Genomic DNA, 44,918 nt, shown 5'->3' on the forward strand with positions numbered 1-44,918 from the left:
TACCCAATGGACCGCACCCGGTCCCCCGGTTCTCTCGCGGTTCTCAACGCCGGGGCGAAGGAGGCGAAGGAAAAGGACTCGCGGTTACCGGGTCGCCGCCCCCCCGGGCGGGCGCGGCGCCCTTACGGCCGCCTCGGGCACGAGCAGGGCCCCGGAACCGGCGCAGGGGTTCCGGGGCCCGGTCAGGGAGCGAGCCGAAGGGGCTCGTTCGCCGCGGCTGTCACACGCGCCGCAGCACGGCGACGACCTTGCCCAGGATGGTCGCGTCGTCGCCGGGGATGGGCTCGTAGGCCGCGTTGTGGGGGAGGAGCCATACGTGGCCGTCCTCGCGCTTGAAGCGCTTGACGGTGGCCTCGCCGTCGAGCATCGCGGCCACGATGTCGCCGTTCTCGGCGACCGGCTGCCGGCGCACGGTGACCCAGTCGCCATCGCAGATCGCGGCCTCGATCATGGAGTCGCCGACGACCTTCAGGACGAAGAGTTCGCCGTCGCCCACGAGCTGGCGGGGCAGGGGGAAGACGTCCTCTACGGACTCCTCGGCGAGGATGGGGCCACCGGCGGCGATGCGGCCGACCAGCGGGACGTACGAGGCGGCGGGCTTGCCGGCGGTGTCCGTGGGCTGCACGGTCACGGCCTGGTCCGATCCGCGGACCTCGTAGGCACGCGGGCGGTGGGGGTCGCGGCGCAGGAAGCCCTTGCGCTCCAGTGCCATCAGCTGGTGGGCGACGGAGGACGTGCTGGAGAGCCCGACGGCCTGGCCGATCTCCCGCATCGACGGCGGGTAACCGCGCCGCTGCACGGAGTCCCTGATGACCTCGATCACCCGGCGCTGCCGGTCGGTGAGCCCCGAGCTGTCCGCCCGGATGCCGGGAGGTCGGCCCGGCAGGGAGCGCTTGTTTCCCTCGGGATTCGTGGCTTCGTTCATCGCGTGTACCGGCTCGACTCGGCCCTGGGAGCGGTCCTGGGCGGTGATGGTGGCACTGTCTGCGGTGGTGGTCACGGCGGCCCCTCTCGATGGTCTCCCTGCTGCACAACGGTAGTTGCTTTCGAAAGGTTGCGCCAAACACACGTTCGAGTGAAAAAGTGCCTTTCGCCTGACGTGACCGGGTCTCTGGGTGTATAGCTAGCGCGACATTCGACGGACAAAAGCGCCCATTGTTGTACTCTTCTCCGCTGGAGTCGCACGCCTCGCGGGCGGCGCCCTCAGTCTGCCATCCGGAATGCCACGGTCCGGTATCCGGGGCCCCTTCTGTGCGGAAGTGCCACGCGTCCTCCCTGTCGCGCTCACCGTATCCCCGTGAACGGCGCCGTGGAGCGGCGGTGCTGCCCGCATGTCCCGGTGGGTGGCCGCCGGCGCTCCGGGTGCCCGCCCGGTGCGACACGCGTGTCTGCCTTGGCGAATGAGTTGATCCCCACATGTAGTGGTTGGATGGCTACAGCGGCCCACAAGTTGTGGTCCCCCCGGTCGGAGGCGGCTCTTCGATCGCCTATGCTTAGGGCTGCTTCGCGAGGCCTGTGGGTCGGGCGAGGCTGACGAGTCTGCTGTGAGGAGGGTTGGAGAAACATGCACTGCCCCTTCTGCAGGCACCCCGACAGCCGCGTGGTCGACAGTCGTACGACCGACGACGGCACGTCCATCCGCAGGCGCCGCCAGTGCCCCGACTGCTCCCGTCGTTTCACGACCGTGGAGACGTGCTCGCTCATGGTGGTGAAGCGGTCCGGAGTCACCGAACCGTTCAGCCGCGCCAAGGTCATCAACGGCGTGCGCAAGGCGTGCCAGGGACGGCCGGTCACCGAGGACGCGCTCGCCCAGCTCGGGCAGCGGGTCGAGGAGGCGGTGCGTGCGACCGGAAGCGCCGAGCTGACCACCCACGACGTGGGGCTGGCCATACTCGGCCCGTTGCAGGAGCTGGACCTCGTCGCCTATCTGCGGTTCGCCTCCGTCTACCGGGCGTTCGACTCGCTCGAGGACTTCGAGGCCGCCATCGCGGAGCTGAGGGAGGCGACACGCCCCGCCGCGGACGAGGAAGACGCCGGCGCGGGGAGCCAGGAAGACCATCGCGGGCCGGCCGGGACCACGCAGGTTCCCGAGCCCGCGCACGCCGCCGACTGACCGACGGACCGGAATCCCGGACGGAGAACCGGGTTCCGGTCGTGCGGCGGCGAACGAAGACCTGTTGCGGGTGGCGGCTGCGGCTGCCCGCGACGCAAGACAGAAACATGTGCCCACGGGAACAACGGGGGCATTTCAGGGCGTTTTCGCCCGTAGGGAGGCGGCATGACAGAGACGGCGAGCGGTCCGGCACGAGGTTCCCGCGCCAAGGGCACCAAGGGCAGCAAGGGGCTGCGCATCGAGCGCATCCACACCACCCCCGGCGTGCACCCGTACGACGAGGTGGCGTGGGAGCGCCGTGACGTCGTCATGACCAACTGGCGCGACGGCTCGGTCAACTTCGAGCAGCGTGGCGTCGAATTCCCCGACTTCTGGTCGGTGAACGCGGTCAACATCGTCACCAGCAAGTACTTCCGGGGTGCCGTCGGCACCCCGCAGCGCGAGACCAGCCTCAAGCAGCTGATCGACCGCATCGTGAAGACGTACCGGAAGGCCGGTGAGGACTACAAGTACTTCTCCTCTCCCGCCGACGCCGAGATCTTCGAGCACGAGCTGGCCTACGCCCTCCTGCACCAGATCTTCAGCTTCAACAGCCCCGTCTGGTTCAACGTCGGCACGAAGCAGCCCCAGCAGGTCTCGGCCTGCTTCATCCTGTCCGTCGACGACTCCATGGAGTCGATCCTCGACTGGTACAAGGAAGAGGGCATGATCTTCAAGGGCGGCTCCGGCGCCGGCCTGAACCTCTCTCGCATCCGCTCCTCCAAGGAGCTGCTCTCCTCCGGCGGCAACGCCTCCGGCCCCGTCTCCTTCATGCGTGGCGCCGACGCCTCCGCCGGCACCATCAAGTCCGGCGGCGCCACCCGCCGCGCCGCCAAGATGGTGGTGCTCGACGTCGACCACCCCGACATCGAGGACTTCATCGAGACCAAGGTCAAGGAAGAGGAGAAGATCCGCGTCCTGCGCGACGCGGGCTTCGACATGGACCTGGGCGGCGACGACATCACGTCCGTCCAGTACCAGAACGCCAACAACTCGGTCCGTGTGAACGACGAGTTCATGAAGGCGGTCGAGGACGGCGGCAAGTTCGGCCTGCGCGCCCGCATGACCGGTGAGGTCATCGAGGAGGTCGACGCCAAGGCGCTCTTCCGCAAGATCGCCGAGGCCGCCTGGGCCTGTGCCGACCCGGGCATCCAGTACGACGACACGATCAACAACTGGCACACCTGCCCCGAGTCCGGCCGGATCACCGCGTCGAACCCGTGCAGCGAGTACATGCACCTGGACAACACGTCCTGCAACCTGGCCTCGCTGAACCTGATGAAGTTCCTGAAGGACGACGGCAAGGGCAACCAGTCCTTCGAGACCGAGCGCTTCCAGAAGGTCGTCGAGCTGGTCATCACCGCGATGGACATCTCGATCTGCTTCGCGGACTTCCCGACCCAGAAGATCGGCGAGAACACCCGCGCCTTCCGCCAGCTCGGCATCGGCTACGCCAACCTCGGCGCCCTGCTGATGGCCACCGGCCACGCCTACGACTCCGACGGCGGTCGCGCCCTGGCCGGCGCCATCACCTCCCTGATGACGGGTACGGCCTACCGCCGCTCCTCCGAGCTGGCCGAGGTCGTCGGCACCTACGACGGCTACGCCCGCAACGCCGACGCCCACAAGCGCGTCATGAAGCAGCACGCCGACGCCAACGGCACGGCCGTCCGCATGGACGACCTGGACACCCCGGTCTGGGCCGCCGCGACGGAGGCCTGGCAGGACGTGCTGCGACTCGGCGAGAAGAACGGTTTCCGTAACGCCCAGGCGTCCGTCCTCGCGCCGACCGGCACCATCGGCCTCGCGATGTCCTGCGACACCACCGGTGTCGAGCCCGACCTCGCGCTGGTGAAGTTCAAGAAGCTGGTCGGCGGCGGCTCGATGCAGATCGTCAACGGCACCGTCCCGCAGGCCCTGCGCCGCCTGGGCTACCAGGAGGAGCAGATCGAGGCGATCGTCGCCCACATCGCCGAGAACGGCAATGTGATCGACGCCCCCGGTCTCAAGCAGGAGCACTACGAGGTGTTCGACTGCGCCATGGGCGAGCGCGCCATCTCCCCGATGGGTCACGTCCGCATGATGGCCGCGATCCAGCCGTGGATCTCCGGTGCCATCTCCAAGACGGTCAACATGCCGGAGACGGCGACCGTCGAGGAGGTCGAGGAGATCTACTTCGAGGCCTGGAAGCTGGGCGTCAAGGCGCTCGCGATCTACCGCGACAACTGCAAGGTGGGCCAGCCGCTCTCCGCCAAGACGAAGGACTCGGCGGACGAGAAGAAGGCCGAGGAGCCCGCGGCCGTCGAGACCAAGGTCGAGAAGGTCGTCGAGTACCGTCCGGTCCGCAAGCGCCTGCCCAAGGGCCGCCCGGGCATCACCACCTCCTTCACGGTCGGTGGCGCCGAGGGCTACATGACCGCCAACTCCTACCCCGACGACGGTCTCGGCGAGGTCTTCCTGAAGATGTCCAAGCAGGGCTCCACCCTCGCGGGCATGATGGACGCCTTCTCCATCGCCGTCTCCGTCGGCCTCCAGTACGGCGTCCCCCTGGAGACGTACGTCTCGAAGTTCACCAACATGCGCTTCGAGCCGGCCGGCATGACGGACGACCCGGACGTGCGGATGGCGCAGTCGATCGTCGACTACATCTTCCGCCGCCTGGCGCTGGACTTCCTGCCCTTCGAGACCCGCTCCGCGCTCGGCATCCACTCCGCCGAGGAGCGCCAGCGCCACCTGGAGACCGGCTCCTACGAGCCGGCCGACGACGAGGTCGACGTCGAGGGCCTGGCCCAGTCGGCGCCGCGCGCCCAGGAGCTGAAGGCGGTCGCCACGCCGAAGGCCGAGACCGAGGCGGCCAAGCCCGCCCCGAAGCAGGCCCACACCAGCGCCGAGCTGGTGGAGATGCAGCTGGGCATCCAGGCCGACGCCCCGCTGTGCTTCTCCTGCGGTACGAAGATGCAGCGGGCCGGTTCCTGCTACATCTGCGAGGGCTGCGGCTCGACCAGCGGCTGCAGCTGATGACACGCCGTCCGTGAGGTGAGGGGCGCCGGCCAAGGCCGGCGCCCCTTACCCGTGCGCGAGGAGAACGTCAGGGACGGTGCGCCCGGCCCATGACCCGGGTGAAGGTCGCCGGGTCCCCGTCGAAGCCGCGCAGGCCGGGCCGGAAGGTCCACTCACCGGCGCCGTCCCGGACGAACTCGGCGATCGCGGCGGCCGTCGCCCCGGATGCCGAGCCGAAGTCGTCCTCGGCGAGCACGGTGTAGCCCTCACGGATACGGAGGGCGGGACGCAGCACGTCGGCGAACGTCTTGTGCCCGTACCGCTGCTGGATGACGGCGCCCACCACCACGCGCGCGTAGCGGCCGTCGAGCCGGTCCAGTTCGAGCGTCATGACCTCGTCCCAGCCGAACCCCTTGCCGTCCGTGCTGTCACGGTTGAGGGTGATCGTGCCGTCCGGCGAGCGGCTGTCGAAGTGCACCAGATAGGCCGGGTCCCCGTACGCGTCGTCCGCGACGAAGGTCGCGGCGATGATGTCGAGATCGGCCGGCGAGTGACCCGCCGGACTGGGGTCCCACTTGAGCGCGACCTCGACCTTGCGGATCCCCTTGCTGAAGCCGGTCATCAGGCTTCCCTCTCCCCTGTGGCTCGACCCCAACTCCGGTGCGGCCGGGGTTTCTTGTTTATCGTGCCACGTACGCGGCCGCGTACGCGCGGACGATCTCCCCAAGACGTGACCGGCGCCACGTCCGCTGGCCGTACGATGGCGCGGTGCTGGTCAAGTGGATTCGCTGCACCGTGACGGACCGCCGGGGTTTCGAGCGGGGGCAGCGGAAATGGGCGGGGCTTCCGGGGGAGCCGGGTTTCCGGGGACAGGGCGGGGGCTGGAGCCGGCAGCGGCCGGGGGTGGCGCACCTCTTCGCCTTCTGGGAGAGCCGGGCCTTCTACGACTCCTTCATGGCCCGCTCCCACGACCGCCTGGCCGCGGCCCAGTCCGGCACCTTCAAGGACGCCCAGGTCAAGCTGTTCGAGTACCGCTTCGACGTGAAGACCGGATTCGAGCCGCGCTTCACCGACGCCGATCTGATCCGCGTGGCCCTGTGCACGGTCCGCGAGGAGCGTGTCGAGCACTTCACGCTCATGCAGGAGAAGGTCTGGAACCCGGCGATGGCCGGCTCGCCCGGCATGATCCGCGGCATGTTCGCCGAGGCGCCCGAGCAGGAGTTCATGATCCTGTCGATGTGGCGCTCGGCGGCCGAGCACGGCAAATACCGCACCGAGCGCGTGGAACGCCTCGCCCTGCGCGCCCAGACCGAGGCGGACATCGCGGCGCTCTCCGGTGACATCGTGGACCTGGAGCCGTCCTGGACGGTCTGAGAGGGGCGCGAAGGAGGCGTGCGAGGGCGATCCGAAGCGCGCGAGGCGGTCCGGAGCGCGCGAGGGTTTGACGGGCGAACGCACGCCAAGACGGCCGTACGGCGCCTCCGGAACGGCCAGGCACGCGGGATTCGTGTGACCTACGCCGTATGGAGCCGGTACGAGTGCTCGGCCGGCCGCCGTTCGATCTAGGGTTTCGGCATGGCACGACCACGGCGCATCGTCCTTGTCCGGCACGGCGAGTCCACGGGCAACGTCGACGACTCCGTGTACGAGCGCGAGCCCGACCACGCCCTCGCGCTGACCGAGCGCGGACGGCGGGAGGCCGAGGAGACCGGGGAGCGGCTCCGCGAGCTGTTCGGCCGCGAGCGGGTGAGCGTGTACGTCTCCCCGTACCGGCGTACCCACGAGACCCTCCGCGCCTTCCGGCTCGACCCCGGGCTGATACGTGTCCGGGAGGAGCCCCGGCTGCGCGAGCAGGACTGGGGCAACTGGCAGGACCGCGACGACGTGCGCCTGCAGAAGGCGTACCGGGACGCGTACGGGCACTTCTTCTTCCGCTTCCCGCAGGGCGAGTCCGGCGCCGACGTGTACGACCGGGTCGGCGGCTTCCTGGAAAGCCTCTTCCGCAGCTTCGAGGCCCCCGACCACCCCCCGAACGTCCTCCTGGTGACCCACGGGCTCGCCATGCGGCTGTTCTGCATGCGGTGGTTCCACTGGACGGTCGCGGAATTCGAGTCGCTGTCCAATCCCGGGAACGCCGAGATGCGGATGCTCGTTCTGGGAGAGGACGGCAAGTACACACTCGACCGGCCCTTCGAACGCTGGCGCGAGCCGGTGCCGCACTGGGTCACCGGATAAGCTGGCAGGGCGATGACCGCTGACTCCTCTTCCCCCGGACGCCTGGAGCGCGCTCTGGCGAGCCTGCGCGGACTGGCCGTGGGGGACGCGCTGGGCTCCCAGTTCTTCGTCCCCGCGAACCTTCCCCTGCTCAAGCGCCGCGAGCTGCCCGCGGGCCCCTGGCAGTGGACGGACGACACCGAGATGGCCTGCTCCGTGGTCGCCGTCCTGGCCGCCCACCACCGCGTCGACCAGGACGCGCTCGCCCGCTCCTTCGCCGAGCACCACGACTTCGACCGCGGGTACGGCCCCGCGGTCAACCGGCTGCTGCGCCTGGTCCGGGAGGGCGAGGACTGGCGCCGGCTGGCCGCCGGGCTGTTCAACGGCCAGGGCTCCTGGGGCAACGGCGCGGCGATGCGGATCGCGCCCCTCGGGGCGTGGTACGCGGACGATCCGGAGCAGGCGACCCACCAGGCGGAGATTTCGGCCTACACCACGCATCAGCACCGGGAAGCCGTGGTCGGGGCCATGGCCGTGGCCGCCGCGGCGGCCTTCGCCGGTTCCCCGGACGGTCCGCCCGCCCCGGAAGCCCTCCTCGACGGCGTCATCGCCCTCGTACCGAAGAGCGCGGTCGGCCAGGGCCTCCGCCGCGCCAGGGACATGCTCGACTACGGCGACGCGGGCACCGTCGCGGCCGTCCTGGGCTGCGGACGCCGTACGACCGCCCATGACACGGTCCCCTTCGCCCTCTGGTCCGCCGCTCGCTCCCTCGGTGACTACCCGAAGGCGTTCTGGACCACGGCCCAGGTCGGCGGGGACGTGGACACCACCTGCGCGATCGTGGGCGGTGTGCTGGCCGCTGCCCGGGCGGGGAGCCCGCCCGCCGAGTGGGCCGGGCGCACGGAGGCGCTGCCGGGCTGGGTGCCCACCGGCGACTGACCGCCCCTGCCGGTGCCCGAGCCCGGCCCGGATCGCGCCGACGGAAACTCTGCGTGCGGCCACGGGAACCGTGCGTGACCGCCGCTCGTTGTCCCGGTGTCCGTCGCCTGCCGTGTTCGCGTACGGGCGGGCCGTAGGTGCGATGACGGGGACGGAGGGGTGTGAGATGGTGTTCGGCCCCATGTCGCCGAGGGCGCTGCCGCGGTGGGGAGCCGGTCCGGGCCCGGCTCCGCTCCTCCTTGTCCTGTGGGTGCTGGTGGCCGCGGCGCGGCCGGCCGGGTCCCCGCGGGTGCCGTCCGCTGTCCGGCAGGGGTCCGGCCGGCCGCGGCCTCGCGCGGCGTTGCCCGGCTCAGCCCAGGTGCGGGCCCGCCGTGCCGGCGAGGGAGTCCAGGTCGCTCTTGCGGACCCTCAGCACCAGTGCGGCGGTGACGAAGGCGAGTGCCGCCATCGCGGCGGCCGGAATGAAGGCGGTGGAGATTCCGTGGGCGAGCACGTCGTGACCCCACGGCGCGGGCAGCTGGTGCGTCGTGGCGAACTGCGCCTTCTGCTCCGGCGAGCCGTCGGCGAGGAACTTCGGCAGCTGCTTCTTCGCCTCGTCGGTGCTGGCCGACCCGAAGACGGTCGTCAGGATGGACAGCCCGAGCGAACCGCCGACCTGCTGCATGGCGTTGAGCAGACCCGAGGCCGCGCCCGCCTCGTGCTGGGCGACACCGGCCACGGCGGTGACGGTGGCCGTCACGAAGGTCAGGCCCATACCGAAGCCGAACACCAGCATCGGACCCAGCACTCCGCCCGTGTAGGTGCTGTCGGGCTTGATGAAGGTCTGCCAGGCCAGCCCGGCCGTCACCAGCGCCGCGCCGGCCATCATGAACGGCTTGGGGCCGAACACCGGCAGGAAGCGCTGCGACAGACCCGCGCCCACCGCGATCGCGGCCGTCACGGGAAGGAAGGCGAAACCGGCCTTGATGGCGCTGTAGCCGAGCACGTTCTGCACGAACAGCACGATGTAGAAGAACATGCCGAACATCGCCGCGGCCAGGCTCAGCATGATCACGTAGGTGCCCCAGCGGTTCCGGTCCGCGAACATCCGGAGCGGGGTGATCGGCTCCTTCGCCCGCACCTCGATGAAGACGAAGGCGAGCAGCAGCACCACGGCCGCGGCGAAGGACCCGATCGTGAGCCCGTCCCGCCAGCCGTCCTCCGCGGCGCGGATGAACCCGTACACCAGCGATGCCATGCCGATCGTGGAGGTGAGGGCGCCGGCGAGGTCGAAGCGTCCCGGATGGCGCACGGACTCGTTGATGTACAGCGGCGCGAGGAACGCGATCAGCACACCGATGGGCACGTTGACGAACAGCACCCACCGCCAGTCGAGCCAGTCGGTGAGCATGCCGCCCGCGAGCAGGCCGATGGCGCCGCCACCGGCGGACACGGCGGCGAACACACCGAAGGCCCGGTTGCGTTCCGGGCCTTCGGGGAAGGTGGTCGTTATCAGCGCCAGCGCCGTGGGGGACGCTATCGCGCCGCCCACTCCCTGCAGGGCTCGCGCGGCCAGCAACTGCCAGGGCTCCTGGGCCAGTCCGCCCAGCAGCGAGGCGAAGGTGAACAGCAGGATGCCCGCCATGAACACCCGGCGGCGGCCGAGGATGTCACCGGCACGCGCGCCGAGCAGCAGCAGGCCGCCGAAGGTGAGCGTGTAGGCGCTGACCACCCATGTCAGGTCGGTCGTGCTGAAGCTGAGCGCTTCTTGAATGTGCGGGAGCGCGATATTCACAATCGTCGCGTCGAGTACCACCATGAGTTGGCAGGCCGCGATGACGGTGAGGGCGATGCCGGGGTGCCCTGCCCGGCGGGCCGCGCCCGATTTCTGGTCGTCTGCGAGAAGCTGAGAGGTTGTCACTATGGGTCCCCCATACAGGCATTAGTGAACGCTCGCGTTCACTGTCGCGCCCACGGTAGTGAGTCCCCGACAGTGAACGCAAGCGTTCACTCAGCCGCGCGTCGCGCCCCGCGTCCCCCCTTGCCGCGGCGCGGCGTCACCGCCCCGGAAAACCCGCTCCCCTCGCAAGCTGGAGAAACACAGATGGTTACCTCGCGCTGTACGGCCGCGTCCGCCGGGACGGCTTCCCCACGCCGGCGCGGTGCGGTGCTGGAGCGGGCGATCCTGGACGCCGCCCTGGAGCAGCTCAGTACGGTCGGCTGGAAGGGCCTGACCATGGAGGGCGTCGCGGCCGGCGCCCACACCGGCAAGGCGGCGGTCTACCGCCGCTGGCCCTCCAAGGAGGACCTGGTCGCGGACGCCCTGGTGTCCGGACTGCCCCGGGTGGAGAAGGCCCCGGACCTGGGCAGCGTGCGCGAGGACCTCCTCACCCTGTGCCGGCAGGTGCGGCAGATCATGTACTCACGGCCCGGCGCCGCACTGCGCTCGGTCATTCACGAATGCGATCAAGCCCAGGCTGAGCGCTTCGAAGGGGTGATCCTCGGGAGCGTGGTCGAGCCGACCGTCAAGCTGGTGCGCGAGGTCATCGTCCGCGGAATAGAGCGGGGAGAGGTCCGGGAGGACGCGGCCAACAGCTATGTCTTCGACGCCATCCCGGCCATGATGATGTACCGGTCGAAGGTGTGCGCGAGCGAATGGAACGATCAAGATCTCGAAGAGATGGTCGACCTGCTGATGCTCCCGCTGCTGCGACCCTACGGAGCCTGACGGCCCGCGCCGGGGCCCCTCGCGCCCACGGGGAGACCGGGGTGTCGCGCGGCGATCCGGGGAGCGTACGCTAAGGGCGCCATGCCGTACGAACCGCCTACTCACACCGTCGAGCGCTCCCTGCGCGCCACGACCGGAGCGAAGGTCATTGCCGGTGTCGACGAGGTGGGGCGCGGCGCGTGGGCCGGTCCCGTCACGGTCTGCGCGGCGATTACCGGACTGCGCCGCCCGCCCGACGGCCTGACCGACTCCAAGCTGCTCACGGTCAAACGACGCACCGAACTCGCCGAGACCCTGCGGGCATGGGTGACGGCCTATGCGCTGGGGCATGCTTCCCCCGAGGAGATCGACCACCTGGGGATGACGGCCGCACTGCGGCTGGCCGCGGTGCGCGCCCTGGACGCCCTGCCGGTCCGCCCCGACGCCGTGATCCTCGACGGGAAGCACGACTACCTCGGCGCTCCCTGGAAGGTCCGCACGGTGATCAAGGGTGATCAGTCGTGTGTGGCCGTCGCGGCGGCGTCGGTGATCGCCAAGGTTCAGCGCGACAAAATGATGGCCGAACTGGGTGTCGACCATGCAGACTTCGGATTTGCGGACAACGCCGGGTATCCGTCGCCCGTGCACAAGGCCGCGCTGGCGGAGCGGGGGCCCACCCCGCACCACCGTTTGTCATGGGCGTATCTTGATGCGTTGCCTCAGTGGCGGCACCTCAAGAAGGTCCGCAACTGGGCGGACGGAAGCGTTCCGGAAATCGAGGGCCAGCTCGGCTTCGATTTCTGACGGTTCCGCTCGCACTGATGTGCCACCCGGTCCTCCGCGCCGCACCAACGTTTGATAAAAATCAGCTCATGCCTCTCATTCCCGAGGAGCCTCAGATTCACGAGAGTGCCCAGGGTCCCCGCGCCACTCCGGCCAGCGGCCGTACCGCGCCGACCCCTCGCCCCGTACCCGGCCCCCGCCCCGCGGCTCCGTCCCGCCCCGGTCGTCCCGGCCCTCTGCGGCCCACGCCGCCGGCGCAGCGCACACCGCGAGACGTGGTTCCGGCCCAGCCCGGCCCCTCCGGCCCGGCCGCTCCCGCCGCCGCGGCGAGCCCGCAGATCCAGTTGATCCCGGCTTCGGCCGAGGGTGCGCTCGACGCCGCCGAGGAGGCGGTGGACCTGCTCCTGGACTCGGGTCGCGCCCCCGGTGACGTGCTCGTGATCACCACGGGTGCCCAGCACCCGTGGGCCGAACACGAACTGTCCTTCGGCGAAACGTCCTACTGGGCGCAGCACGACGCCGGTGACGACGTCTTCTACGCGGACGCCGCCCTCGTCTCCCGTGCCGCCTCCCGCCCGGTGGTCGTCGTGGCCGTCAACGGAGGCCCCGCCTCCGTAGCCGCCACCGCCCTCCCGCTGGCCCACTCCCGTGCCGGTGCACTGCTGATCGTCTGCGGCGACCCGCAGCAGATCAACTCGGTGCTGGGCGCGGGCGTCTGAGGCGCGTCCGGCACCTCGGGACACCGAGGTGCCGAAGGAGCCGCTCCGGCGGGATCCGCACGGCGCGGCTTTCGGCGTGCCCGGACAACGGGCCGTGGCGGTAGGAGCTGCCCTCCCGGGGCGGCCCGGGAGGCGCCGGCAGCGTCCGGGCCGGGGGAGTGATCCGGGCCGTCATGGCGGTGCCTGCCGGACCGGACGCGCGCCCCGCCGGTGCGACCGGCAACGGTCGCCGGGTGTCTCCGCGGCGGATGCCGGCGGACGACCGGTGGCCATGGCAGACCGGAGCGCCCTCCCGGCAGGCACCAGGATCCGCGAGTCCCGGGGCCGGGGCAGGCGTACCCGTCGGCGCCCCTTGGTGCGACTTCCCGCGCACGCTGTGCGGTCCGGTCGTCACCGGCCGGACGGGCCGCGCAGGCATCCGGTGGGAGGCACGCGTCGTCGTACCGCCCGCACCGCGCCGGTCAGCGGGCCGCCGCCCGGCGCAGTACGTCGGAGACCGGACCGCCGGTACGCGGCGCGAGCGGCGGGGACTGCGACGCGGAGAACGGTTCCGGCGCCGAGTGCGCGTTGGGCCGGCGCCCGCCGCGTCCCTCGCCGAGCACCTGCCAGCCGCCGTGGGTCAGCGTGATGTACGCGCCGCAGCGCAGCCCGTGCAGGGTGCAGGCGTCGCGCAGCCCCCACATCCAGGCACCGTCCTCCTCGGTCCAACGCGCGTCGCCCTCACGGCAGTAGAGCAGGACGGCCGTGCGCACGGGAGTGCGGCGACGCAGGTCGTGCGGAATCACCCTGCGCAGCTGGGCCAGCAGCGCGTTCCGGAACATCCAGCCGTCGGCCGGGGCCGCGCGGCGCGTGAACGAGGCGCTCGCCCGCAGCCGCTCGTCCGGGTCGAGCACGGCCACGACCGCCGTCAGCGGCTTCGGATGGTGGCGGGTGTGCAGGCCGCTGACGACCTCACGGGGGTTGCGCAGCAGAGGGATTCCGGCGGCGGCCCACTCCGCCGGTTCGAGCAGACGGCTGGCGGAAGCGGCGGACGCGGGCGTCGACAACGAGGCCGCCGAGGACGATGCGAATCCGAAGGTCACGTTCCTCCCTTCGGCTACGCGCCCGTGCTGCGGGCGAGGTCGGATTCGGGGGAGCGCGCACCGCAGCGGAGCCCAACCGGATCACGGGTGAGTCGTGCGGGTGGCGGACTTCAATTCTTCCTGTCGAACTGGGTTGCGGCAACGAGCAATTGGTGCCGCCGAGGGGTATCTGGTACTGCGTGGCTTATATCCCTACCCAAAGGTCGGACCGTCGACGCCTGTGCCGCCCGCCTCCGGTCCGGCGGGCCGCTGTGAGCGGCCACGCGGCGGCCCGGATCAGCGGTGATCCGGCGCTCACCCCTGGACGGCGAGGACCAGTGGCAGCACGCCGCGCGCTCCGGACCTGCGGAGCAGACGGGCCGCGACCGCCAGGGTCCAGCCCGTCTCCATGAAGTCGTCGACCAGCAGCACCGGACCCTCGCCCGCGGCGAGCGCCGCCGCCAGGGCGGGCGGCACCGTCAACGCCCCGTCGAGGGCCTTCAGCCGCTGTGCGCTGTTGCTGCGAGGCATGCGGGGCGCGTCCCCCGCGTACTCCACCGAGCCGAGCAGGGGCAGCCTACCGACCTCGGAGATGTGCGTGCCCAGGGAGTGGATCAGCCGGGACCGGCTGCGCGAGGCCATGGTGACCACGCCCATCGGCCGGGCCGGGGCGCCGGACGCGCCAGAGGCCCAGCCGCCGGGACCGCGCGCCCAGTCGGCCAGCACGTCGACCACGGCTCGCGCCACGTCGTCCGGCACCGGCGCGTCCGGCGTCTGCGGCGCGAGCAGCGGACGCAGCCGGTTGCCCCAGCCGATGTCGGACAGACGCCCGAGGGCCCGCCCGGGCAGGGCCTGTTCGCCCGCGGGGATGCGCCCCTTGAGGGCGATGCCGATGGCCGGGAGCCCGGTCGGCCACATCCGCCGGGGCTCCACCTCCACCCCGGCCCGGCCGAGGTCGCTCCGCGCCGCGTCCAGGGCCGCCGGGGACAGGCCGGGGGTGAAGCGCGGCCCCGCGCAGTTGTCACAGCGGCCACACGGCTTGGCGCCCTCGTCGTCCAACTGGCGCTGGAGGAACTCCATTCGGCACTCGGTGGTCGTGGCGTACTCGCGCATCGCCTGCTGCTCGGCCGCGCGCTGCCGGGCCACCCACGCATAGCGCTCGGCGTCGTACGACCACGGCCGGCCGGTGGCCGTCCAGCCGCCCTTGACCCGCCGCACCGCGCCGTCCACGTCGAGGACCTTCAGCATCGTCTCCAGGCGGGAACGTCGCAGCTCGACCAGCGGTTCCAGGGCGGGCAGCGACAGGGGCCCGTCCGCCCGCGAGAGGACGTCGAGAGTGCGCCGGACCAAGTCCTCGGAGGGGAAGGCCAGCGAGGCGAAGTACTCCCAGATGGCCTCGTCCTCCTTGCCCGGCAGCAGCAGCACCTCGGCGTGGGCGACGCCGCGCCCGGCCCTGCCGACCTGCTGATAGTAGGCGATGGGGGAGGAGGGCGAGCCGAGATGGACGACGAAACCGAGGTCCGGCTTGTCGAAACCCATGCCGAGCGCGGAGGTGGCCACCAGGGCCTTGACGCGGTTGGCGAGCAGATCGTCCTCCGCCTGCTGCCGCTCGGCGTTCTCCGTCTTGCCCGTGTACGAGGCGACGGTGTGCCCGCGCTGCCGGAGGAAGGCGGTGACCTCCTCGGCGGCGGCGACGGTGAGCGTGTAGACGATGCCGGACCCCGGCAGGTCGTCGAGGTGGTCGGCGAGCCAGGCCATCCGGTGCGCGGCGTCCGGCAGCCGCAGCACGTTGAGGCTCAGGCTCTCCCGGTCCAGCGGCCCGCGCAGCACCAGCGCGTCGGACGCGCCGCCCGTGCCGAGCTGCTCGGCGACATCCGCGGTCACCCGGGCGTTGGCAGTGGCGGTGGTCGCCAGCACGGGCACGCCGGAGGGCAGCTCGCCGAGCATGGTGCGCAGCCGGCGGTAGTCGGGGCGGAAGTCGTGGCCCCAGTCGGAGATGCAGTGGGCCTCGTCCACGACCAGCAGACCGGTGGCGGCGGACAGCTTGGGCAGCACGTGGTCGCGGAAGTCGGGGTTGTTCAGCCGCTCCGGCGAGACGAGCAGCACGTCGACCCCGCCCGCCGCGATCTCCGCCTGGACGGCGTCCCACTCCTCGGTGTTGGCCGAGTTGATCGTCCGGGCGTGGATACCGGCCCGGCCCGCCGCGTCCACCTGGTTGCGCATGAGCGCGAGCAACGGCGAGACGATCACCGTGGGGCCGCTGCCTCTGGCCCGCAGCAGCGAGGTCGCGACGAAGTACACCGCGGACTTGCCCCAGCCCGTGCGCTGGACGACCAGGGCCCGGCGCCGGTCGGCGACCAGCGCCTCGATCGCCCGCCACTGGTCCTCGCGCAGCCGGGCGGCGCCCGTGGCATCCCCGACGAGCCGGGCGAGGACGGCATCGGCCTCTGCCCGGAGATCCGCGTTGCTCGTGTGTTCCATGCGTTCCATACAACAGGACGGGACCGACATCCGGGCGGCCCCGGTGCGTGACTGTGGACAACCAGGACAGCGTTGTCGTGTCCCTGATCCGAGTTATCCACAGGGTCAAGCGGAATCCGAGGATCCGCGAGATCGTCGGCGCATGACGAATCACAGCGAAACCGCCGGACCCTTCGGAAACGACGACATCTCCGCACACGTCCCGTCGGCCGGACCCGTCGACCACACCGCCCAGGTCACCCTGCGCACCCCCGCCGAACTGGCCGACGCCCTGCCCTACCTGCTCGGCTACCGCCCCGAGGACAGCATGGTGCTCGTCGCCCTGCACGACCGGGGAGGCCGCGGGAGGTTCGGCGGCCGGGCCCGGCTCGGCATCCCCGCGAACGAGGAGGACTGGGAGGCCGCCGCCCGGCAGTTGGCCCGCGGGCTGGTGACCGGCAGCGAGCGGCGCGGCGCCCGGCCCGAGGGCATGGTGGCCTACGTCTGCCAGGAACCGGGCCCCGGAGAGTCCGGCCGGGAGGTCAAACAACGGCTGACGAGGCTCGCTCAGCTGATGCGCACGGAGTGCGGCAGCCTCGACGTGCCGGTCGTCGAGGCCCTGTGCGTGTCGGACGGACGCTTCTGGTCGTACTGCTGCCCGGTCACCGGCTGCTGCCCCGAGGAAGGCTCGCCGATGGGCCTGCCCGGCACCTCCGTGCTCGCCGCGGCGGCCACCTACGCCGGCCTCCAGGTGCGCGGCACGCTGAAGGAACTGCGCGCCCGGCTGCAGCCCTGGGAGTCCGCCGCGGCGCTGGACCAGGAGATCGCCCTCGACGCGGCGGGCATGAGCCTGGTGCCGCGCATCCTGGACGAGACGACCCGCCGGGCCGTGGCGGAGGAGACCCTCCTCCTCGCCGAGCGGGTCATCCACCGCCTGGCCGCGACGAAGCCGGTCTCCGGCACCCACCCGGCGGACGTCCGTGACGACGGCCTCCTCGACGCCGAGGAGGCGGCGGCCCTGATCCTCGGCCTCCAGGACCGCACGACCCGCGACAGGGCCGCCGCCTGGATGGAAGGGGATGTGGCAGGCCCCGCACTGCGGCTCTGGCGCGCCCTGGCCCGCCGCTGCGTCGGCCCCTACAGCGAGCACGCCGCCGCACCACTGACCCTCGCGGGCTGGGTCGCCTGGTCCACGGGCGACGAACTGGAGGCGCGCGAGGCACTGGCCATGGCGCTGGGCGCGGACCCCGACTACCTCTTCGCACGCCTGCTGCACCAGGCGTGCAACGAAGGACTCGACCCCGAAGCGGTCCGCCGCTGCCTGCGCGCCCAGAAGCCGTCGGACCCACCGGAGCAGGCCGGGCGGACGGACCCGGCACCGCGGCAGGCACTCGCCGAGCCCGTCGAGGCACCGGAATCCCAGCAGGCGCCCGCCGAGCCCGCTCAGGACCCGGCTCCGGCACCCGGGACCCCGGCGGACGGCCACGGCTCCGGTCCCCGGCCGGGCGGGCAGCGCAGGCGCCGGTCGCGGAGCACGGCCCGCGACGACGACCGCCACGCAGCCCGGACCAAGGCCGACCGGCGCAGGCCGGCCGACTCCCGCCCCCGGTCGGCCCCGGCCGGACCCACCCGGCCCGGCAGCCGGGGAGCGAGCACCCCGCGCACGCGCGCCACCCGTCCCGACGACACCGCGACCGGCGGTGCCCCCTCGAACGGCGTACGTCCACGGCCCGAGGGCGACGCATGACCGCCGGCCGGTGCGCGCCGTGCCCTGCCTGACCACCATCGCCGTCCACCTCCTCGACACCGGCCCGCTCCGTCCACCGGCTCGCCCTGAGCCCCTCGGCAGGGTCCGTGCCGAACGCCTCGACCAGGTGATCGGCGTCCCGGCCACGAACGCGGGCTGGGGGCGTGCGGGCTCGGCGCGAAGGGGGGGGCGACCCATCGGCCGCCGGGCCGGAAGCCCCCGGCCTGCCGGAAGGACCCGCTGGAAGCGGCGGAGGACTTCAGGTACGGCTGCCCGAGACGTTCGCCGGCGGACAGCGCATCACCGGCTCCGCGTCCGTCTCACACCCCGCGGCCTCGTGATCACCCCACGTCCCGTGCGCGTCGCCGAGCAGAGGCGACAACTCGGCCTCGGCGGGTCGGGTGCCATCGGCACCCCCTTCGCAACCAGGCGCGTGACCTCGCACGGGAGGAAGACGCCCGCGCGCAAGACCACCGGCCGACGAAGGGCGGCCCGGCACCTGCGCGCCGCATCGAAAGGAAGCGGCACGGCACCGGTGCGGCCACTGGAGGGAGTGCTTATCGTCAGGAAGACGACTATGATCGCGGCATGCCCTACGACCCGTCAGCGTTTCCGCCCTTCGCCGTCACCGTGGACCTGGTCGTGCTGACCGTGCGCCGCCATGCCCTGTGCGCGCTGGCGGTACGCAGGGGGGAGCCTCCCTTCCAGGGGCGCTGGGCACTGCCCGGAGGCTTCGTGCGGGCCGACGAGGATCTGTCCCAGGCGGCGGCGCGCGAACTGGCCGAGGAGACCGGGCTCTGCGCTCACGACCCCGCGGCCCCGGCGCAGGACAACGGGGCCCACCTGGAGCAGCTCGCCACCTACGGGGACCCCGAGCGGGATCCGCGCATGCGCGTCGTCAGCGTGGCGCATCTCGCGCTCGCACCCGACCTGCCCGCCCCGCGGGCCGGCGGCGACGCCAGCAACGCCCGCTGGGCCCCGGTCGAGGAACTGCTCGAACAAGGCGGCTACGGCCGCGACGGCGAGCCCGTGGCACCCCTCGCCTTCGATCACGCCCGGATCCTCGCGGACGGGGTGGAGCGCGCCCGCTCCAAGATCGAGTACTCGTCGCTGGCCACCGCTTTCTGCCCGCCCGAGTTCACCGTCGGCGAGCTGCGCCGAGTGTACGAGGCGGTGTGGGGCGTGGCCCTCGATCCGCGCAACTTCCATCGCAAGGTGACCGGAACCCCCGGCTTCCTCGTCCCCACCGGAGGGACGACCACGCGCCAGGGCGGCCGGCCGGCCCAGCTCTTCCGGGCCGGCGGCGCCACGCTGCTCAACCCGCCGATGCTGCGCCCCGAGGTCTGACACACGGGAAGGCGGCACGGTGATCCCCTGGGCCGTCAGCCGTCAGCCGTCAGCCGTCAGCCGTCAGCCGTCAGCCGTCAGCCGTCAGCCGTCAGCCGTCAGCCGTCAGCCGTCAGCCGTCAGCCGTCAGCTGTCAGCCGCCGGGCGTTCGTGTCGACCGTGGGCTCCTTCGAACGGCGGACAAAGCAGGGGTCGGGTTGCGCGGAATCTCCCTGTAAACCGCCTTATACCCGAAAAACCAGACATGTCGCGCTATCTTGCTGCAGGTGATCCAGGCCTTCGGACTGACCAGCAATCCCCGCAAGGCGCATCCGCCCGCCGTCGATGACGTCTCCTTCGAAGCGCGTGCCGGGCAAGTCACCGCGCTCCTCGGACGCGCCGGCGCGGGCAAGTCCACGACGCTCAAACTGATGCTTGAGCTCCAACAGGGGCGCGGTATCACCTACTTCAGAGGCCGGCCCCTGCACCGGATCGCCCACCCGTCGCGGGAAGTCGGCGTACTCCTCGGCGATGTGCCCGGTCACCCGGCACGCTCGGTCCGCGGTCATCTGCGGATGCTGTGCGCGGCGACGGGAGTTCCCGCACGACGTGCCGACGAGGTACTCGAAGTGGTCGGCCTCGTCAGCTTCCGCGAGGAACGCCTCGACACGTTGTCGCGCGGCATGGACCGCAGACTCGGTCTCGCCTGTGCCCTGCTGCCCGACCCGCACACGCTCGTCCTGGACGAGCCCGCCGACGGCCTCCCCGCCCGGGAGGCCCTGTGGCTGCACGGCATGTTGCGGGCCCACGCCGACCAGGGCGGCACGGTGCTGTTCACCACGGCCGTGCCCAAGGAGGCCGCGCGGACCGCCGACCGGGTCGTCACGCTCGACGGCGGCAGGCTCGTCGCCGACCAGGAGGCAAGGGCTTTCGCCCGCACCAGGCTCCGTCGGCGAGTGGCCGTCCGCAGTCCTCACGCGGCACGCCTCGCGGCCCTGCTCGCCAAGGACGCCCGCACCGCCCGCCGCTCCGTCGAAGTCGTACGCGAGGGCGGCAACCGCCTGTCGGTGTACGGCAGCACGACCGCCGACATCGGCGAGATCGCCTTCCGTCACGGCATTCTCGTCCATCAACTGGCCGACGAGGTAGGCGACATGGGCCCCGGGGCCGGTGCGGACAGAGGTGAGGGCGGAGACCCCGCCGAATCCCGGCCGGCCGGATCGGACTCGGCGTCTCACGACCGGCGGCCGTGCCCGGAGCAGGATCCGGACGGCCCGCTCTCAACGGCTTCCGAGCGCCCCGCGGCCGGGCCGCACATCCGAGTCCAGGACCCCTCGCCGGGGAACACGACGGCATTCCGCCACCCGGCCGGGCGGCGGGAACACACCCGGTCGGAACCGCCTGCACCGGAGACGAAGCGGGCGATGGCCGGCCTGTCCCCGATGGCCGAAGGTCAGACGGACCCCGGTCGTTCGGCCCCGCAGTGGGCGCGGGGCGCCGACAACGGGCATTCCGGGGCCGCCGCACGGCACACCGAATGGGACCACTCCGCGGCCGTCTCCAGCGCTCCGCCCCGCGATGCGGGCCCGGCCGGCACCGCCTTGCCGGCCGACGGCCCGGCGCCCCGCGGCACGGCCCCGGCCAACGGTCCGGCGCACCCCGGCACCGCGCCCGGTGCGAACGGCACGTCCGCCGAGGCGCCGGGACGAACCGCACGACCATGGCACCGTCGCACCGAGTCCGCGAGCGGCGGAAAAAACAGCCGCGACGGCGGCCGGCCCGCCGACGTGACCACCACTCAGGAGACCGTGCGTGGCGCGGACGCGTCCCCCTCCAGACCGCGGACCGACGGCACGTCCACCCCCGCGACGTCCACCCCCGCGACGGCCATCCTCGGCGCCCGTCTCCGCCTGCCGGGGGCGAGGAACCCCGGCGCCCGGCAGGCGCGGGCCGGCCAGGCGGGCCGCCCCGACGGCGACCGCGCGCCCTTCATCTCCTCCCCCCTCCCGCCCCCCATCTCCGTCCGCCCCGCCCCGAGCCCCCTCCGCCCGCTCCGTTACGAGATCCGGCGCGCCGCCGGCATCGGCACCGGCTTCCTCACCTGCGGCGCCGTACTCGCCGTGTCCGCGCTCACCGCCGTACTCCTGGCCCGGATCGGCCACACCCCGCAGGCACGCCTGTTCGCGGCCTGGCCGCGCGGGCTGCCGCTGCCCCCCGCGGCGCTGGGAGCGGGGCTGCTCGGCGCGCTGGCCTTCGGAGACGAGTTCCGTCACCCCGCCCTGGCGGCGGACCGCGGCACCGTCCCCCGCCGACTGGGGCTGCTCACCGCGAAACTGCTCGTCACCGGAGCCACCGCGTGGCTGCTCGCCTTCCTCACCCTGGGCTGCGATGCCGAAGTGCTCTACCTCGTCTACGGGCGGGAGCTGACGGAGGTTCCCCCGGACTGGCTCCCGCTGACCGCGAGTTGGTTCGGGCTGATCGTGGGCTGCGCCTGGGCGGGTGTGCTGGCGGCCGGCGTGTTCCGGTCCACCACGGCCGGGCTGGCCGCCGTGCTGGCCGTGCCCGTCCTCCTCGTACCCCTCGTCCACAAGGCGCTTCAGGGCCCGGCCGTGCGCCTGGCGGCGGACTTTCCCGTGCGGATGCGGGAGCTCTTCCTGCTGCAGTGGCCCTTCGGAGGGGACCGGTACCTGCTCGCCGCCGCGCGGATTCTCGCCCAACCCTTCGGCGGCGCACTGGCGTTGTCGCTCGTGGGGCTCCTCTGCGCGTATCTGCTCACGGCGCTGCGGACCCGGCTTCGCTGACCGTGCTTCGCGCACTTCCGGCCCTGCTCTGCCCACAACTCCCCGCAGAAAGCCCATTTCTTTCCGATAAGGCGTCAATTGCGACGGGGTGAGCGATCACCCTTTCGTGTGCTTTTCACCAAAGACCTCAAGGGAGTTGGAAGCGACGCCGACAAAGGATCCGTGAGTACCCTTGCGCACACCATGATGACCGCCGCCCGCTCCGCAGACTCAGGTCTGGTCGGCCCGGGCGAACTCGACCGCTACCCCTACGCCGAAGGCCCGGCGGCCGACCGCGTCGGCGCGTCCGCCTGGGACACCGGGGAACCCGAACTGGGCCGTGTCGGCCGACGGGCCGCGGCCAGCCGCGGACGCGGGCTGCACGGCCAGCTCGTCCAGCAGCTGGGACAGATGATCGTCTCCGGCGACCTGGGCGCGGACCGCCCGCTGGTGCCGGAGGAGATCGGCCAGCGCTTCGAGGTCTCCCGCACCGTCGTCCGCGAGTCCCTCCGCGTCCTCGAGGCCAAGGGCCTGGTCAGCGCCCGCCCGAACGTCGGCACGCGCGTGCGTCCCGTCAGCGACTGGAACCTCCTCGACCCGGACATCATCGAGTGGCGGGCCTTCGGGCCGCAGCGCGACGACCAGCGCCGGGAGCTCAGCGAGCTGCGCTGGACGATCGAGCCGCTGGCCGCCCGCCTCGCCGCCGGCCACGGGCGTGAGGAGGTGCAGCAGCGCCTGTGCGACATGGTCGAGATCATGAGCCACGCCATGGCGCAGGGCGACGCGCTCACCTACGCGCGCGCGGACACCGAGTTCCACGCGATGCTGATCCAGATCGCGGGCAACCGCATGCTGGAGCACCTCTCCGGCATCGTCTCGGCGGCGCTCCACGTCTCCGGCGGCCCGGTCACCGCATGTGACCGCCCCAGCGAGGCGTCGCTCGCCCAGCACGCGCGGATCGTCGACGCCCTCGGCACCGGCGACGGCACGGCGGCGGAGACGGCCATGCGCCAGCTGCTCACGGTCCACCCCGAGGTGGAGCGCGTGGTGCCCGCCCCGCGCGAGCACTGACCCGCGAGGGACGTGGTGCGGTCGCCAGTGTGCGGCGTCCTGGTGGTGCTCGCGGCGGCGCCGGGCCCGGGTACCGGCCGCCGCCGGACCTCGCCGGACCCTCTGGAGTCCGGCGGCGTCCGGCGGTGCGACAGGCCCCCGGCCTGAGGGGGCGGTCGGGACGAAGACCACCGATGATCTCGCATGCGCGTATCTGACCGCTTTTGGCCACTTACGGGGTGTGACTCGGGCCACGCAGAATGGGCGTAACGCTCGCGGGGACAGCGCGATGACCTAAGAGGTGACAGCCGCGGAGGGAATACGGACGCCATGCATGGCGCTGTGCATCTCCCCGGCCCCCGCCCGCGCCGTCGGCCCATCCCCAGGCCGGTGGTCGGCTCCTGTCCGCAGTGGACGGTGCCGGAAGCCGTTTTCCAACGTTCCGAGAGGTTGTTCGTGTCGGCCAGCACATCCCGTACGCTCCCGCCGGAGATCGCCGAGTCCGTCTCTGTCATGGCGCTCATTGAGCGGGGAAAGGCTGAGGGGCAGATCGCCGGCGACGATGTGCGTCGGGCCTTCGAAGCTGACCAGATTCCGGCCACTCAGTGGAAGAACGTATTGCGCAGCCTCAACCAGATTCTTGAGGAAGAGGGTGTGACGCTGATGGTCAGTGCCGCAGAGCCCAAGCGCACCCGCAAGAGCGTCGCAGCGAAGAGCCCGGCCAAGCGCACCGCCACCAGGACGGTCGCGGCGAAGACGGTGACCACCCGGAAGGCCACCGCCACCACGTCCGCCCCCGCGGCGCCCACCGCCGCGCCTGCGGCCGATTCCGCCGAGTCCGCCGAGGAAGCCGCCACCAGGAAGGCTGCCGCGAAGAAGACGACGGCCGCCAAGAAGGCGACCGCCAAGAAGACCGTCGCGAAGAAGACGGCCGCCAAGAAGACCACCGCCAAGAAGGACGACGTCGAGCTTCTCGAGGACGAGGTTCTCGAGGACACCAAGGTCGCCGACGAGCCGGAGGGCACCGAGAGCGCCGGCTTCGTCCTGTCCGACGAGGACGAGGACGACGCGCCCGCGCAGCAGGTCGCCGCGGCCGGCGCCACCGCCGACCCGGTCAAGGACTACCTGAAGCAGATTGGCAAGGTCCCCCTGCTCAACGCCGAGCAGGAGGTCGAGCTGGCCAAGCGCATCGAGGCCGGTCTCTTCGCCGAGGACAAGCTCGCCAACTCCGACAAGCTCGCCCCGAAGCTCAAGCGCGAGCTGGAGATCATCGCCGAGGACGGCCGCCGCGCCAAGAACCACCTCCTGGAGGCCAACCTCCGTCTGGTGGTCTCCCTGGCCAAGCGCTACACCGGCCGCGGCATGCTCTTCCTGGACCTCATCCAGGAGGGCAACCTCGGTCTGATCCGCGCGGTCGAGAAGTTCGACTACACCAAGGGCTACAAGTTCTCCACGTACGCCACCTGGTGGATCCGCCAGGCGATCACCCGTGCCATGGCCGACCAGGCCCGCACCATCCGTATCCCGGTGCACATGGTCGAGGTCATCAACAAGCTCGCGCGTGTGCAGCGCCAGATGCTCCAGGACCTGGGCCGCGAGCCCACCCCGGAGGAGCTGGCCAAGGAACTCGACATGACCCCGGAAAAGGTCATCGAGGTCCAGAAGTACGGTCGTGAGCCCATCTCCCTGCACACCCCGCTGGGCGAGGACGGCGACAGCGAGTTCGGTGACCTCATCGAGGACTCCGAGGCCGTCGTGCCCGCCGACGCGGTCAGCTTCACACTCCTGCAGGAGCAGTTGCACTCCGTGCTGGACACCCTGTCCGAGCGTGAGGCAGGCGTCGTCTCCATGCGCTTCGGTCTCACCGACGGCCAGCCGAAGACCCTCGACGAGATCGGCAAGGTCTACGGCGTGACGCGTGAGCGCATCCGCCAGATCGAGTCCAAGACCATGTCGAAGCTGCGCCACCCGTCGCGCTCCCAGGTGCTGCGCGACTACCTCGACTAGGTCGCGGCCGTACGACGCCGAAGGCCCGGCTCCCGTCGCGGGAGGCGGGCCTTCGTGCTGCGCGATGCGGCGCGGTGGATCACTCTGGGTGCCCCAGGAAGACCTGCGAGTGAGGAGCCCGCATGCGCCGTTCCCCTGCCCGGGCACTGATCCGGCCGCTGGCACTGGCAGCCGCCATGGCCGCCATACCCCTGGTGGGCCCGGCTCACCCGGCCGTCGGCAGCGTGGTCGTCGGGGGCTTCCCGATCGATGTCTCCCAGGTCCCGTGGACGGTCGCCCTGGCCAGCCGTGACCTGTTCGGCGGAACCCGGGCCGGGCAGTTCTGCGGCGCCGTGGCCATCGGACGGACCACGGTGCTCACGGCGGCCCACTGTCTGAGCGAAGAAGCCCTCGGGGTGCCGCCGAACCGGGTGCGCGACCTGAAGGTCATCGCCGGCCGCACCGACCTGCTGTCATCGAAGGGCGAGGAGGTCGCCGTACGGGAGATCCGGCTCAATCCGCGGTTCGACCGCACGACCAACTCCGGGGACTTCGCGGTCGCCGTGCTGGCCAGGTCCCTGCCGAAAAGCGCGGTCATCGCCATGGCCCGCGCGGGGGACGCTGCCTACCGGCCCGGTACGGAGGCACTGGTGTCCGGATGGGGCGACACGACCGGCGAGGGAGCCTATGCGCGGCGGCTGCGTGCCGCACGCGTGCGCGTACTCCCCGACGACGTGTGCGCCAAGGCCTACCCGGGCGGCCCCGAGGGCGCCTATCAGGCCACCACGATGCTGTGCGCCGGCGAGGTCGCGGGAGGGCCCGACGGCTGCCAGGGCGACAGCGGTGGCCCTCTCGTGGCCGAGGGGAGGCTGATCGGCCTGGTGTCGTGGGGGAGCGGCTGCGGGCAGCCGGAACACCCCGGTGTCTACACGCGCGTCTCCGAGGTCGTGCGGGCCGTGGAGCCGGCCGCGCGGGCCGGGAAACGGCCCCACGGTCGCTCCTGAGCGCGTGGGCGGGGTATGAGCACGGGCGGCCACTCCTGGTGGGGAGCGGCCGCCCGATCACCGGCCTGTGCCGGGGCTGGCTCGTCGTGTGTGCGAGATTCAGCGCTCTTCTTCGGTGACGGTACCCGGAACGGACGTCAGTCGCTCGGTCTCGTCCTGTATCTCAGCGGCGATCTTCTTGAGTTCCGGCTCGAACTTGCGACCGTGGTGGGCGCAGAAGAGCAGTTCTCCGCCGCTGAGCAGGACGACGCGCAGGTATGCCTGGGCGCCGCAGCGGTCGCAGCGATCGGCGGCCGTCAGCGGGCTCGCGGGGGTCAGAACAGTAGTCACGTCGCCTCTTCTCTAGCTCGACGAGCTGTCGTACCAGGGTCAACATCCAACCAGCCCGAAAACGTTCCCGCTCGTGGCCTTTCCGCGAAAAATTTTTTCCGGGGACGGCTGTCTGCTGCCGGTTGGCGGCGAATGTGCCGTATTGCGTGTCTTGTGTGCGTACGGGTTCGCGCTCTTGCTGTCTCGTCCTCCCGGCTGGGTTGCCGGTTGTTCATGAGGACGTGCCCGGAGCCTAAATGGTTCATGCCCCAAAGGGAACGTGATATGTGCTTCACTCCATCGAGGGATCGAACAGACATGCGAGGCTGGACTAGTGTGAAGGGCCGACGAGGGTGGCGTTACACCGGCTCTACCAGGGCTCGGTACCCTCTGAGCGGCGACCGAAGCCGCCCCCTTACCCAGAAGGGGGCCATCTGAAATTCAGCGAGGAGCGAACCGCGTGACCGCCGAGACGTCCGTGCCGTCCACAGCGCTGCTGGCAGGAGCAGACCGCGACGGTTCCAACTACACCGCGCGGCACCTGCTCGTCCTCGAGGGCCTCGAGGCCGTGCGCAAGCGCCCCGGTATGTACATCGGCTCGACCGACAGCCGCGGTCTCATGCACTGCCTGTGGGAGATCATCGACAACTCGGTGGATGAGGCCCTAGCGGGCGTCTGCGACCGCATCGAGGTGATCCTTCACGACGACGGCTCGGTGGAGGTGCGGGACAACGGCCGCGGCATCCCCGTGGACGTGGAGCCGCGGACCGGCCTGTCCGGCGTCGAGGTCGTCATGACCAAGCTGCACGCCGGCGGCAAGTTCGGCGGCGGCTCGTACGCGGCCTCCGGCGGCCTGCACGGCGTCGGCGCCTCCGTGGTCAACGCGCTCTCCGCCCGTCTCGACGTCGAAGTGGACCGCGGCGGCCACACGCACGCGATCAGCTTCCGGCGGGGCGTGCCCGGGGCCTTCGCCGCCGACGGCGCCGAGGCGAAGTTCGAGGCCAAGAGCGGTCTGCGCAAGACCAAGAAGATCCCCAAGACGCGCACCGGCACGCGTGTGCGTTACTGGGCCGACCGGCAGATCTTCCTCAAGGACGCCAAGCTCTCCCTGGAGAACCTGCACCAGCGCGCCCGGCAGACCGCGTTCCTGGTGCCCGGCCTGACCATCGTCGTCCGCGACGAGTTCGGCCTCGGCGAGGGCGGAAGCAAGGGCGAGGAGTCCTTCCGCTTCGACGGCGGCATCAGCGAGTTCTGCGAGTACCTGGCGAACGACAGGGCGATCTGCGACGTCCTCCGCTTCTCGGGCAAGGGCACCTTCAAGGAGACCGTCCCGGTCCTGGACGAACACGGTCAGATGACCCCGACCGAGGTCACCCGCGAGCTGGGTGTCGACATCGCGCTGCGCTGGGGGACCGGCTACGACACGACGGTCAGGTCGTTCGTCAACATCATCGCCACCCCGAAGGGCGGCACCCACGTCGCCGGTTTCGAACAGGCACTCACGCAGACCATGAACGACGTGCTGCGCGCCAAGAAGCTGCTGCGCGTGGCAGAGGACAACGTCGTCAAGGACGACGCCCTGGAGGGCCTGACCGCCGTCGTCACGGTCCGCCTGGCCGAGCCGCAGTTCGAGGGGCAGACCAAGGAGGTTCTCGGGACCTCGGCGGCCCGCCGCATCGTGAACAACGTGGTCGGCAACGAGCTCAAGGCGTTCCTGACGGCCACCAAGCGCGACGCCGCCGCCCAGGCCCGGGTGGTCATGGAAAAGGTGGTCGCCGCCGCCCGGACCCGGGTCGCGGCCCGTCAGCACAAGGACGCCCAGCGCCGCAAGACCGCCCTGGAGTCCTCGTCCCTGCCGGCCAAGCTCGCCGATTGCCGCAGCGACGACGTCGACCGCAGCGAGCTGTTCATCGTCGAGGGCGACTCCGCGCTCGGTACGGCCAAGCTGGCGCGGAACTCCGAGTTCCAGGCCCTGCTGCCGATCCGCGGCAAGATCCTGAACGTGCAGCGGTCGTCGGTGACCGACATGCTCAAGAACGCCGAGTGCGGGGCGATCATCCAGGTCATAGGAGCCGGCTCGGGCCGCACCTTCGACATCGACCAGGCCCGGTACGGCAAGATCATCATGATGACCGACGCCGACGTGGACGGCTCGCACATCCGCTGCCTGCTGCTGACGCTGTTCCAGCGCTACATGCGGCCCATGGTCGAGGCGGGCCGGGTCTTCGCCGCCGTGCCGCCGCTGCACCGTATCGAGCTGGTCCAGCCGAAGAAGGGCCAGGAGAAGTACGTCTACACGTACTCCGACCGCGAGCTGCGCGACAAGCTCATGGAGTTCCAGAGCAAGGGCATCCGGTACAAGGACTCGATCCAGCGCTACAAGGGCCTCGGCGAGATGGACGCCGACCAGCTGGCCGAGACCACGATGGACCCGCGCCACCGCACCCTGCGCCGCATCAACCTCTCCGACCTGGAGGCCGCCGAACAGGTCTTCGACCTGCTGATGGGCAATGACGTGGCTCCCCGCAAGGAGTTCATCTCCAGCTCGGCGGCGACGCTGGACCGGTCCCGCATCGACGCGTAGCGGCTGCCGCTGGACCTCGGCCGACGGGACGGGAGCGTGCCGGGCGGCCGGGGCCGGCGGGGCCCTGCCGGGCGGAGTGGCCGCCCGGCAGGGACATCGGCTCGAGGTCAGGCGCCCGCGAGGGGGTGTGCCCGTCGCTCGCCCCCGCCGCACCGGGCAGATGGTCACCCGCGCCCCCCGGTACGGCCCGGCTCGGCCGACTGCTCCGCTCCCACAGTCCGACTGCTCCGCTCCCACAGTCGGTGTCGGCCCCAGCCGCCGACGTGGGCCACACGTCATTGCGTGGCGGTACCGGCGCGCCTGCCATCGGCCGCCGGTTCACGAGCGACCCGGCACCGGTCGTCGCTCCACGCCTCCCGGCCGTCTGCCATCGGCAGGGATGAAAGGGCCTGATCCGAGGATCCGAAGAGAACCGTCGGGTCGGCGGGATACCCCGTGGCACAGCGGACCTGCCCGGCGGACAGACTCTGGTATCTCCCCGAGCGGCTCCTCACCCCTCCGCCCCCGAACTGTTTCTCCACCCGTGGGTGGAGGCGGGCCGTGTCGAGGTTCCACCCGTGATCCACCCCTGCTCCGATCCGCTGACCTGCGATTCTCCGTAACTTGGAAGGCGTCGGGGGCGCTCGCTCCGGCGCCACCTTCTCGCTCACGGAGGCTCTGATGCCCGGGCTCGTCAACGCGCTGGCGATCGTGGCCGTCGTCGCCGTGGTGATCGTGCGGCAGTCCCGCGCCCGCGCGATCGACACGGACCGGCGCTGGTGGCTGCTGCCGCTGGTCCTCACCGTCGTCGCGCTGCGCGAACCCGGCATACTCGACGCCCACCACGGCGTGGAATCCGCCGCCCTGCTCGCGGTCGAACTGGTCATCGGCCTGGCCACCGGCATCGGCTGGGGCCGGACCACCCGGCTCTGGACGGCGCCGGACGGCACCGTCTTGACCCAGGGCACCACGGCGAGCATCGCCGTATGGATCGTGGGAATAGCCCTGCGAGCCGGCGCCTTCGCCTTCGGCACCGCACTCGGCCTGCACCAGGACAGCTCCGCGCTGATGCTCGGCCTCGCCGGCACACTGCTGGTCCGCGGCGGGATGCTGGCGTGGCGGGCTCAGTCCTTCGGCCCCACGAGCCGCCTCGCCCCGGCATACGGTGGCGACAACCCGTCGGCCCGGAAGGAGCGCGTGTGACGGAGAACGCCTGGACACGCTGGCCGTCGCGTGAAGCGCTCGGCCCATTGGGCCTCGGCCGGCCCCGGCGCCTGCTCGCCTGGACCGTCCGCCTGCTCGTGCTGTCGATACTGCTGTGGGCCGCTTTCAGCCAGCGCCACGTCGGCGTCTGGGGAGCGTTCGCGGCAGCGGCGGGAGTCGCCCTCGCCGCTCTCGTCTCCTGGGCCTTCTTCCGGACGACCTATGAGCACCGTCTGCTGCCGTCCCTCGCGCTCATGGGCGTGCTCCTCGGCATCGCGGCCGCCGCCGAGGCGACGGGATTCGGGGGGCCGGCCCTCGTGATCTGGTGCGGCTGCGGAGTCAGCGCGCTGGAACGGCTGCCGCTCGGCGCCGCGGTGCCCGTCGCGTCGGTGGCGCTGGCCTCCTACTCCGCGTTCACCAACGACGTCTGGCTGACCACGGCCGCCACCGTGGCCGGCCTGGCCCTCGCCGGGTACGTCCTGCGGCTGGACGCGGAAGCCCGCGGCAATGCGCAGCGGCTGCTCACCCAGGAGCGCGCCGCCCGGGCGGCCGAGGCCGAGTCGGCCGCGCTCGCCGAGCGGGCCCGCATCGCACGGGAGATCCACGACGTGCTGGCCCACAGCCTCTCGGCGCAGCTCGTGCACCTGGAGGCGGCCCGGCTGCTGATCGAGAACGGGGCGGACCGGGACCGGATCCTGGAACGGGTGGTGGCCGCCCGCGGGATGGCCCGCGACGGGCTCGCCGAGACCCGGCAGGCGCTGTCCGCGCTGCGGGGCGAGCTGACCCCGCTGGAGGACTTCCTGACCGAACTCGTCAGCACGGCCGACGGCGCAGAGGTCACCGTCACGGGTGAGCGCAGACCTCTGCCGGCCGAGGCGTCCCAGGCCGTGCGGCGGGTGGCGCAGGAGGCGCTGACGAACGTCCGCAAGCACGCCCATGGCGCCAGAGTGGATGTGCGGCTCGACTACGACGAGCACGAAGTCACGCTGAACGTGCGGGACTCGGGCGGACGGCCGGGCGAACTCAACGGAGCCGGAGGCGGGTACGGTCTGCTGGGCATGCGCGAGCGCGCCGAACTGCTGGGCGGTTCGCTGGACGCGGGGCCGGACGAAGAAGGATTCGTGGTGACACTGAAGGTGCCCGTATGACGGAGAAGGACGGGCCGAACAAGATCGCGCGAGTGGTCGTGGCCGACGACCAGACCGTGGTCCGCGAGGGCATCGTGATGCTGCTCGGACTGCTGCCCGGTGTGGAGGTCGTGGGGGCGGCGGGCGACGGCGAGGAGGCGGTCAGGCTGGTCGGCGAACTCGCGCCGGACGTCGTCCTGATGGACCTCAGGATGCCGCGCTGCGACGGTGTGGAGGCCACCCGGCGGATCCGCGCGGAGTACCCCGGAACCCAGGTCGTGGTGCTCACCACCTTCTCGGACGACGAGTCACTGTTTCCGGCGCTGCGGGCCGGCGCCCGGGGATACCTGACCAAGGACGCGGGCGGTGACGAGATCGTGCGCGCCGTGCACAGTGTGCTGTCGGGGGACGCGGGGCTGTCGCCGAGCGTCCAGAGACGGCTGCTGGAGCGGTTGTCGCGACCGGAGCCCGAACCCGCACCGCCCCTCGGTCAGCCGCCCGACGGGCTCACCACACGGGAGACCGAGGTCCTGGTGCTGATCGCCGAAGGGCTCGGCAATCAGGAGATCGCCCGCAGGTTGCATGTGTCGACCGCGACCGTGAAGACCCACATCAACAACCTCTTCGCCAAGGCGGGCCTCAAGGACCGGGCGCAGGCCGTGCGGTACGCCTATAGCAAGGGGCTGGCGAAGCCTCCCGCTCGGTGACTCATCCGATGGGGGGAGGAGAAGGAGGAGGGAGACTCGGGAATCGGTTCGCCGAGGGAGGGACGGCCGGTGATCGATGACCGTCCATACGGCGGACGTCCGCACGACCGGGTTCGTCAAAGCGGTCCAGTGATCGTTACGCGCATCACGTCCAGGCCTGGGTCGCCCACACGTAGCGGTGTTCCGGTCGGCCCGCGTCGCCGTATTTGAGGGTCAGTCGCGCCCGGCCGGTGCGCTCCAGCAGTTTCAGGTACCGCTGGGCGGTCTGCCGGCTCACCCCCGTCCGCTCGGCGATCTCCTGGGCGGACAGCGGGCGCTCGGCGCTCATCAGTGCCTGGCGCACCAGCTCGGCGGTCGTGGGGGAGTGCCCCTTGGGCAGCTCGGGCTCCGACGGGGCGGACAGCGCGCCGAAGATACGGTCCACCTGCGCCTGCTCCGCCTCGCCGCCGCCGTCCAGTGTGCGTCGCAGTTCGGCGTACGCCTCCAGCTTGGCGCGCAGACCCGCGAAGGCGAACGGTTTCACCAGGTACTGCAACGCGCCCTGCCGCATGGCCGCCTGCACGGTCGACACGTCCCGGGCCGCCGTCACCATGATCACGTCGGTCTGGTGGCCGCGCCGGCGCATCTCCCCGACGACCGCGAGACCGGTGCCGTCGGGCAGGTAGTGGTCCATCAGCACCAGATCGAGCCGCGGCAGGCTCTCCACCCGGCGCAGCGCCTCGGCCGCGCTGTGCGCCTCGCCGGCCACGTGGAAACCGGGCACCTTCTCCACGTAGGCGGCGTTGACACGGGCCACGCGGGTGTCGTCGTCCACGACCAGGACCTCGATCATCGCGTCTCCTCCTCGGTGACGGCGACGGCCCCGACGGATGCCCCGGGGCCCGCGGGCCCCGGTTCCGGCTCGGTCAGTGCCTCCGGCAGCACCACGGTGAACTCGGCGCCCCCGCCGGCCGCCGGGCCCACGGTCGCGCTGCCGCCCTGTCGTTCGGCGAGCCGCCGGACGAGGGACAGCCCGATGCCCCGCTTGCCGTGCGCGGGCGGTTCCTTGGTGGACCAGCCCTCCGTGAAGATCAGCTCCCGTCGGTCCTCCGGCACCCCGGGCCCCGTGTCGCGCACGCTCAGGACGACCGTACGGCCCTCCGCGCGCAACTCGGCCTCCACGCGCGCGTGCGGGGCGCCCGCGACCGCGTCGAGGGCGTTGTCCACGAGGTTGCCCACCACCGTGACCAGCCCGCGCGGATCGACCAGCCGGTCCGGGAGCCGGGTGTGCTCCGACACCCACAGGGTGACCCCGCGCTCGGCCGCCACGGTCGTCTTGCCCACCAGCAGCGCGGCCAGCAGCGGGTCCTGGATCCGCTCCGCGACCTGCTCGGCGGTGGCCCGGTGGTCGCCGACCACCTCGCCGACGAACTCCGCGGCGTCGTCGTACATCTCCAGCTCCAGCAGTCCCAGCAGGGTGTGCATGCGGTTGGCGTGCTCGTGGTCCTGGGCGCGCAGCGCGTCGATCAGCCCGCGCGTGGAGTCCAGTTCGCGGCCCAGCTGTTCCAGCTCGGTGCGGTCGCGCAGGGTGGCGACGGCACCGCCGTCACCGGTGGGCACGCGGTTGGCGACCAGGACGCGCTGGCCGCGCACGGTGAGCAGGTCGGTGCCGGTCACCCGGCCCGCCAGCACATCCGTCGTACGGCCCGCGCCGAGTGCCTCGTCCGGGGTCCGCCCGAGTGCCTCGTCGCCGATCCCCAGCAGCCGCCGTGCCTCGTCGTTGAGCAGGCGGATGCGCCCGCCGCGGTCCAGCGCCACCACCGCCTCCCGGATGCCGTGCAGCATCGCCTCGCGCTCGGCGAGCAGGGCCGATATGTCGGAGAAGGCCAGGTCCCGGGTCTGCCGCTGGACCCGCCGGGAGATCAGCCAGGCGGCCAGCGCGCCCACCGCGAGCGCCCCGCCGGCGTACGCGAACAATCCCGGGATCGCGCTGATCAGCCGCGCCCGCACGCTGTCGTAGGCGATGCCGACCGAGACCGCGCCGACGACGCGGTGGCGGGCGTCGTACAGCGGCACCTTGCCGCGCGCGGAGCGGCCCAGGGTGCCCTTGTCGATCTCCATGACCTCCTCGCCGGCCAGGGCGTCGGAGGGGTCGGTGGAGACACGCCGGCCGACCTCCGAAGGTGTGGGATGCGACCAGCGCACCCAGTCCCGGCCCAGCACCACGATGTACTCGGCGTGTGTGGCCCGCCGGATCCGCTCGGCCTCCCGCTGCACCGGGCCGTTCCTGTCCGGCGCGGTGGTACGGACGCCCTCGGCGATCTGCGGGTCCTGCGCGGTGGTCTCGGCGATGGCCAGGGCACGGCGCATCGCCTCCTCGTCCAGCTGTGCGCTCAGCGGCGCCAGGAAGAGCCCGGTCGCGAGCACCGCGACCCCCGCGGCGATCGCCACCTGCATCAGCAGCACCTGCGAGAACATCCGTCGGGGCAGACCGAGGCGCAGACGGCGTGCGGGGACAGTGGAGCGCATACCCATGACGGTACGTGGGACGGCAGGGGAGCCCCCAGCGGGAGTGGCATGGATCTCTTGATCCATCATTGATCAAGGTTCGCGGCGCCTCGCCGCCGGGTCAGCTCGCCAGAGCCGTCGGCCTCAGCTCGCGCACTTCGACCACGTCCATCCGCGCGGGTGTGCCGAGCACCGCCGCGCCACAGCTCTCCGGGCGGGGCGGCAGTGCCGCGCCCTGCGCCACGGCGACCCGCCAGCGGCGGCCGTCGGAGTGGGCGACGGTGACCTCCCAGCGCGGCGCCGCGCCGGCGGTCCGTACGACGCTCAGCACACCCGCCCGGTACTCGTCCGCCGCCGTCCGCACGGCCAGCTCCGCCGCCTGGCCGGGCCGCCCCCACGCGGAGCACCCCCGGCACCCCTCGACCAGCACGCGCCCCTCCCGGGCGCCGTGCAGGGCCTCCTTGACGGTGTGGGCCCCGGCGCGGCCGTAGGCGTAGCCGTACGGCAGGACGAGCACCGTGGGCGCGAACCGATGTCCACCCAGATGGGTGACTTCCCAGACGCCGCGCACCCCCGACGCGGCCAGCTCGGTGGCCAGGGGGCGGCCCAGGAGGGCGCAGCAGCGGTCGCGCTTGCCGTTGGTGCACACCAGCGCCAGCGGGTCGCCCCGGTGGGGCCGGCCGCCGAGCGCCGCGCCGAAGGAACGGTGGTCGCCCGCCCCGAGGGCGGCGAAGTCCAGGTCGAGCAGGCGCCGCGGATCGCGGGTGGTGGCACCGTGCAGCCACAGGCGCCCGGGAACGGTGTGCGCGGCGTACACCTGCCGCACCGGGGGCGGGCCGGGGTCGGCGTGGCGCCCGGGGCGGCGGATCAGCGCGACACGCACGCCGGTTCCGTCGGCGGCGGCCTCCAGCGCCCGGCCCAGCACGGGGTCGAGATGGCTGGACGTGAGGGCCTTGGCGCCCCACGGGCCGGGCTGTTCCAGCAGCAGCCACGTCGTCGCCGTGGCGGCCGTACCGGTCACCGGCTCGTCCAGGCTGCGGGAGACGGTCGCACACCTACTCACAGAGGTGAGCCTAACCTGACTTGCCCCGCGGCGACTTCCGGCCCCGCCGTGTCCTACTCCGGGAGGGTCCGGGGCGGGCGCGGACCGACGTAGTGGCCGCTGGGGCGCATGCGCAGCGGCCGCTCGCCGTACTCCTCCAGGGCGTGGGCGATCCAGCCCGCGGTCCGGGCCACGGCGAAGATCGTCTCGCCAGCCGCGGCGGGCATGCCGCTGGAGGCGGTGAACACCGCGAGGGCCAGGTCGACGTTCGCGTGCAGCGGGGTGTGCCGGGCGGCGGTGGCGACCACGTCCCGGGCCGCGAGCAGCGCGGGCTCCGCGCGCGGGACCTGCTCCAGCAGGGCGAAGAGCGCCCGCGCGCGGGGGTCCTCGCCGGTGTACAGCCGGTGGCCGAGGCCGGGGACGCGGCGGCCCGCGCGCAGCTCCTCGGCGATCACCGGGACGGCCGTGCCCTGGTCGAGCACGTCCAGCAGCATCCGGTGGGCCAGGCCGCTGGCCGCGCCGTGCAGCGGGCCCTCCAGCACGCCGAGCCCGGCGGAGACGGCCGCGTACGCGTGCGCCCGGGCCGAGGCGGCGACCCGGACCGCGAGCGTGGACGCGGCCAGGTCGTGGTCGGCCAGCAGGGCCAGCGCGGTGTCCAGGACGCGCAGGGAGGCCTCGTCGGCCGGGCGGCCGGTCAGCCGGCCCCACAGGCGGTGGGCCAGCGGGCCGTCGTCCCCGTGGTCGTACCGGGCCGGCGGCAGCGCGGCGACGAGGGTGGGAATGAGGGTGCGCGCCGTGTGCAGCACGGCCTCCTCGGACAGGTCGAAGCGCAGTGGGTCCTCGGCCGCCGCGGCGATCGCCGCCACCCGCAGCCGGTCGATCGGGGAGGCGTGCTCGGACAGGGCGTCCACCGCGCGCCGGGCGACCTCGACGGTGGCCGGGGGCGCGGTGAACGCCGCTCCCGGGGCGGGCCGGCCGGTCCACAGCCACTCCGCGACCTCTTCGTAGGGGTGACGGGCGGCCAGCTCGACGGCGTCGACACCGCGGAAGTAGTACCGGTCCCGCTCGATCAGCGTGATGCGGGTGCGGACGGACAGGTCGCCGCCGGTGCCCGGGCCGCCGGCGGCCTCGCGCCGGTTGCGGCGGGCGAGCGCCTCGACCTCCCCGGCCTCGAAGGTGCTGGCCCGGCCGCCGGGCTCGCGCCTGCTGCTGAGCAGGCCGCGGCTCACGTACGCGTAGACCGTCTCGGGCTTCACTCCGAGCAGTTCGGCGGTCTCCTTGGTGGTCAGCCGGCGCCCGGGGCGGTGGGGAGCGGTGTCGTGATCGCGCATGAGGGCCACCGTAGCGGCCGCCGCACATCTTGATCGGCATATATTGATTCAATCAATATTGACAGAGAATTAGTCAAGGATGGACAGTCGGATCAAGTCCAGGGAGGAAGACCATGACCGTCAACAGTGCAGCCACCCCGCCCCTCGACGCCCCGCGCGGCCTCGCGGGCGTCGTCGTCGCCGAGACCGAGATCGGTGACGTCCGCGGCAGGGAGGGCTTCTACCACTACCGCCAGTACTCGGCCGTCGACCTGGCCCGCACCCGCGGCTTCGAGGACGTCTGGCACCTCCTGGTCCACGGCACGCTGCCCGACGCGCGGCGCGGTCCGGATTTCGCCGCCGAGACCGCCGCGCTGCGACGCCTGCCCGACGACGTCCGGGCGGCCCTGCCCGCCCTCGCGGAGGCCGCAAGGCACTCCGGACCGCTGGCCGGACTGCGCACGGCCCTCTCCCTGCTCGGCGCCGCGCACGGCTTCCGGCCGGTCTACGACACCGACGCCGACCGCCGGCGCGCCGAGACCGTGGCCGCCTGCGCGGCCGTCCCCACCCTGCTCACCGCGCTGTACCGGCTCGGCCGGGGCCTCGACCCGGTGGAACCGCGCGAAGACCTCCCGTACGCGGCCAACTACCTGTACATGCTGACCGGTTCGGAACCGGATCCGCGCCGGGCCCGTGCGGTCGAGCAATACCTGATCTCAACCATTGACCACGGATTCAACGCGTCAACCTTCACCGCGCGCGTCATCGCCTCCACCGGCGCCGACGTGGCGGCCTGCCTGACCGGAGCCGTCGGCGCCCTGTCCGGCCCCCTGCACGGAGGCGCGCCCAGCCGCGCCCTGGACACACTGGACGCGATCGGCACCCCCGACCGGATCGACCCCTGGATCCGCGAGCGGGTCCTCGCCGGCGACCGGATCATGGGATTCGGGCACGCCGTCTACCGCACGGAGGACCCCCGCTCGCGGATGCTGCGCGAGATCGCGATCGGCTTCGGCGGCCCGCGGGTGCGCTTCGCGACCGAGGTCGAGCGCCGGGTGGAGGCGATCCTCGCCGAGCTGAAGCCGGGCCGCGAACTCCACACGAACGTCGAGTTCTACGCCGGCGTGGTCATGGAACTGTGCGGTCTGCCCCGGGAGATGTTCACCCCCACCTTCGCGGCGGCGCGGGTGGTGGGCTGGAGCGCCAACATCCTGGAGCAGGCCGCCGACCCGAAGATCATCCGCCCGGTGGCGCGCTACGTGGGCCCGGAGCCGGGCGCGGCGGTGCCCACGGCCGGATGACGCGCGAGCCGGCCGTCACCCACAGGGCGTCTCCCCCCACTCGTATCCTGGACCGTCCGAGTCCGTCCGCGCCCAGGGCGCGAGCCGGTGCGCGCTGCTACGTCTGAGAGGTCGCCCGTTGGGGAACAGCATGGGAAGCGGAAGCGGCGGAGGTCCGCGGCAGATCCCGGTCGTCGTGCTCGCCGGTTTCCTGGGCTCCGGGAAGACCACGCTCCTCAACCACCTGCTGCACCGCAGCGGAGGCAGCCGCATCGGGGCCGTCGTCAACGACTTCGGCGCCATCGAGATCGACGCCATGGCCGTCGCCGGCGCCCTCGGCGACTCGACCGTCTCGCTCGGCAACGGCTGCCTGTGCTGCGCCGTCGACGCCGGGGAACTCGACCTGTACCTGGACCGGCTCGCCGCGCCCGCCGCCGGCATCGACGTCATCGTCATCGAGGCCAGCGGACTCGCCGAACCCCGGGAACTCGTGCGCATGGTCCTCGCCAGCGAGCACCCCGGCATCGTCTACGGCGGCCTGGTCGAGGTGGTCGACGCCGCCGAGTTCGACGACACGCGCGCCAAGCACCCCGAGATCGACCGGCACCTCGCCCTCGCCGACCTGGTCGTCGTCAACAAACTCGACCGCGCCGACGACGCCGACCGGATCCTCGGACTCGTCCGCTCGCTCACCGACCGCGCGGCCGTCGTGCCCGCCACCTACGGCCGGATCGACCCCGAGTTCCTCTTCGACTGCCGGCCCACCGAGGAGCGCGTCGGCCAGCTGTCCTTCGACGACCTGCACGACCACGGCGACCCGGGCGGGGCCGGACACCTGCACACCGGCTACGACAGCCTGTCCTACACCTCCGCCGCCCCCCTGGAGCCCCGGCGGCTCATGCGGTTCCTGGACAGCCGGCCCGAGGGGCTGTACCGGATCAAGGGATACGTCGACTTCGGGCCGTACGACACGGTCAACCGATACTCCGTGCACGCCGTCGGCCGGTTCCTGCGCTTCTACCCGGAGCCCTGGGCGCCCGGCGACGACCGGCTCACCCAGCTCGTGCTGATCGGCGCCGGCATCGACGCGGCACCCCTCCGCAAGGAACTGGAGGCCTGCGCGAACGACGCCCCGCAGGCCGACGAGCACGGCATGTGGGGCGTCCTGCGCTACGTACAGGGACCGGACCCGGACGAGCCGGAAGCCGACCTCGCGGAGCCGCCCCTCTAGCCCCGCCCGGACCGCCCCGCCGGGCCCCCGCGGACCGCCTAGAGCACCGGTCCCGCCACCACCGCCACCGTCTTCGGCAGCGACGTGCCCGAGCCGTCGCGGCGCGGGTCCGGCTCCGGCAGGTCGGCCGGGGTGCCGTTCTTCTGCGCCGCCCGGGCAGGCGCCGGGCCCGCCCAGGCCACCGAGAGGCAGTCCTCGCCCTTCAGGAACCGCTGGCAGCGCACTCCGCCCGTGGCCCGGCCCTTGCGCGGGTACTGGTCGAACGGGGTCAGCTTGGCCGTCGTCTGCACCGAGTCGTCCAGCGTGCCGCGCGAGCCCGCCACCGTGAACACCACCGCGTCGGCGGCCGGGTCGATGGCCGTGAACGAGATCACCTTCGCGCCCTCGGTGAGCTTGATGCCCGCCATGCCGCCCGCCGGGCGGCCCTGCGGACGGACGATGGAGGCCTGGAAGCGCAGCAACTGCGCGTCGTCTGTGATGAAGACCAGGTCCTCCTCGCCGGTGCGCAGCTCCACCGCGCCGACGATCCGGTCGCCCTCCTTGAGCGTGATGACCTCCAACTCGTCCTTGCTGGACGGATAGTCGGGCACCACCCGCTTGACGACACCCTGCTCGGTGCCGAGCGCCAGCCCCGGCGACGACTCGTCCAGCGTGGACAGGCAGACCACCGTCTCGTCGTCCTCCAGGGAGACGAATTCCGCCAGCGGCGCCCCGCCGGAGAGGTTCGGCGCGGACACCGGCTCGGGCAGCTGCGGCAGGTCGACGACGTTGATCCGCAACAGCCGGCCCGCCGAGGTCACCGCCCCGATCACCCCGCGCGCGGTCGTCCGCACCGACGAGACGATCACGTCGTGCTTGACCCGCTTGCCGCCCGCCGCCCGCGGAAGCGGCGCGTCGGTCGCCGTACGGGCCAGCAGCCCCGTGGAGGACAGCAGCACCCGGCACGGGTCGTCGGCCACCTGCAGCGGCACGGCGACCGGGGCGGCCGCGGACTCCAGCAGGACCGTGCGGCGGTCGGTGCCGAACTTCTTCGCCACGGCCGCCAGTTCCGCCGAGACCAGCTTGCGCAGCTCCGCGTCGGACTCCAGGATCCGGGTCAGCTCCTCGATCTCCGCGGTGAGCTTGTCCTTCTCCGCCTCCAGCTCGATCCGGTCGTACCTGGTGAGCCGGCGCAGCGGCGTGTCCAGGATGTACTGCGTCTGCACCTCGCTCAGCGAGAAGCGCTCGATCAGGCGCTCCTTGGCCTGCGCGGAGTTGTCGCTGGACCGGATGATCCGGATGACCTCGTCGATGTCGACGAGCGCGGTCAGCAGGCCCTCGACCAGGTGCAGCCGGTCGCGCTTCTTGCCGCGGCGGAACTCGCTGCGCCGCCGGACCACGTCGAAACGGTGGTCCAGATAGACCTCCAGCAGCTCCTTCAGCCCCAGGGTGAGCGGCTGGCCGTCGACCAGGGCGACGTTGTTGATGCCGAAGGACTCCTCCATCGGCGTCAGCTTGTACAGCTGCTCCAGGATCGCCTCCGGCACGAAGCCGTTCTTGATCTCGACGACCAGGCGCAGGCCGTGCTCGCGGTCGGTGAGGTCCTTGACGTCGGCGATGCCCTGGACCTTCTTCGCGTTGACCAGGTCCTTGATCTTCGCGATGACCTTCTCGGGGCCGACCGTGAACGGCAGCTCCGTGACCACCAGGCCCTTGCGGCGGGCGGTGACGTCCTCGATGGAGACCGTCGCGCGGATCTTGAAGGTGCCGCGGCCGGTCGCGTACGCGTCCCGGATGCCGTCCAGGCCGACGATCCGGCCGCCGGTGGGCAGGTCGGGGCCCGGAACGTGCTTCATCAGCGCGTCCAGGTCGGCGTTCGGGTGCCGGATCAGATGGCGGGCGGCGGCGATGACCTCGCGCAGGTTGTGCGGCGGCATGTTCGTCGCCATGCCGACCGCGATGCCCGAGGCGCCGTTGACCAGCAGGTTCGGGAAGGCGGCGGGCAGGGCCACCGGCTCCTGCTCCTGGCCGTCGTAGTTCGGTGCGAAGTCGACCGTGTCCTCGTCGATCGACTCCGTCATCAGGCCCGTCGCCTCGGCCATCCGGCACTCGGTGTACCGCATGGCGGCCGGCGGGTCGTCGTTGCCCAGCGAACCGAAGTTGCCGTGGCCGTCGACGAGCGGGACGCGCATGGAGAAGGGCTGCGCCATGCGCACCAGGGCGTCGTAGATCGACGCGTCGCCGTGCGGGTGCAGCTTGCCCATGACCTCGCCGACGACGCGCGCGCACTTCACATAGCCGCGTTCGGGGCGCAGGCCCATCTCGTTCATCTGGTAGACGATCCGGCGGTGCACCGGTTTCAGGCCGTCACGGGCGTCCGGCAGGGCGCGCGAGTAGATGACCGAGTACGCGTACTCGAGGTAGGAGCCACGCATCTCGTCCACGACGTCGATGTCGAGGATTCTCTCCTCGAACGAATCGTCGGGCGGCGGGGTCTTCGTGCTGCGGCGGGCCATCGCTGCCTGGCTCCTTCTGATCTGGTCGCTCGCCTACGGGGCGCTCTTGCTGAAGCGTTTGACGGATCTGACGCGGACCATTGTGGACCGAGGCACTGACAACCCGTGCCGCGACCCGGTCCGGGCGGCACCGGGGAGCGGCCCGCCCCTGGCACCGGAGAACCGTCCGGGAGGGGGTCCGACGCAGGGTACGCGATCCGCTGTCGGCGTACGTGCGCGGGAACTTCGCGAAGGCCCCGCACGCTTTGCATACAGTGGCAGGAACGGCAGCAAAACCGCGGTTTCCATCAACCGCCTCCGCTCGCGAAGGGACGTACATGCCCATGGGTCACACGACCACAGCCGAGGCAGGCTCCGGGGGCCTGACAGCGACCGAGCACCGCCTGGCCAACGGTCTGCGCGTGGTGCTCTCCGAGGACCACCTGACCCCGGTGGCGGCGGTCTGCCTCTGGTACGACGTCGGCTCCCGCCACGAAGTCAAGGGGCGTACCGGCCTGGCTCACCTTTTCGAGCACCTGATGTTCCAGGGCTCCGCACAGGTCGAGGGCAATGGCCACTTCGAGCTGGTGCAGGGCGCCGGCGGCTCGCTGAACGGCACCACCAGCTTCGAGCGCACCAACTACTTCGAGACCATGCCCGCCCACCAGCTGGAGCTGGCCCTCTGGCTGGAGGCGGACCGCATGGGCTCGCTGCTGGCCGCCCTGGACGAGGAGTCCATGGAGAACCAGCGGGACGTCGTCAAGAACGAGCGCCGCCAGCGCTACGACAACGTCCCCTACGGCACCGCGTTCGAGAAGCTGACCGCCCTCTCGTACCCGGAGGGCCACCCGTACCACCACACGCCGATCGGCTCGATGGCGGACCTGGACGCGGCCACCCTGGAGGACGCCCGCCGGTTCTTCCGCACCTACTACGCGCCGAACAACGCGGTGCTGTCCGTGGTCGGCGACATCGACCCCGAGCAGACCCTCGCCTGGATCGAGAAGTACTTCGGCTCCATCGCCTCCCACGACGGCAAGCCCGCGCCCCGCGACGGCTCCCTGCCGGACGTCATCGGCGAGCAGAAGCGCGAGGTCCTCGTGGAGGAGGTCCCGGCGCGCGCGCTGATGGCCGCCTACCGGCTCCCGCACGACGGCACGCGCGCGTGCGACGCGGCCGACCTCGCCCTGACCATCCTCGGCGGCGGCGAGTCCTCCCGCCTGTACAACCGCCTGGTGCGCCGCGACCGTACGGCCGTCGCCGCCGGCTTCGGCCTGCTGCGCCTGGCCGGCGCGCCCTCCATGGGCTGGCTGGACGTGAAGACCTCCGGTGACGTCGAGGTGCCGGTGATCGAGGCCGCCATCGACGAGGAGCTGGCCCGGTTCGCCGAGGAGGGCCCCACCGCCGAGGAGATGGAGCGCGCCCAGGCCCAGCTGGAGCGCGAGTGGCTGGACCGGCTCGGCACGGTCGCCGGCCGCGCCGACGAACTGTGCCGGTTCGCCGTCCTGTTCGGTGACCCACAGCTCGCCCTGACCGCCGTCAAGCGCGTCCTGGAGGTCACTCCGGAGGAGGTCCGGGAGGTCGCGGCGGCCCGCCTGCGGCCCGACAACCGCGCGGTCCTGGTCTACGAACCGAAGTCCCCGGAGGCCGCCCCGGACGCCGAGGTCCCCGGGGACCCGGAGCAGGAAGCGACCGTAGAGGCGGGCCGCGACGAGACCGAGAACGAGGAGACGGCCAAGTGACCGAGCTCGCCACCATGGAGTTCCACCCCCGGCCGCAGCCCGGCGAGGCCAGGCCCTGGGCGTTCCCGGCCCCCGAGCGCACCGCGCTCGACAACGGCCTGACCGTGCTGCGCTGCCACCGCCCCGGCCAGCAGGTCGTCGCCGTCGAGGTGCTGCTGGACGCGCCGCTGGACGCCGAGCCGGCCGGCCTGGACGGCGTCGCCACGATCATGGCGCGGGCCTTCTCCGAGGGCACCGACAAGCACTCCGCCGAGGAGTTCGCCGCCGAACTGGAGCGTGCGGGCGCCACCCTGGACGCGCACGCCGACCACCCCGGCGTCCGGCTCGGCCTGGAGGTCCCCGCCTCCCGCCTGGCCAAGGGCCTCGGCCTGCTCGCCGACGCGCTGCGCGCCCCCGCCTTCGCCCCGGGCGAGGTCGAGCGCCTGGTCCGCAACCGCCTGGACGAGATCCCGCACGAGCTGGCCAACCCCTCCCGCCGGGCCGCCAAGGAACTCTCCAAGGAGCTGTTCCCGGCGACCTCGCGCATGTCCCGGCCGCGCCAGGGCACCGAGGAGACCGTCGAGAAGATCGACGCCGCGGCCGTGCGCGCCTTCTACGACCGCCATGTGCGGCCCGCCACCGCCACCCTGGTCGTCGTCGGGGACCTGACCGGCACCGACCTGGACGCGCTGCTCGCCGACACCCTGGGCGCCTGGACCGGCACCCCCGGCGAGCCCCGTCCGGTGCCGCCGGTGACCGCCGACGACACCGGGCGCGTGGTGATCGTGGACCGGCCCGGCGCCGTGCAGACGCAGCTGCTCATCGGCCGGATCGGCCCCGACCGGCACGACCGGGTGTGGCCCGCCCAGGTGCTCGGCACGTACTGCCTCGGCGGCACCCTGACCTCCCGCCTGGACCGCGTCCTGCGCGAGGAGAAGGGCTACACCTACGGCGTGCGCTCCTTCGGGCAGGTCCTCAGGTCCGCGCCGGACGGCACGGGCGCGGCGATGCTCGCCATCAGCGGCTCCGTGGACACGCCGAACACCGGCCCGGCGCTGGACGACCTGTGGAAGGTGCTGCGCACGGTCGCGGCGGAGGGCCTGACCGACGCCGAGCGGGACGTCGCCGTGCAGAACCTCGTCGGCGTGGCGCCGCTGAAGTACGAGACCGCGGCGGCCGTCGCGGGCACGCTGGCCGACCAGGTCGAGCAGCACCTGCCCGACGACTTCCAGGCGACGCTGTACCGGCGGCTGGCCGCCACGGGCACGGTGGAGGCCACCGCGGCCGTCGTGAACGCCTTCCCGGTGGACCGCCTGGTGACCGTCCTCGTCGGTGACGCCGCCCAGATCAAGGCACCGGTCGAGGCGCTCGGCATCGGCCCGGTGAGCGTGGTGTCGGCCGAGTAGCGACACGGCCGGCCCGACCGGCGCACGCGCGTGGGGGGGGGGGGGGGGGGGGGGGGGGGGGGGGGGGGGGGGGGGGGGGGCGGCCCCCCCCCCCCCCCCGGCCGGGCGGAGGGACGGCCCGGCGGGCGGTCGCGGCCCTCGCGTTCGAAAC

At 72.1% G+C, this 44,918-nt stretch carries 33 protein-coding genes; 22 read left to right on the plus strand and 11 right to left on the minus strand.

All coding sequences use genetic code 11. The features are described 5' to 3' along the window. Positions 1 to 220 precede the first annotated feature (220 nt). A complete protein-coding gene (lexA, locus tag ACZ4W9_RS36385; protein WP_181793687.1) occupies positions 221 to 1,000 on the minus strand; it encodes a transcriptional repressor LexA in 780 nt (259 codons plus the stop codon). Positions 1,001 to 1,564: 564 nt separating this feature from the next. On the opposite strand from lexA, the gene nrdR reads away from it, so the two are divergent. Then, the gene (gene nrdR / locus ACZ4W9_RS36390; protein ID WP_467943081.1) at positions 1,565 to 2,113 is read left to right on the plus strand and encodes a transcriptional regulator NrdR; all 549 of its coding nucleotides are present in this window, start codon (positions 1,565 to 1,567) and stop codon (positions 2,111 to 2,113) included. Between the two features lie 165 nt (positions 2,114 to 2,278). After that, complete coding sequence (locus tag ACZ4W9_RS36395; RefSeq protein ID WP_467943083.1) at positions 2,279 to 5,170, plus strand: vitamin B12-dependent ribonucleotide reductase; 2,892 nt, start codon at positions 2,279 to 2,281, stop codon at positions 5,168 to 5,170. A gap of 70 nt (positions 5,171 to 5,240) precedes the next feature. Here ACZ4W9_RS36395 and ACZ4W9_RS36400 read toward each other — a convergent pair whose 3' ends face one another. Continuing rightward, positions 5,241 to 5,774 (minus strand): TerD family protein, encoded by a 534-nt coding sequence (locus ACZ4W9_RS36400; protein WP_467943085.1) that lies wholly within the window; start codon positions 5,772 to 5,774, stop codon positions 5,241 to 5,243. 146 nt (positions 5,775 to 5,920) lie between these two features. Between ACZ4W9_RS36400 and ACZ4W9_RS36405 the strand changes: the two genes are divergently transcribed. The 3 genes from ACZ4W9_RS36405 to ACZ4W9_RS36415 all read left to right on the plus strand — a co-directional run bounded on the left by ACZ4W9_RS36405 (position 5,921) and on the right by ACZ4W9_RS36415 (position 8,305). After that, positions 5,921 to 6,526 (plus strand): YdbC family protein, encoded by a 606-nt coding sequence (locus ACZ4W9_RS36405; RefSeq protein ID WP_467943087.1) that lies wholly within the window; start codon positions 5,921 to 5,923, stop codon positions 6,524 to 6,526. A gap of 201 nt (positions 6,527 to 6,727) precedes the next feature. Then, positions 6,728 to 7,387 (plus strand): histidine phosphatase family protein, encoded by a 660-nt coding sequence (locus ACZ4W9_RS36410; RefSeq protein ID WP_467943089.1) that lies wholly within the window; start codon positions 6,728 to 6,730, stop codon positions 7,385 to 7,387. Between the two features lie 12 nt (positions 7,388 to 7,399). After that, on the plus strand, positions 7,400 to 8,305 hold the full coding sequence (locus tag ACZ4W9_RS36415; protein ID WP_467943092.1) for an ADP-ribosylglycohydrolase family protein: 906 nt from the start codon (positions 7,400 to 7,402) through the stop codon (positions 8,303 to 8,305). Positions 8,306 to 8,654: 349 nt separating this feature from the next. Here ACZ4W9_RS36415 and ACZ4W9_RS36420 read toward each other — a convergent pair whose 3' ends face one another. Then, positions 8,655 to 10,205, minus strand: coding sequence for an MFS transporter (locus ACZ4W9_RS36420; RefSeq protein ID WP_467943094.1), 1,551 nt, complete (start codon positions 10,203 to 10,205; stop codon positions 8,655 to 8,657). A 183-nt stretch (positions 10,206 to 10,388) separates the two neighbouring features. Here ACZ4W9_RS36420 and ACZ4W9_RS36425 point away from each other — a divergent pair, with 183 nt between their 5' ends. The 3 genes from ACZ4W9_RS36425 to ACZ4W9_RS36435 all read left to right on the plus strand — a co-directional run bounded on the left by ACZ4W9_RS36425 (position 10,389) and on the right by ACZ4W9_RS36435 (position 12,493). Next, positions 10,389 to 11,012: a TetR/AcrR family transcriptional regulator gene (locus ACZ4W9_RS36425; protein WP_467943097.1), complete on the plus strand. Its 624-nt coding sequence runs from the start codon at positions 10,389 to 10,391 to the stop codon at positions 11,010 to 11,012. A gap of 81 nt (positions 11,013 to 11,093) precedes the next feature. After that, positions 11,094 to 11,795: a ribonuclease HII gene (locus tag ACZ4W9_RS36430; RefSeq protein WP_467943099.1), complete on the plus strand. Its 702-nt coding sequence runs from the start codon at positions 11,094 to 11,096 to the stop codon at positions 11,793 to 11,795. Between the two features lie 68 nt (positions 11,796 to 11,863). Then, a complete protein-coding gene (locus ACZ4W9_RS36435; protein WP_467943101.1) occupies positions 11,864 to 12,493 on the plus strand; it encodes a hypothetical protein in 630 nt (209 codons plus the stop codon). Positions 12,494 to 12,954: 461 nt separating this feature from the next. Here the strand turns inward: ACZ4W9_RS36435 and ACZ4W9_RS36440 are convergent, their stop codons facing one another. Together ACZ4W9_RS36440 and ACZ4W9_RS36445 are read right to left on the minus strand one after the other, a co-directional pair. Next, positions 12,955 to 13,575, minus strand: coding sequence for a hypothetical protein (locus tag ACZ4W9_RS36440; RefSeq protein WP_467943104.1), 621 nt, complete (start codon positions 13,573 to 13,575; stop codon positions 12,955 to 12,957). Between the two features lie 294 nt (positions 13,576 to 13,869). Further along, entirely contained in the window at positions 13,870 to 16,035 is a 2,166-nt protein-coding gene (locus tag ACZ4W9_RS36445) for a RecQ family ATP-dependent DNA helicase (RefSeq protein WP_467943108.1), read from the minus strand. A gap of 142 nt (positions 16,036 to 16,177) precedes the next feature. Between ACZ4W9_RS36445 and ACZ4W9_RS36450 the strand changes: the two genes are divergently transcribed. The 6 genes from ACZ4W9_RS36450 to ACZ4W9_RS36475 all read left to right on the plus strand — a co-directional run bounded on the left by ACZ4W9_RS36450 (position 16,178) and on the right by ACZ4W9_RS36475 (position 25,907). Next, positions 16,178 to 17,761 carry a DUF4192 domain-containing protein gene (locus tag ACZ4W9_RS36450; RefSeq protein WP_467943110.1) on the plus strand — a complete coding sequence of 528 codons (1,584 nt, stop codon included), beginning with the start codon at positions 16,178 to 16,180 and terminating at the stop codon, positions 17,759 to 17,761. Between the two features lie 588 nt (positions 17,762 to 18,349). Next, complete coding sequence (locus tag ACZ4W9_RS36455) at positions 18,350 to 19,108, plus strand: NUDIX hydrolase (RefSeq protein WP_467943115.1); 759 nt, start codon at positions 18,350 to 18,352, stop codon at positions 19,106 to 19,108. A gap of 266 nt (positions 19,109 to 19,374) precedes the next feature. Further along, the gene (locus ACZ4W9_RS36460) at positions 19,375 to 21,888 is read left to right on the plus strand and encodes an ABC transporter ATP-binding protein (RefSeq protein WP_467943118.1); all 2,514 of its coding nucleotides are present in this window, start codon (positions 19,375 to 19,377) and stop codon (positions 21,886 to 21,888) included. Positions 21,889 to 22,050: 162 nt separating this feature from the next. Then, complete coding sequence (locus ACZ4W9_RS36465; protein WP_467943121.1) at positions 22,051 to 22,938, plus strand: FadR/GntR family transcriptional regulator; 888 nt, start codon at positions 22,051 to 22,053, stop codon at positions 22,936 to 22,938. 435 nt (positions 22,939 to 23,373) lie between these two features. Next, positions 23,374 to 24,924, plus strand: a complete 1,551-nt coding sequence (locus ACZ4W9_RS36470) for an RNA polymerase sigma factor (RefSeq protein ID WP_467943124.1) — start codon at positions 23,374 to 23,376, stop codon at positions 24,922 to 24,924. A gap of 122 nt (positions 24,925 to 25,046) precedes the next feature. After that, a complete protein-coding gene (locus ACZ4W9_RS36475) occupies positions 25,047 to 25,907 on the plus strand; it encodes a S1 family peptidase (RefSeq protein WP_467943128.1) in 861 nt (286 codons plus the stop codon). 99 nt (positions 25,908 to 26,006) lie between these two features. On the opposite strand, the gene ACZ4W9_RS36480 is transcribed toward ACZ4W9_RS36475, so the two are convergent. Then, the gene (locus tag ACZ4W9_RS36480; RefSeq protein WP_467943132.1) at positions 26,007 to 26,237 is read right to left on the minus strand and encodes a DUF7455 domain-containing protein; all 231 of its coding nucleotides are present in this window, start codon (positions 26,235 to 26,237) and stop codon (positions 26,007 to 26,009) included. 439 nt (positions 26,238 to 26,676) lie between these two features. On the opposite strand from ACZ4W9_RS36480, the gene ACZ4W9_RS36485 reads away from it, so the two are divergent. The 4 genes from ACZ4W9_RS36485 (at position 26,677) to ACZ4W9_RS36500 (ending at position 31,816) form a co-directional block, all read left to right on the plus strand. Continuing rightward, the gene (locus ACZ4W9_RS36485) at positions 26,677 to 28,800 is read left to right on the plus strand and encodes a DNA gyrase/topoisomerase IV subunit B (protein WP_467943137.1); all 2,124 of its coding nucleotides are present in this window, start codon (positions 26,677 to 26,679) and stop codon (positions 28,798 to 28,800) included. A 660-nt stretch (positions 28,801 to 29,460) separates the two neighbouring features. Further along, positions 29,461 to 29,982 (plus strand): DUF1453 domain-containing protein, encoded by a 522-nt coding sequence (locus tag ACZ4W9_RS36490; protein WP_467943141.1) that lies wholly within the window; start codon positions 29,461 to 29,463, stop codon positions 29,980 to 29,982. After that, positions 29,979 to 31,130, plus strand: coding sequence for a sensor histidine kinase (locus ACZ4W9_RS36495; RefSeq protein WP_467943145.1), 1,152 nt, complete (start codon positions 29,979 to 29,981; stop codon positions 31,128 to 31,130). The genes ACZ4W9_RS36490 and ACZ4W9_RS36495 overlap by 4 nt, the downstream gene beginning before the upstream one ends. Further along, on the plus strand, positions 31,127 to 31,816 hold the full coding sequence (locus ACZ4W9_RS36500; RefSeq protein WP_467943147.1) for a response regulator transcription factor: 690 nt from the start codon (positions 31,127 to 31,129) through the stop codon (positions 31,814 to 31,816). Before ACZ4W9_RS36495 ends, ACZ4W9_RS36500 begins: the two co-directional genes overlap by 4 nt. A 145-nt stretch (positions 31,817 to 31,961) precedes the next feature. Here the strand turns inward: ACZ4W9_RS36500 and ACZ4W9_RS36505 are convergent, their stop codons facing one another. The 4 genes from ACZ4W9_RS36505 to ACZ4W9_RS36520 form a co-directional block, all read right to left on the minus strand. After that, positions 31,962 to 32,648, minus strand: coding sequence for a DUF7342 family protein (locus ACZ4W9_RS36505; RefSeq protein WP_467943149.1), 687 nt, complete (start codon positions 32,646 to 32,648; stop codon positions 31,962 to 31,964). Next, complete coding sequence (locus ACZ4W9_RS36510; protein WP_467943153.1) at positions 32,645 to 34,324, minus strand: ATP-binding protein; 1,680 nt, start codon at positions 34,322 to 34,324, stop codon at positions 32,645 to 32,647. Before ACZ4W9_RS36510 ends, ACZ4W9_RS36505 begins: the two co-directional genes overlap by 4 nt. A 100-nt stretch (positions 34,325 to 34,424) precedes the next feature. Continuing rightward, positions 34,425 to 35,366 carry a sucrase ferredoxin gene (locus ACZ4W9_RS36515; RefSeq protein ID WP_467943156.1) on the minus strand — a complete coding sequence of 314 codons (942 nt, stop codon included), beginning with the start codon at positions 35,364 to 35,366 and terminating at the stop codon, positions 34,425 to 34,427. Positions 35,367 to 35,419: 53 nt separating this feature from the next. Next, the gene (locus tag ACZ4W9_RS36520) at positions 35,420 to 36,676 is read right to left on the minus strand and encodes a citrate/2-methylcitrate synthase (RefSeq protein WP_467943159.1); all 1,257 of its coding nucleotides are present in this window, start codon (positions 36,674 to 36,676) and stop codon (positions 35,420 to 35,422) included. A gap of 113 nt (positions 36,677 to 36,789) precedes the next feature. On the opposite strand from ACZ4W9_RS36520, the gene ACZ4W9_RS36525 reads away from it, so the two are divergent. Both ACZ4W9_RS36525 and ACZ4W9_RS36530 read left to right on the plus strand, forming a co-directional pair. After that, a complete protein-coding gene (locus tag ACZ4W9_RS36525; protein ID WP_467943161.1) occupies positions 36,790 to 37,956 on the plus strand; it encodes a citrate synthase/methylcitrate synthase in 1,167 nt (388 codons plus the stop codon). Between the two features lie 130 nt (positions 37,957 to 38,086). Beyond that, positions 38,087 to 39,166, plus strand: coding sequence for a CobW family GTP-binding protein (locus ACZ4W9_RS36530; RefSeq protein WP_467943164.1), 1,080 nt, complete (start codon positions 38,087 to 38,089; stop codon positions 39,164 to 39,166). A 38-nt stretch (positions 39,167 to 39,204) separates the two neighbouring features. On the opposite strand, the gene ACZ4W9_RS36535 is transcribed toward ACZ4W9_RS36530, so the two are convergent. Next, positions 39,205 to 41,661, minus strand: a complete 2,457-nt coding sequence (locus tag ACZ4W9_RS36535) for a DNA gyrase/topoisomerase IV subunit A (RefSeq protein WP_467943167.1) — start codon at positions 41,659 to 41,661, stop codon at positions 39,205 to 39,207. A 317-nt stretch (positions 41,662 to 41,978) separates the two neighbouring features. On the opposite strand from ACZ4W9_RS36535, the gene ACZ4W9_RS36540 reads away from it, so the two are divergent. Then, the gene (locus tag ACZ4W9_RS36540; RefSeq protein WP_467943169.1) at positions 41,979 to 43,382 is read left to right on the plus strand and encodes a M16 family metallopeptidase; all 1,404 of its coding nucleotides are present in this window, start codon (positions 41,979 to 41,981) and stop codon (positions 43,380 to 43,382) included. Next, positions 43,379 to 44,767 carry a M16 family metallopeptidase gene (locus ACZ4W9_RS36545; protein ID WP_467943172.1) on the plus strand — a complete coding sequence of 463 codons (1,389 nt, stop codon included), beginning with the start codon at positions 43,379 to 43,381 and terminating at the stop codon, positions 44,765 to 44,767. Before ACZ4W9_RS36540 ends, ACZ4W9_RS36545 begins: the two co-directional genes overlap by 4 nt. The last annotated feature ends 151 nt before the right edge of the window (positions 44,768 to 44,918 follow it).

This window comes from Streptomyces sp. NPDC029296, from assembly GCF_055569255.1.

Bases quoted from the DNA above. Each gene is read 5' to 3' on its own strand.
- nrdR (WP_467943081.1), top strand. From the start codon at position 1,565: ATGCACTGCCCCTTCTGCAGGCACCCCGACAGCCGCGTGGTCGACAGT.
- ACZ4W9_RS36395 (WP_467943083.1), top strand. From the start codon at position 2,279: ATGACAGAGACGGCGAGCGGTCCGGCACGAGGTTCCCGCGCCAAGGGC.
- ACZ4W9_RS36400 (WP_467943085.1), bottom strand. From the start codon at position 5,774: ATGACCGGCTTCAGCAAGGGGATCCGCAAGGTCGAGGTCGCGCTCAAG.
- ACZ4W9_RS36410 (WP_467943089.1), top strand. From the start codon at position 6,728: ATGGCACGACCACGGCGCATCGTCCTTGTCCGGCACGGCGAGTCCACG.
- ACZ4W9_RS36415 (WP_467943092.1), top strand. From the start codon at position 7,400: ATGACCGCTGACTCCTCTTCCCCCGGACGCCTGGAGCGCGCTCTGGCG.
- ACZ4W9_RS36425 (WP_467943097.1), top strand. From the start codon at position 10,389: ATGGTTACCTCGCGCTGTACGGCCGCGTCCGCCGGGACGGCTTCCCCA.
- ACZ4W9_RS36430 (WP_467943099.1), top strand. From the start codon at position 11,094: ATGCCGTACGAACCGCCTACTCACACCGTCGAGCGCTCCCTGCGCGCC.
- ACZ4W9_RS36435 (WP_467943101.1), top strand. From the start codon at position 11,864: ATGCCTCTCATTCCCGAGGAGCCTCAGATTCACGAGAGTGCCCAGGGT.
- ACZ4W9_RS36445 (WP_467943108.1), bottom strand. From the start codon at position 16,035: ATGGAACACACGAGCAACGCGGATCTCCGGGCAGAGGCCGATGCCGTC.
- ACZ4W9_RS36450 (WP_467943110.1), top strand. From the start codon at position 16,178: ATGACGAATCACAGCGAAACCGCCGGACCCTTCGGAAACGACGACATC.
- ACZ4W9_RS36455 (WP_467943115.1), top strand. From the start codon at position 18,350: ATGCCCTACGACCCGTCAGCGTTTCCGCCCTTCGCCGTCACCGTGGAC.
- ACZ4W9_RS36475 (WP_467943128.1), top strand. From the start codon at position 25,047: ATGCGCCGTTCCCCTGCCCGGGCACTGATCCGGCCGCTGGCACTGGCA.
- ACZ4W9_RS36490 (WP_467943141.1), top strand. From the start codon at position 29,461: ATGCCCGGGCTCGTCAACGCGCTGGCGATCGTGGCCGTCGTCGCCGTG.
- ACZ4W9_RS36500 (WP_467943147.1), top strand. From the start codon at position 31,127: ATGACGGAGAAGGACGGGCCGAACAAGATCGCGCGAGTGGTCGTGGCC.
- ACZ4W9_RS36505 (WP_467943149.1), bottom strand. From the start codon at position 32,648: ATGATCGAGGTCCTGGTCGTGGACGACGACACCCGCGTGGCCCGTGTC.
- ACZ4W9_RS36510 (WP_467943153.1), bottom strand. From the start codon at position 34,324: ATGCGCTCCACTGTCCCCGCACGCCGTCTGCGCCTCGGTCTGCCCCGA.
- ACZ4W9_RS36520 (WP_467943159.1), bottom strand. From the start codon at position 36,676: ATGCGCGATCACGACACCGCTCCCCACCGCCCCGGGCGCCGGCTGACC.
- ACZ4W9_RS36525 (WP_467943161.1), top strand. From the start codon at position 36,790: ATGACCGTCAACAGTGCAGCCACCCCGCCCCTCGACGCCCCGCGCGGC.
- ACZ4W9_RS36530 (WP_467943164.1), top strand. From the start codon at position 38,087: ATGGGAAGCGGAAGCGGCGGAGGTCCGCGGCAGATCCCGGTCGTCGTG.
- ACZ4W9_RS36535 (WP_467943167.1), bottom strand. From the start codon at position 41,661: ATGGCCCGCCGCAGCACGAAGACCCCGCCGCCCGACGATTCGTTCGAG.
- ACZ4W9_RS36540 (WP_467943169.1), top strand. From the start codon at position 41,979: ATGCCCATGGGTCACACGACCACAGCCGAGGCAGGCTCCGGGGGCCTG.